The sequence below is a fragment of the Flavobacterium sp. genome, from assembly GCF_043722275.1.
Classification (GTDB): domain Bacteria; phylum Bacteroidota; class Bacteroidia; order Flavobacteriales; family Flavobacteriaceae; genus Flavobacterium.
The window spans coordinates 1-57,670 of sequence record NZ_JAYSPC010000038.1 but is presented as its reverse complement, the minus strand read 5'-3'; the positions used below and the strand labels follow the sequence as shown (position 1 = coordinate 57,670).

The 57,670-nt window shown below is 32.6% G+C and carries 43 protein-coding genes; 20 read left to right on the top strand and 23 right to left on the bottom strand.

Annotated elements, in window-relative coordinates; all coding sequences use genetic code 11:
• Nucleotides 1-670, top strand: a 670-nt coding sequence (locus ACHZDT_RS05100; RefSeq protein ID WP_394773565.1) for a class I SAM-dependent methyltransferase, incomplete at its 5' end; no start/stop codon positions are given.
• On the opposite strand, the gene ACHZDT_RS05095 is transcribed toward ACHZDT_RS05100, so the two are convergent.
• Nucleotides 671-1,354 (bottom strand): cell division ATP-binding protein FtsE, encoded by a 684-nt coding sequence (locus ACHZDT_RS05095; RefSeq protein WP_394773564.1) that lies wholly within the window; start codon nucleotides 1,352-1,354, stop codon nucleotides 671-673. It abuts the gene before it with no gap.
• A gap of 353 nt (nucleotides 1,355-1,707) precedes the next feature.
• On the opposite strand from ACHZDT_RS05095, the gene ACHZDT_RS05090 reads away from it, so the two are divergent.
• The 9 genes from ACHZDT_RS05090 (at nucleotide 1,708) to secDF (ending at nucleotide 19,324) form a co-directional block, all read left to right on the top strand.
• Entirely contained in the window at nucleotides 1,708-4,722 is a 3,015-nt protein-coding gene (locus ACHZDT_RS05090) for a tetratricopeptide repeat protein (protein WP_394773563.1), read from the top strand.
• 128 nt (nucleotides 4,723-4,850) lie between these two features.
• Nucleotides 4,851-5,714, top strand: a complete 864-nt coding sequence (locus ACHZDT_RS05085; RefSeq protein ID WP_394773562.1) for a PhzF family phenazine biosynthesis protein — start codon at nucleotides 4,851-4,853, stop codon at nucleotides 5,712-5,714.
• Between the two features lie 160 nt (nucleotides 5,715-5,874).
• On the top strand, nucleotides 5,875-7,629 hold the full coding sequence (locus tag ACHZDT_RS05080) for a TonB-dependent receptor (RefSeq protein WP_394773561.1): 1,755 nt from the start codon (nucleotides 5,875-5,877) through the stop codon (nucleotides 7,627-7,629).
• Between the two features lie 165 nt (nucleotides 7,630-7,794).
• Nucleotides 7,795-8,244 carry a hypothetical protein gene (locus tag ACHZDT_RS05075; RefSeq protein ID WP_394773560.1) on the top strand — a complete coding sequence of 150 codons (450 nt, stop codon included), beginning with the start codon at nucleotides 7,795-7,797 and terminating at the stop codon, nucleotides 8,242-8,244.
• A 913-nt stretch (nucleotides 8,245-9,157) separates the two neighbouring features.
• Entirely contained in the window at nucleotides 9,158-10,834 is a 1,677-nt protein-coding gene (asnB, locus tag ACHZDT_RS05070; protein ID WP_394773559.1) for an asparagine synthase B, read from the top strand.
• 313 nt (nucleotides 10,835-11,147) lie between these two features.
• Entirely contained in the window at nucleotides 11,148-12,764 is a 1,617-nt protein-coding gene (asnB, locus tag ACHZDT_RS05065; RefSeq protein ID WP_394773558.1) for an asparagine synthase B, read from the top strand.
• Between the two features lie 374 nt (nucleotides 12,765-13,138).
• Nucleotides 13,139-15,079, top strand: coding sequence for a DNA topoisomerase (ATP-hydrolyzing) subunit B (gene gyrB, locus ACHZDT_RS05060; protein WP_394773557.1), 1,941 nt, complete (start codon nucleotides 13,139-13,141; stop codon nucleotides 15,077-15,079).
• A gap of 109 nt (nucleotides 15,080-15,188) precedes the next feature.
• Nucleotides 15,189-16,124, top strand: a complete 936-nt coding sequence (mdh, locus tag ACHZDT_RS05055) for a malate dehydrogenase (RefSeq protein WP_056246268.1) — start codon at nucleotides 15,189-15,191, stop codon at nucleotides 16,122-16,124.
• Nucleotides 16,125-16,351: 227 nt separating this feature from the next.
• Complete coding sequence (secDF, locus tag ACHZDT_RS05050; RefSeq protein ID WP_394773556.1) at nucleotides 16,352-19,324, top strand: protein translocase subunit SecDF; 2,973 nt, start codon at nucleotides 16,352-16,354, stop codon at nucleotides 19,322-19,324.
• Nucleotides 19,325-19,603: 279 nt separating this feature from the next.
• On the opposite strand, the gene ACHZDT_RS05045 is transcribed toward secDF, so the two are convergent.
• From ACHZDT_RS05045 to ACHZDT_RS05015, 7 genes are all read right to left on the bottom strand, one after another.
• Nucleotides 19,604-20,113 (bottom strand): GNAT family N-acetyltransferase, encoded by a 510-nt coding sequence (locus ACHZDT_RS05045; protein WP_394773555.1) that lies wholly within the window; start codon nucleotides 20,111-20,113, stop codon nucleotides 19,604-19,606.
• 478 nt (nucleotides 20,114-20,591) lie between these two features.
• Nucleotides 20,592-21,524, bottom strand: coding sequence for a prolipoprotein diacylglyceryl transferase (gene lgt, locus ACHZDT_RS05040; protein ID WP_394773554.1), 933 nt, complete (start codon nucleotides 21,522-21,524; stop codon nucleotides 20,592-20,594).
• A 64-nt stretch (nucleotides 21,525-21,588) separates the two neighbouring features.
• A complete protein-coding gene (gene yidD, locus ACHZDT_RS05035) occupies nucleotides 21,589-21,828 on the bottom strand; it encodes a membrane protein insertion efficiency factor YidD (protein WP_394773553.1) in 240 nt (79 codons plus the stop codon).
• Nucleotides 21,829-21,850: 22 nt separating this feature from the next.
• Entirely contained in the window at nucleotides 21,851-23,338 is a 1,488-nt protein-coding gene (gene cysS, locus ACHZDT_RS05030; protein ID WP_394773552.1) for a cysteine--tRNA ligase, read from the bottom strand.
• A 53-nt stretch (nucleotides 23,339-23,391) separates the two neighbouring features.
• Complete coding sequence (locus tag ACHZDT_RS05025) at nucleotides 23,392-23,757, bottom strand: four helix bundle protein (RefSeq protein ID WP_394773551.1); 366 nt, start codon at nucleotides 23,755-23,757, stop codon at nucleotides 23,392-23,394.
• A 77-nt stretch (nucleotides 23,758-23,834) separates the two neighbouring features.
• Complete coding sequence (gene folE, locus ACHZDT_RS05020; protein WP_271335815.1) at nucleotides 23,835-24,506, bottom strand: GTP cyclohydrolase I FolE; 672 nt, start codon at nucleotides 24,504-24,506, stop codon at nucleotides 23,835-23,837.
• Between the two features lie 202 nt (nucleotides 24,507-24,708).
• The gene (locus ACHZDT_RS05015) at nucleotides 24,709-25,905 is read right to left on the bottom strand and encodes a pyridoxal phosphate-dependent aminotransferase (RefSeq protein WP_394773550.1); all 1,197 of its coding nucleotides are present in this window, start codon (nucleotides 25,903-25,905) and stop codon (nucleotides 24,709-24,711) included.
• A gap of 123 nt (nucleotides 25,906-26,028) precedes the next feature.
• Between ACHZDT_RS05015 and ACHZDT_RS05010 the strand changes: the two genes are divergently transcribed.
• From ACHZDT_RS05010 to ACHZDT_RS04990, 5 genes are all read left to right on the top strand, one after another.
• Nucleotides 26,029-27,354, top strand: coding sequence for a PDZ domain-containing protein (locus ACHZDT_RS05010; RefSeq protein WP_394773549.1), 1,326 nt, complete (start codon nucleotides 26,029-26,031; stop codon nucleotides 27,352-27,354).
• 157 nt (nucleotides 27,355-27,511) lie between these two features.
• Nucleotides 27,512-30,139: a gliding motility-associated C-terminal domain-containing protein gene (locus ACHZDT_RS05005; protein WP_394773548.1), complete on the top strand. Its 2,628-nt coding sequence runs from the start codon at nucleotides 27,512-27,514 to the stop codon at nucleotides 30,137-30,139.
• A 33-nt stretch (nucleotides 30,140-30,172) separates the two neighbouring features.
• Nucleotides 30,173-31,102, top strand: a complete 930-nt coding sequence (locus tag ACHZDT_RS05000; RefSeq protein WP_394773547.1) for a type IX secretion system membrane protein PorP/SprF — start codon at nucleotides 30,173-30,175, stop codon at nucleotides 31,100-31,102.
• Nucleotides 31,103-31,112: 10 nt separating this feature from the next.
• Entirely contained in the window at nucleotides 31,113-33,284 is a 2,172-nt protein-coding gene (locus tag ACHZDT_RS04995; RefSeq protein WP_394773546.1) for an OmpA family protein, read from the top strand.
• Between the two features lie 425 nt (nucleotides 33,285-33,709).
• Nucleotides 33,710-34,180: a hypothetical protein gene (locus ACHZDT_RS04990; protein ID WP_394773545.1), complete on the top strand. Its 471-nt coding sequence runs from the start codon at nucleotides 33,710-33,712 to the stop codon at nucleotides 34,178-34,180.
• A gap of 220 nt (nucleotides 34,181-34,400) precedes the next feature.
• On the opposite strand, the gene ACHZDT_RS04985 is transcribed toward ACHZDT_RS04990, so the two are convergent.
• A complete protein-coding gene (locus ACHZDT_RS04985) occupies nucleotides 34,401-34,781 on the bottom strand; it encodes a DUF1573 domain-containing protein (protein WP_394773544.1) in 381 nt (126 codons plus the stop codon).
• Nucleotides 34,782-35,065: 284 nt separating this feature from the next.
• Between ACHZDT_RS04985 and ACHZDT_RS04980 the strand changes: the two genes are divergently transcribed.
• Nucleotides 35,066-37,699, top strand: a complete 2,634-nt coding sequence (locus ACHZDT_RS04980) for a valine--tRNA ligase (RefSeq protein WP_394773543.1) — start codon at nucleotides 35,066-35,068, stop codon at nucleotides 37,697-37,699.
• 266 nt (nucleotides 37,700-37,965) lie between these two features.
• On the opposite strand, the gene ACHZDT_RS04975 is transcribed toward ACHZDT_RS04980, so the two are convergent.
• The 3 genes from ACHZDT_RS04975 to ACHZDT_RS04965 form a co-directional block, all read right to left on the bottom strand.
• A complete protein-coding gene (locus ACHZDT_RS04975) occupies nucleotides 37,966-39,282 on the bottom strand; it encodes an APC family permease (protein WP_394773542.1) in 1,317 nt (438 codons plus the stop codon).
• A 183-nt stretch (nucleotides 39,283-39,465) separates the two neighbouring features.
• Nucleotides 39,466-41,760 (bottom strand): TonB-dependent siderophore receptor, encoded by a 2,295-nt coding sequence (locus tag ACHZDT_RS04970; RefSeq protein WP_394773541.1) that lies wholly within the window; start codon nucleotides 41,758-41,760, stop codon nucleotides 39,466-39,468.
• A 265-nt stretch (nucleotides 41,761-42,025) separates the two neighbouring features.
• Nucleotides 42,026-42,751, bottom strand: a complete 726-nt coding sequence (locus ACHZDT_RS04965; protein ID WP_394773540.1) for a hypothetical protein — start codon at nucleotides 42,749-42,751, stop codon at nucleotides 42,026-42,028.
• Between the two features lie 255 nt (nucleotides 42,752-43,006).
• Between ACHZDT_RS04965 and ACHZDT_RS04960 the strand changes: the two genes are divergently transcribed.
• Nucleotides 43,007-44,167 (top strand): MFS transporter, encoded by a 1,161-nt coding sequence (locus ACHZDT_RS04960; protein WP_394773539.1) that lies wholly within the window; start codon nucleotides 43,007-43,009, stop codon nucleotides 44,165-44,167.
• Nucleotides 44,168-44,451: 284 nt separating this feature from the next.
• Here the strand turns inward: ACHZDT_RS04960 and ACHZDT_RS04955 are convergent, their stop codons facing one another.
• From ACHZDT_RS04955 to ACHZDT_RS04930, 6 genes are all read right to left on the bottom strand, one after another.
• Nucleotides 44,452-44,925: a DUF6265 family protein gene (locus ACHZDT_RS04955; protein WP_394773538.1), complete on the bottom strand. Its 474-nt coding sequence runs from the start codon at nucleotides 44,923-44,925 to the stop codon at nucleotides 44,452-44,454.
• 312 nt (nucleotides 44,926-45,237) lie between these two features.
• Nucleotides 45,238-47,568 carry a DNA topoisomerase 3 gene (locus ACHZDT_RS04950; protein WP_394773537.1) on the bottom strand — a complete coding sequence of 777 codons (2,331 nt, stop codon included), beginning with the start codon at nucleotides 47,566-47,568 and terminating at the stop codon, nucleotides 45,238-45,240.
• A gap of 154 nt (nucleotides 47,569-47,722) precedes the next feature.
• A complete protein-coding gene (locus tag ACHZDT_RS04945; RefSeq protein ID WP_394773536.1) occupies nucleotides 47,723-49,423 on the bottom strand; it encodes a T9SS type A sorting domain-containing protein in 1,701 nt (566 codons plus the stop codon).
• A gap of 194 nt (nucleotides 49,424-49,617) precedes the next feature.
• Nucleotides 49,618-50,046: a hypothetical protein gene (locus ACHZDT_RS04940; protein WP_394773535.1), complete on the bottom strand. Its 429-nt coding sequence runs from the start codon at nucleotides 50,044-50,046 to the stop codon at nucleotides 49,618-49,620.
• A gap of 105 nt (nucleotides 50,047-50,151) precedes the next feature.
• Nucleotides 50,152-50,949, bottom strand: a complete 798-nt coding sequence (locus tag ACHZDT_RS04935; RefSeq protein ID WP_394773534.1) for a PhzF family phenazine biosynthesis protein — start codon at nucleotides 50,947-50,949, stop codon at nucleotides 50,152-50,154.
• Between the two features lie 3 nt (nucleotides 50,950-50,952).
• On the bottom strand, nucleotides 50,953-51,243 hold the full coding sequence (locus ACHZDT_RS04930) for a hypothetical protein (protein WP_394773533.1): 291 nt from the start codon (nucleotides 51,241-51,243) through the stop codon (nucleotides 50,953-50,955).
• Between the two features lie 327 nt (nucleotides 51,244-51,570).
• On the opposite strand from ACHZDT_RS04930, the gene ACHZDT_RS04925 reads away from it, so the two are divergent.
• Both ACHZDT_RS04925 and ACHZDT_RS04920 read left to right on the top strand, forming a co-directional pair.
• Nucleotides 51,571-51,918, top strand: a complete 348-nt coding sequence (locus tag ACHZDT_RS04925; protein ID WP_394773532.1) for a hypothetical protein — start codon at nucleotides 51,571-51,573, stop codon at nucleotides 51,916-51,918.
• Nucleotides 51,919-52,481: 563 nt separating this feature from the next.
• Complete coding sequence (locus ACHZDT_RS04920; RefSeq protein ID WP_394773531.1) at nucleotides 52,482-52,859, top strand: GreA/GreB family elongation factor; 378 nt, start codon at nucleotides 52,482-52,484, stop codon at nucleotides 52,857-52,859.
• A 167-nt stretch (nucleotides 52,860-53,026) separates the two neighbouring features.
• Here ACHZDT_RS04920 and ACHZDT_RS04915 read toward each other — a convergent pair whose 3' ends face one another.
• From ACHZDT_RS04915 to ACHZDT_RS04895, 5 genes are all read right to left on the bottom strand, one after another.
• On the bottom strand, nucleotides 53,027-53,602 hold the full coding sequence (locus ACHZDT_RS04915; RefSeq protein WP_394773530.1) for a cupin domain-containing protein: 576 nt from the start codon (nucleotides 53,600-53,602) through the stop codon (nucleotides 53,027-53,029).
• A 277-nt stretch (nucleotides 53,603-53,879) separates the two neighbouring features.
• Entirely contained in the window at nucleotides 53,880-54,200 is a 321-nt protein-coding gene (locus tag ACHZDT_RS04910; protein WP_394773529.1) for a hypothetical protein, read from the bottom strand.
• 310 nt (nucleotides 54,201-54,510) lie between these two features.
• Nucleotides 54,511-55,110: a 7-cyano-7-deazaguanine synthase gene (locus ACHZDT_RS04905; protein ID WP_394773528.1), complete on the bottom strand. Its 600-nt coding sequence runs from the start codon at nucleotides 55,108-55,110 to the stop codon at nucleotides 54,511-54,513.
• Nucleotides 55,098-56,288 carry a PfkB family carbohydrate kinase gene (locus ACHZDT_RS04900; protein ID WP_394773527.1) on the bottom strand — a complete coding sequence of 397 codons (1,191 nt, stop codon included), beginning with the start codon at nucleotides 56,286-56,288 and terminating at the stop codon, nucleotides 55,098-55,100. The genes ACHZDT_RS04905 and ACHZDT_RS04900 overlap by 13 nt, the downstream gene beginning before the upstream one ends.
• A gap of 1 nt (nucleotide 56,289) precedes the next feature.
• The gene (locus ACHZDT_RS04895; RefSeq protein WP_394773526.1) at nucleotides 56,290-56,607 is read right to left on the bottom strand and encodes a hypothetical protein; all 318 of its coding nucleotides are present in this window, start codon (nucleotides 56,605-56,607) and stop codon (nucleotides 56,290-56,292) included.
• A 341-nt stretch (nucleotides 56,608-56,948) separates the two neighbouring features.
• Between ACHZDT_RS04895 and ACHZDT_RS04890 the strand changes: the two genes are divergently transcribed.
• Entirely contained in the window at nucleotides 56,949-57,359 is a 411-nt protein-coding gene (locus ACHZDT_RS04890) for a hypothetical protein (protein WP_394773525.1), read from the top strand.
• Nucleotides 57,360-57,670 lie beyond the last annotated feature (311 nt).

The window sequence follows — 57,670 nt, the reverse complement described above, 5'->3', positions numbered from 1 at the left end:
TGATCTCTTTCACAAGAATAGGGTGCTCACTTTGAACCGGAATCAATTGCTCTCTTTTACCGGAATGGGGTGCTCACTTTTACCAGAATTTGCACCTTTGACTAAATATTTATCTCATACTGGTAAATATGAAGGTTTTGATGTTGTAAAAAAAGGAATTGTCTGGAGTCAAAAGCATATTGCAAAAGAGTTCCAGAATTTTAATTTTCAATATATTCCTTTAAATAATGATCTGTATCATTTAACCGAAAAAAAGGCTGAAAGTTTTGTGTTTCCTTATGAAGATAATACTTTTGATACGGTTTTTTTATTCTCGGTTTTTACGCACATGCAGCCACTTGAAGTACAAAATTACCTGAAAGAAATTTACAGGGTTTTAAAACCAAACGGCAAATGTCTTTCTACGTTTTTTTTATATGATGAAGTTATTGAAAATGAAATTTCAGAAAAAAGCAGGTCGTTTTCATTTCCTTACAATAAAGGGAATTACAGATTAATGAACGAAAAAGTTCCTTCGGCTAATATTGCATTTAGTGAGGTTTATCTCAATGCAATGATACAAGAAAGTCATTTAAAAATAGAAAATAAAATATACGGACGCTGGGCTAATAGGGAAGCCAACGACTTATATGATTTTCAGGATATTTTGGTTTTAGAAAAAGCGGATTAATTACACGCTTCTTTGCACAACTTCAAAAATTCTTTCATCTTCACATTTTAATGTTTTAGACGGGAATTTCATCAATAATGCATAATCATGAGTTGCCATGATAACGGTTTTTCCGTTAGCATTAATTTTTTTCAATACTTCAAGAACTTCAGAGCTTGTTTGTGGATCTAAATTTCCTGTTGGTTCGTCGGCAAGGATAAATTCAGGATCATTTAATAATGCTCTTGCGATTGCAACACGTTGTTGTTCACCACCAGAAAGCTGATGTGGCATTTTATTCACATATTCTTTCATACCAACTTTGTCCAGAACTTCATCGATTTTACGTTCCATTCCTTCTTTGTCAACCCATCCTGTAGCTCTTAAAACAAAAAGCATATTGTTTTTTACAGAACGATCCGGAAGTAATTTAAAATCCTGAAATACGATTCCTATTTTACGTCTCAAATACGGAATATCTTTCTCTTTTAAAGTTGCTAAATCAAACTCAACTATATGACCTTCACCTTCTGATAAGGGTAAATCAGCATATAAAGTTTTTAAGAAACTACTTTTTCCAGATCCTGTTTTTCCAATGATGTAGATAAATTCACCGTGGTTAACATCTAAATTAATATGAGATAAAATTTTTCTTCCTTCCTGATATATAGTGACTTCTTTAAGAGACAGTACGGTTTGTGACATAATAAATTGATTTGATTGGTAAAAGTAGTAAGATAACGCTTGGATTCAAAATAAATTTGAATCATTTCTGTTGAAAATATTAAAATGAAATTTGAAACCATATAAGTTATATAAGTTCATTTTAGTAAATTATATTGCAATGCTTTTTATTTATAATAACATAACGCTGAATTTGGTTAAGCTAAGTTAGCAAAGAACCTAACTTATAATTACTTATATTACTTATATGGTTTAATTTATTTTTATATTAGTTACAAATATTCCTTGGTTAAGATAATGTTCATAATAAAAGCCCGAAACGTTTCGTTATAAACGGTATAAAATGATACATTTGAATACTAAATATAATTAAAATGCGTAAACTTTCCTGGTTCTTTTTATTACCAATTATCCTTATTTCGACCATAGTTTCGGCACAAAAATCAGCTATTTACACTTACGACTTAAAGGAATTTGACAAAGCACTGGCTTTATATAATGACAAACAATATGCATCGGCACAACTTATTTTTGAGCATGTAAAAAACAATGCAAAGACCGAAGAAGTTCAGTCAGATTGTGCGTATTACATTGCCAATTGCGCCATTAGAACCAACAAAGCAAATGCTGATGCTTTGATGGAAAAATTCGTCACCGATTATCCAACAAGTACAAAACAAAATCAGGCTTATATTGAAGTTGCCCAGTTTTTCTTTGAGCAGGGGAATTATCCAAAAGCCTTGCAATGGTTTGATAAAGTGGATGAAAGTTACATGAGCAAATCAGATTCGGATAAATTTAATTTCCAAAAAGGATATAGTTATTTCAATGCTAAAAAGAAAAAAGAGGCAACAACGTACTTTAATAAAGTAGTAAATTCTCCGGAATTTGGTTCTCAGGCCAAATATTATTTAGGATTCATGGCTTACGAAGGCGATGATTATAAAGAAGCAACCAAATATTTTGATGAAGTTTCGGGCGAAGAAAAATACAAAGAAAAACTTTCGTATTATCAGGCTGATATGAATTTCAAATTAGGAAATTTCCAGAAAGCTATTGATTTGGGACAAACCGCAATGAACAAATCAAATGAACTTGAAAAATCTGAACTTAATAAAATCATTGGAGAAAGTTATTTTAATTTAAAAAAATACGACAAGGCGATTCCGTTTTTAGAGCAATATGCCGGTAAAAAAGGAAAGTGGAATAATACTGATTTCTACCAATTAGGTTACGCTTATTATGAGCAAAAGGAATATGAAAAAGCGATTTCTCAATTCAATAAAATCATAGAAGGAAAAGATTTCGTAGCCCAAAATGCTTATTATCATTTAGGTTTAAGTTATTTGAATACAGGCAAAAAGCAAGAAGCTTTAAATGCTTTTAAAAATGCATCGGAAATGGATTTTAATGCACAAATTCAGGAAGATGCAGCTTTAAATTATGCTAAAGTGAGTTATGATATCGGAAACGCATATCAGACTGTTCCTGGAATTTTACTTGATTTCTTAAAAAAATATCCAAACAATTCAAGTAGATCTGAAATAGAAAAATTATTGGTTGATTCTTATATTTCGACTAAAAACTACAAAGAAGCGTTGAGTTTATTAGAGAAAAACAGATCAGCAGAAAATAAAGCTGCCTATCAAAAAGTACTTTTTTACAGAGGATTGGAATTGTATAATGAATCGAATTATCAGGAAGCAGGAAAAATGTTCAAAAGTGCGATCACTGAACAAAAAACTCCTGAATATACTGCACGTGCGGCTTTCTGGAAAGCAGAAACCGAATATGTGACAGGAGATTTCCAAAATGCATTGTTGAGTTACAAACAATTTGCTGGTCAGGCTACGGCCAAAACTACAGACGAGTATAAAAACATCAATTATAATATAGGATACACTTATTTTAATCTGAAGGAATACGATCAGGCTGCAACTTCATTTCAGGCGCAAATCGATACTTCGAAGGAAGATAAAGTTCGTTTGAACGATTCGTATTTGCGTTTAGGAGATTGTCGTTTTGTGAGTGCAAAATATACTGCGGCAAACGAAGCTTACGCAAAAGCAATTGAAGGAAGAGGCGTTGATGCTGATTATGCTCAGTTTCAAAAAGCAATTTCTTATGGATTTATGTCTAAAAATGACAAAAAAGTTGACGAGCTGAATAATTTTCTTCAGATGTATAAAAAATCTGAATATCGTGATGATGCTTTATATGAATTAGGAAATACTTATGTGGCGGAGAAAAAGAATGATCTGGCGCTTAAAACATACGATCAGTTAATATCTGAATATAAAAACGGAGCGTTTACTTCAAAATCAATTTTGAAACAAGGTTTAATTTATTACAATTCAGATCGTGACGATCAGGCATTGGTTAAATTCAAAAAAGTAGCGGCAGAATTCCCAAAAACTCCCGAAGCTTTAGAAGCAGTTTCAACAGCAAGATTGATTTATGTAGATTCAGGAAAAGTTGATGAATATGCAACATGGGTTCGTACTTTAGACTTTGTGGCCGTTACAGATGCTGAACTTGATAACGATACTTATGATGCTGCTTACAAACAATACAGTCAAAATAACAGCAAACTGGCGATAACAGGTTTTACAGGTTATATCAATAAATTTTCGACAGGATTACATTCATTAGAAGCTAATTTTTACCTCGCACAATTGTATTATGCCGAAGGTTCAGAAACTAAATCGATCGCTAATTATCAATATGTAATTGCTCAGGGTGGAAACGAATTTACAGAACAATCTTTAATGAAATTGTCGCAGATTTTCCTGAAAGCCAAAGATTGTGATAAATCGGTTCCGGTTTTAACAAGATTAGAAAATGAATCAGAATCGGCTCAAAATAAAAGTTTTGCTCAGGCTAATTTGATGAAATGTTATTATGACAAAAAAGATTATGATAACTCGGTTAAATATGCTGATAAAGTGTTGCAGAATGTAAAAGCCGACGCAAATGTAAAAGCCGATGCGCAAATTATCGTAGCGCGTTCCGCCATGCAAACTGGTGATGAAGACAAAGCAAAAGCAGCTTACGCCAAATTATCAGCAACTTCAAAAGGAGAATTAGCAGCAGAAGCGTTGTATTATGATGCTTATTTTAAAACGAAAGAAGGCAAGTTTGATGCATCGAATGTTTCGGTTCAAAAATTAGCTAAAAACTATTCGGCTTATAAATATTACGGAGCGAAGAGTTTGGTTTTAATGGCAAAAAACTTCTACGGATTAAAAGACAGTTATCAGGCTACGTACATTTTAGATAATGTAATCAATAATTTCACCGATTATCCGGATGTTGTTGAAGAAGCTAAAAAAGAACTTGGCGCAATAAAAGCAGAAGAGTCAAAAACAAATTCGTCGGTTAATAAGTAAGATTTAGGAAGAGGCGAAATTATAGAAGCAAGAAGCAAGAGTAAAGAATTAAGAGGAAGCATTAGATTAAAACTGGAAGTCTTTCTTCTATAATCTTGACTCTTTCTTCTAAAAAAATAAAGAAAAAAATGAGTTTACCTTTTTATATAATTGATGTTTTTGCAGATAAAAAATATGCCGGAAATCAATTGGCGGTTTTTTTGGATGCAGAAAAATTAAGTTCAGCAGAGATGCAACAAATTGCCCGTGAAATTAATTTTGCAGAAAGTACTTTTATCACCAAACTTGATAAAGAAAATAATAAAGCCGAGATAAAAATATTTACTCCATCTCAGGAAATGCAGTTTGCGGGACATCCGATAATTGGAACTTCATGGGTTTTGATGAATAAAGTATTTGATAATTCACCGGAGAATATAAAATTAAATGTTCCAATTGGACCAATTTCAATTCATCAATCTGAAGGTTTGATTTGGTTGAAAGCGGCTCAGCCGAAATTTTGGGATATTTTTTCGAAAGAAGATATTACAGTATTTAGTAATCTGGAAAATCATGATTTTGAGAATCAATTTCCTATTCAGGAAGTAACAACCGGAAGTGCCTTTGTAATGGTTGGATTAAGTAGTAAAAGAGCATTAGAAAATTTAGTATTAGACAAAGATAAAACAGACGAATGGCTTAAAAAGAATTGCAAAACAAGTCATAGAGGTTTATATTTTTATTATTTAGAAGGTTCAAAATTGTTTAGCAGAATGTTATGTATCGAACACAATCAATTGGTTGAAGATGCCGCGACAGGAAGCGCAAGTACTTGTTTACAAGCTTTTTTGCTAAAATATAATAAACCAGAAATTGATTTAATTAATTATCAGGGAGATTATATTGGTCGTCCGTCTCAAATTTATTTTAAAGGAAGTTTAAACGATAATGAATTTGATATTAAAATAGGAGGAAACGCTCAGTTTGTTGCAAAAGGAGATTGGGAAGTTTAGTTTTATTTAATAGAAGAAAGAAGCAAGAGAATAGAAGCAAGAGAATAGAATAAAGATTTTAGATATTAGACAATAGAATAAAAAATATAGAGAAAATCAAGAAATAGAATAGAAGTCTTTCTTCTTTACTCTTTCATCTTTTCTCTTTAAAAGAAGAAATATGAAAATAAATTGCCAGAATAAAACCCTCATTATACTAGTATTGTTTGTTGTCCAGCTTTCGTTTTCGCAAAAGAAAAAAGAGGAAAGTATTGGTACAGAAACCGTAAACGTGGTAAAACCTTATTCGCCAACAATTTCGGATGCTTTTAAGGTGAAGGAAACTCCTTCGCTTGACGACACAGGAAATCAGCCTAAAGAAACTATTAAATACAGTATTTTGTCGGTTCCTGTGGCTTCTACATTTACGCCTTCAAAAGGAAAAGCAGAAGGTGTTGAGAAATCTAAAAGAGAAAAATTATTTAATAATTATGCGACTTTAGGAGTTGGAAATTACGGCACTTTAAATGCTGAATTGTTCGTAAATCAGGATTTAGGAAATAACGATTATGTGGCTGGAATGTTCCGTCATCATTCGTCTCAAGGCGGGATTAAAGGTGTAGACCTTAATGATGAGTTTTATGATACAGCATTAAATGTGGCTTATGGTGTAAACAATCGTGATATGGCCTGGAATGTCGAGTTAGGATATCAAAATCAATTGTACAATTGGTATGGTTTACCGGCTGAATTTGGTTCAACTTTAGCAGGACAAACCCGTGATGATTTGATAAGAAGTATTAATCCAAATCATTCCTACAATACTATTTCGTTAGGAGGAAATATTGAGTTCAACGAAGGGGTTTTTAGTAAAATAGCAACAAAATTTACGCATTTTTCGGATAGTTTTTCTTCTTCAGAAAATCGTTTTTATGTAAAACCTACTTTCAAAGTAGAGGTAATGGATCAATCTATAAATACCAATATTATTGTTGATCATGTCAGCGGATCTTTTGAGCATAATTATGCTCGTGACAATACAGAACCTTTAAAATATAGTTTGACTAATTTTGGGATTGAGCCAAGTTTTGTAATACTTGAAAACGACTGGACTCTAGAATTAGGAGCTGGATTGTTCTACGGTTTAGATTCTGAAAACAGCGGAAACAAGTTTTATATTTATCCAAAAGTAAATGCTTCATATAAATTAGTAGGCGATTTGATGATTTTCTACACGGGAGTAAATGGTGGTTTAGAGCAAAATTCATATGCTGATTTTGTGACTGATAATCCGTTTTTATCTCCAACTTTAAACATGAAACCTACCAATAATCAATATACTGTTTTTGCAGGTTTAAAAGGTAAATTGGCAAACAATATCAATTACAATCTAACGGGATCTTATTTGAACGAAAAAGATAAAGCATTGTATAAAGGAAATGATTATACAGAGGATTTCTCCAATCAAAATTATGCTTACGGAAACTCTTTTGGCGTTGTTTATGATGACGTAAGAACCTTCCGTTTTTACGGAGAATTAAAAGCCGATTTTTCAAGAAATGTCTCTTTTGGAATCAACGGAACTTTTAATAGTTACAAATATGACGGATTTGAAGCGTGGAATTTACCATCGATGAAATTGAGTTCAAATCTGGATGTAAATATTACGAAACAATGGTACGCAGGTTTGAATGTTTTCTACGTAGGAGAACGTAAAGACATGCAATCAAACCTGAATTTAGGGGCTGATCCTGTGATTCTTACTTTAAAAAGTTATTTTGACGCTAATGCACATTTGGGATACAAATACAACGAACGTTTGACTTTTTTCTTAAAATTAAACAATATCGGAAATCAGGCTTACGAAAAATGGCTGAATTATCCTGTACAAGGATTTCAGGTGTTAGTTGGAGGAAATTATAAATTTGATTTTTAAGAGATATCAGCCACGAAGGCGCTAAGGCACGAATTTTTTATAAATTTTTAAGCCACGAATTCACGAATTAATTTTAACTAAATTCGTGAATTCGTGGCTTACTTTTTTTGACACTGTATAAAACCTTTGCATCTTTGTAACTTAGAACCTCAGTACCTTTAAAAAATGAACTTCAAACAAAAAATACACTCATATTACCTTCAAATGGTCCAGGACCGAATTGATGTTTTCAGAGACATGATTTCGGCTTTGACCGAAGATTCTAAAAATGATGCCAAAGGTTCGGCTGGAGATAAACATGAAACGGCTTTGTCGATGATGCATATCGAGCAGGAAAAACTAACCAATAAACTTAAAGAAGCGATAACCCAAAAAGCAATTTTGGATAAAATTGACGCCTCAAAAACTACCGAAAACATTATTTTAGGAAGTTTGGTAAAAGCAAACGGAATTCATTTGTATTTGAGTGTAGCGCTTCCTAAAATTACAATTGACGGAATTAATGTGATTGCACTTTCGCCACAATCTCCCCTTGGGTCTCATTTAATGGGAAATAAAGTTGGATTTACTTTTGAAATAAATAAGACGCATTATACTATTGAGAGTGTTTTGTAATTTTATTTCACGCAGATTTACAGATTTAAGCAGATTAAAAAGGATTTATTATCAATATTGTCAGACTTTGCGTTCCCATGCTTCGGGAGAAGTCTTGCGAAGTTCTCTGGTGTAAACCCGACAGGTTTTTAAAACCTGTTGGGTTTGATTAAGGATAAAGCCTTTTCAACGAATTAATCCCGAAGCCCAATGTCATTAAGTTAAGGGGAAATCTATAAAATTACCTAACAGTTTAATCAAGAAAGTAATTAGAAAAATCCGTTTTTATCAGCGTTTTCGCGTTAGCGAATCAGTAAAATCAGCGTCTAATTTTTGACGCGGATAAAACAGATTTACTTCGTAAAACCGCGGATAAAAACGGATTTGATTTGCAATGATTTTATTTTTTAAAAGCTTAACTTAATGACATTACCCGAAGCCTCGAAACGTTGCTAGAAAATAATCCATCCCTCTGGAATTTTAGAAAGAGTTCCGGAGGAACAAGAAATATTGTAGGGATTGATTTTAATCCATTCTTCACAATGATAATGTTATATTTTATTAAATCGGACAGGTTTTTAAAACCTGTCGGGTCTACTGTTTTAAGGAAGTTGTAGCAAAGACAAAATTGTAAAAAAATCTATTTCTGTTTCATAACTTCTTTATATTTTGAAGTACTTTCATTGATTCTGAAATATCACAATATTTAATTCAAACTTTTCTTTAAAATCTTAATTTTTATACTTGATTTGTTCCTGAAATTGAAATTTTCAAGTTCAGCACTTTTTTTTGTGTTAAAATTTTACATTTTATATGTAAATATAGAATTATGGTTTAAAATTGTAACTGATTGGTGTGTTTATGTTTTTCAATCGTAACCTTTAATGCATCTTTGCCTTATCAAAATGAAATTTAAATATAAAAATATATAATTATGTGTGGAATCGTATGTGCCTTTGATCTAAAACAAAAAGCCGAAACTTTAAGACCTCAAGTATTAGAAATGTCTAAAATCATTCGTCACCGTGGACCGGACTGGAGCGGAATTTACAGCAATGATAAAGCAATTATGTCTCATGAGCGTTTGGCGATTGTAGATCCGGCTTCAGGAAAACAACCTTTATTTACAGAAGATAAAAAACTGGTTTTAGCTGCAAATGGTGAAATTTACAATCACAGAGAATTGCGTAAACAATTTGAAGGAAAATATAACTTTCAAACTGAAAGTGACTGCGAAGTTATCTTAGCACTTTATAAAGAAAAAGGTCCTCATTTTATAGATGAAATGAACGGAATCTTCGGGTTTGCAATTTATGATGTTGAGAAAGATGAGTATTTTATCGCTCGTGATCACATGGGGATTATTCCGCTTTACATTGGTTGGGATCAGGACGGAACATTCTACGTAGCTTCAGAATTGAAAGCTCTTGAAGGATATTGTACAAAAATCCAATTGTTTCCTCCGGGACATTATATGACAAGCAAAGACGGTGAATTTGTACAATGGTACAAAAGAGACTGGACAGATTATGATGCTGTAAAAGACAACGAAACTAGTATTCCTGAAATCAAAAAAGCATTAGAAGCTGCGGTTCACAGACAATTAATGAGTGATGTTCCTTACGGGGTTTTACTTTCGGGAGGTTTAGATTCTTCTATTACTTCGGCTGTAGCCAAAAAATATGCGCAAAAACGTATAGAATCAGATGATACTACAGATGCCTGGTATCCTCAATTACATTCTTTTTCAGTAGGACTTGAAGGTTCTCCGGATTTAGCAGCGGCTCAAATTGTAGCAAAACATATCGGGACAATACATCACGAAATTAAATTTACAATTCAGGAAGGTTTAGATGCTGTTCGTGATGTAATTTATAACCTTGAAACGTATGATGTAACTACGGTTAGAGCATCAACACCAATGTGGTTAATGGCGAGAGTTATTAAGTCAATGGGAATCAAAATGGTGTTGTCAGGTGAAGGTGCTGATGAGTTATTTGGAGGATATTTATACTTTCATAAAGCGCCAAATGCAAGAGAATTTCACGAAGAAAACGTTCGTAAATTAGGAAAACTTCATATGTACGATTGTTTACGTGCAAACAAAAGTTTAGCTGCGTGGGGAATTGAAGGCCGTGTACCGTTTTTGGACAAAGAATTTATGGATGTTGCGATGCGCATCAACCCACAAGATAAAATGATCAACGAAGAGCACCCGATGGAAAAATGGGTAGTTCGTAAAGCTTTTGAAGATATGTTGCCGCCAAGTGTAGCCTGGAGACAAAAAGAACAATTCTCTGATGGAGTAGGATACAGCTGGATTGATACTTTGAAAGAAGTTGTTGGCGAAGCGGTTTCTGACGAACAATTGGCAAATGCGAAATATAAATTTCCTTTACAAACGCCAACTTCTAAAGAAGAATATTACTATCGTTCCATCTTTGCAGAACATTTTCCTAGTGATGCAGCAGCTTTATGTGTGCCTCAGGAAGCAAGTGTGGCTTGTAGTACAAAAATTGCATTGGAGTGGGATGAAGCTTTCAAAAACATGAACGATCCTTCAGGAAGAGCTGTAGCAAGCGTGCATGATGATGCTTACGCGAAGGCATAAACAAGAATTATTAGAATTAGTATATATTATTTTTCCGAAAGACGTTCTCAATTTTGAGGACGTTTTTCTTGTCTAATATTGTTAAATTATATTATTTCAGATACTTAAATTATATTTTTCGATAATTATCTGACTTTCTTTTTTATATTTGGCATTAGCTGAAAATAAAATAAAATTCATAATATTGTAATTGAATTATTACAGAAAAGAAAAAAATAATATTAGATAGCTGAAATTTATAAATCATAATGCATATTTAGTGACTTGATTTGATAGTGGCTAAAAATAAAAATAATAAAAAATATAGAATAGTATGTCTGGATTATTAGCCGTTATAGGTAAAGGAAAAGACCCGCAACTCGTAAAAGAGCTTTCTACAAGAATGTCGCATCGTGGTCCTGATGAAAGTGATTTGCATATTATGGAAAATGGCAGTATTATTTGCCATGAAAGTTTGTCGATTATCGATCTTAAATCGGGCAAACAGCCTATTCAGGGAACTGATAAGGCCTGGATGGTGCATGACGGAGAAATATACAACTATCAGGAATTAAAAGATACGGTTTTAAAAGATCACACTTTTAGAACAAAATCAGATTCTGAAGTTATCGTGCATTTGTACGAAGAATTTGGATATAAGTTTTGTAATATGCTTGATGGCGATTTTGCTTTTGTAATTGTTGATGGTGACAATTATATCGCAGCCAGAGATGCCGTTGGCGTTAAACCGTTATATTACGGATTAGACGAAAGAGGCAGGATTTATTTTTCTTCGGAAATGAAGTCAATTGCTGATCAGTGTAAATCGTTTTCAACTTTTCCTCCGGGGCATTATTATACAGGCAAAACAGGTTTTGTAAAATATTATAATCCCGAATATGAAGATCATTCAAATGCTAATAAATTATTAAATCTTGATTTAGTTCGCGATTCATTAATTGAGGCGACCCGTAAACGTTTGATGAGCGAAGTCCCTATTGGTGTTTTGCTTTCAGGAGGTTTAGATTCGTCTTTATTATCATCAATTGCTTCTCGGTTATTTGCTGAAAGAGGCGAGAAATTACATTCTTTTTCTATTGGTTTAGATGCAGATTCACCTGATAATATAGCGGCAAGAAAAGCAGCTGAGTTTTTAGGAACTGAACATCACGAAATTCATTTTACGGTTGAAGAAGGTGTTTCTATTTTAGAAAAAGTAATTTATCATATTGAGACTTACGATATTATTTCGGTTAGAGCCGCAGTTCCTTTGTATTTGTTGTCTAAAGAAATTGCAGATCAGGGAATTAAAGCTATTCTTTCCGGAGAAGGGGCTGATGAGGTTTTTGGAGGTCATTTGTATTTTAGAAACGCACCATCAGCAGAAGAATTTCAGGATGAAACAATTGAAAGAGTTCAGAAATTGTTTACTGCCGATTTATTACGAGCAGATAAAGCAACAATGGCACATGGATTAGAGGTCAGAATTCCGTTTTTAGATAAGGATTTTTTAGATGTTTCTATCAGAATCAGAACAGAAGAAAAACAGCCTAAAACGTATGATGGAATTGAGAAATATATTTTAAGAAAAGCATTTGATACGCCTGAAAATCCATATTTGCCAACTGAAATTTTATGGAGACAAAAAGAACAGTTTTCAGATGGTGTTGGATACAATTGGATCGATGAATTAATTGAATATTGTGCAACACAGGTTTCTGATGAACAATTAGCAGGAGCAAGTGCTGAATTTCCATACAATTCGCCAACAACGAAAGAAGCTTATTTTTACAGATCTGTTTTTCATAAATTTTACCCACAAGTCAGTGCGGCACAAACGGTACGAAAGTGGATTCCGAAATGGCAGGAAAACCAAGATCCAAGTGGAAGAGCAAATGCAGCTCACGTAAAATCCGGTGTTGAAATTTCAAAAGCTGGAGTTATAGTTTAAGATTAAATTCCAAAAAAGAATAAATTCCAATTTTGAAATTCCAAATTCCAATAGAGGAATTCCAAATTTCAAATTGAAAACTGAGTAATTTAAAAAATCCGAAATAACATTTCAAGTGTTAGATTCGGATTTTTTTAGTTACAGATTTGGGATTTGGAATTTCAAAAATTGGAATTTACTTTATTTGTTTTAGATTAAAATTGAAATTTCTTCCTTAAAGAGCATAATTTTTAGAATTTGGAATTTATTTTTTGATTTTTCACACAATTGTGTTAATAACTTAAGTGCTTTAAATCGTATTTTAACGGATATATAATTTGCGTTTTTATATATTTGCGTGTTAGACAATAATTACATTTTTTAGAATAAATTATATGAGCGAAGAAATCAAGAAGAACAATTATTCAGCAGATAGTATTCAGGCATTAGAAGGAATGGAGCATGTAAGAATGCGTCCATCGATGTATATTGGAGATGTGGGGGTTCGAGGGCTACATCATTTGGTTTACGAGGTTGTTGATAACTCTATTGATGAGGCGATGGGAGGATATTGTGATACTATTGGTGTTGCAATTAACGAAGATGGTTCAGTAACAGTTGAAGATAACGGTCGTGGTATTCCAGTTGATTTACATAAAAAAGAAGGTGTTTCGGCACTTGAGGTAGTAATGACTAAAATTGGTGCCGGAGGTAAATTCGATAAAGATTCTTATAAAGTTTCCGGAGGTTTGCACGGTGTTGGGGTTTCGGTTGTAAATGCACTTTCGGTTCATATGAGATCTACTGTTTTTAGAGACGGAAAAATCTATGAGCAGGAATATGAAAGAGGAAAATCATTATATCCGGTTAAACAAATTGGAGAAACAGATAAAAGAGGTACACGTCAGACTTTTTATCCTGATGATACTATTTTTACTCAAACTACTGAGTTCTCTTATGATACATTAGCGGCTCGTATGCGTGAGCTTTCTTTTCTTAATAAAGGAATTACAATCACATTTACAGATAAAAGAGAAGTTGATGATAAAGGCGAATTCAAAGTAGAAGTTTTTCACTCTGATGAAGGTCTTAAAGAATATATTCGCTATTTAGATGGTAACCGTGAGCCTATTATTTCTCACGTTATCAGCATGGATAATGAAAAAGGTGAAATTCCGGTTGAGGTTGCCTTGATTTACAATACAAGTTATACAGAGAATATTTTTTCTTATGTAAATAATATTAATACACACGAAGGAGGAACGCATTTACAAGGTTTTAGAAGTGGTTTGACAAGAACCCTTAAAAAATATGCAGATGCATCCGGAATGTTGGATAAACTGAAATTCGAAATTGCCGGAGATGACTTCCGTGAAGGATTAACTGCTATTATTTCGGTAAAAGTACAAGAGCCGCAATTCGAAGGACAAACAAAAACTAAGCTAGGAAACAGAGAAGTAGTTTCTCCGGTTTCTCAGGCAGTTGGAGAAATGTTAGAGAATTATTTGGAAGAAAATCCAAATGATGCACGTATCATTATTCAAAAAGTAATTCTTGCTGCACAAGCCCGTCACGCTGCTAAAAAAGCACGTGAAATGGTACAGCGTAAAACCGTTATGGGCGGTGGTGGATTGCCAGGAAAACTTTCAGATTGTTCTGAGCAGGACCCTGCAAGATGTGAGGTTTACCTAGTCGAGGGAGATTCGGCTGGTGGAACCGCAAAACAAGGTCGTGATCGTGCATTTCAGGCGATTTTACCATTACGTGGTAAGATTTTGAATGTTGAAAAAGCAATGCATCATAAAGTATTCGAAAACGAAGAGATTCGTAATATTTTTACCGCTTTAGGAGTTACAATTGGTACTGCAGAAGATAGTAAAGCATTAAATCTTGAAAAACTAAGATATCATAAAGTAATCATCATGTGTGATGCCGATGTCGATGGTAGTCACATTTCTACCTTAATATTAACGTTCTTCTTCCGTTTCATGAAAGAATTGATCGAAGAAGGTCACGTTTATATCGCAGCTCCACCTTTATATTTAGTTAAAAAAGGAAATAAAAAAGAATATGCATGGAATGACGTTCAGCGTGATCAGGCAAATGAGAGAATGGGAGGAAGTGCTGCTATTCAACGTTATAAAGGTCTTGGAGAGATGAACGCAGAGCAATTGTGGGAAACTACAATGGATCCAAGCTTTAGAACTTTACGTCAGGTAACTATTGATAGTTTGGCTGAAGCCGATAGAGTTTTCTCAATGTTAATGGGCGATGAAGTTCCACCACGTAGAGAATTTATCGAGAAAAATGCGGTCTACGCTAATATCGATGCATAATAAATTTTAATCATCAATTCGTTTAATTGTTTAAATTTACTTAGACGATTAAACGAATTGTCGATTTACGAAATAAACAAATTAATTAATAACCGATAAAGTATAAAATATGAAAGTTACCATTGTAGGAGCAGGAAATGTTGGAGCTACATGTGCAGATGTTATTTCTTATAGAGGAATTGCAAGCGAAGTAGTGTTGTTGGATATTAAAGAAGGTTTTGCCGAAGGGAAAGCGTTGGATATTATGCAATGTGCGACAAATACAGGTTTTAATACCAAAGTATCTGGCGTGACTAACGACTATTCTAAAACTGCCGGAAGTGATGTAGTAGTAATTACATCAGGAATTCCAAGAAAACCAGGAATGACTCGTGAAGAATTAATAGGTATAAATGCAGGAATTGTAAAAACAGTTGCTGAGAATGTATTGAAATTTTCTCCAAATACTATAATTGTTGTAGTTTCTAATCCTATGGATACTATGACTTATTTAGCATTAAAATCAACAGGATTACCTAAAAATAGAATTATTGGTATGGGTGGAGCGTTAGACAGTTCACGTTTTAGAACTTATCTTTCATTAGCTTTAGACAAACCTGCAAATGATATCTCAGCAATGGTTATAGGCGGACATGGTGATACTACTATGATTCCTTTAACGCGTCTGGCATCATATAACGGAATTCCGGTAACAGAATTTCTTTCAGAAGAAGTATTGCAAAAAGTAGCTGCAGATACAATGGTTGGCGGAGCTACACTTACAGGACTTTTGGGAACATCAGCCTGGTATGCGCCGGGAGCATCTGTTGCCTTTCTTGTAGACAGTATTTTAAACGATCAGAAGAAAATGATTGCATGTTCTGTTTTTGTTGAAGGAGAATACGGACAAAATGATATATGTATAGGTGTGCCATGTATAATTGGTAAAAACGGAGTAGAAGAAATCTTAGACATCAAATTAAATGACCAGGAAAAAGCCTTATTTGCTAAAAGTGCAGATGCGGTTCGTGGTATGAATGATGCTCTAAAATCGATTTTAGTATAACGATTTTTGAAAAAAAAGGAAAAGACTGCACTTTTGCAGTCTTTTTTTTAAGATTAATTAATAAATAAATTGGTTAATCTTTTCGTTAATTATATATTTGCTCGGTTTAAAAAAAATGTGGTAATTCGTGATCTGGAATTTTTAGTTTTAAAAAATCATGTCGGGGCTTATTTTATGGTACTTTAAAACAAAAACAAACAATAAAACATAATTAATTTTTAGTAATAATGCAGAATAAAGGACTTATTAAATTTTTCGCAATTCTATTTGCATTGGTAAGTATTTACCAACTCTCTTTCACTTTTGTGGCAAATAATGTCAAAAGTGAAGCTAAAGCTTTTGCAGGAGATAATCCTGATAAAGAATTAAAATACTTAGATTCTATTGGTAAAGAAAAAGTGTTAAACCTTGGTTTTTCGGATTTTACTTATAATGAAGTAAAAAACAAACAATTAAATAAAGGTCTTGACTTAGAAGGAGGAATCAACGTGATTCTTCAAATTTCTATTAAAGATGTTTTAAAAGGTTTGTCTAACAATTCTAAAAATCCGGTATTTAATAAATCATTAGCAGATGCAAGTGCAAATTTAGAAGGAAACAAAACCTATTTAAATAAGTTTTTTGAAGCTTTTGAAGCGAATTCAAACGGAACTGTAAAATTAGCTTCACCTGATATTTTTGCAAACAGAAGTTTACAAGGAGAAGGTGGAATCGATTTTCAAATGTCTGATTCACAAGTTCAAAAAGTAATTAAAAGAAAAGTTGACGAGTCTGTTGAAAGTGCTTTTAAAGTATTAAGAGAGCGTATAGACAAATTTGGAGTTACTCAGCCTAATATTCAAAAATTAGGAGAAACAGGAAGAATCTTAGTTGAGCTTCCGGGTGCTAAAGATGTTGACAGAATTAAGAAATTATTAGGTGGAAAAGCTCAATTAGAGTTTTGGGAAACTTATAAAGTGGAAGAAATTGGAAACTTTTTAGTTGCTGCTAACGAGTCTTTGAAAAAGACAGAAGTTAAAAAAACAGAAACTAAAACTGTTGTTAAAGATTCATTGAATGCTTTATTAACTGATACTAAGGATTCTGTAGATACTAAAAAAGGAAATAATCCATTATTTGACAAAATGTTAGGTCAGGGTGGCGGACCAGTTTTAGGTTATTTTGCTACAAAAGATACTGCTACTGTAAATGCTTACTTTAAAAGAGCAGATATCAGAGTTTTATTAGCTGCTGACCAACACAATGCAAAATTTGTTTGGAGTAAACCAACTTCTATTAAAGATGCAAAAGGAAAAGATCTTGAAGCTGTTGAATTATATGCTTTAAAAGGTAACAGAGATAACGTTCCCGCTATGAGTGGTGGTGTTGTAACTGATGCAAAAGATACTTTTGACCAATTAGGAAAACCAGCTGTTTCTATGCAAATGAACAGTCAGGGTGCTAAAGTTTGGGAAGAATTAACAGGAAGAGCTTTTTCTCAAAAAGGATATATTGCTATTGTTTTAGATAATATTGTTTATTCTGCTCCTGGTGTAACTAGTGGACCAATTGCAGGTGGAAGATCTGAAATTACAGGTTCATTTGATGTAGCCGAAACTAAAGATTTAGCTAACGTATTAAATGCAGGTAAATTACCGGCTTCTGCTGATATTCTTCAATCAACTGTTGTAGGGCCATCTTTAGGTCAGGCTGCAATTGATGCAGGTACAATTTCATCTGTATTAGGATTTTTATTAGTTTGTTTATGGATGGTATTCTATTATGGTAAAGCAGGTTGGTATGCTAATCTTGCATTATTATTAAACTTACTTTTCTTATTCGGAATTATGGCAAGTTTTGGTTTTGTATTAACATTACCAGGTATTGCAGGTATCGTACTTACATTAGGTACTGCGGTAGATGCGAATATTATTATATTTGAAAGAGCAAAAGAGGAATTACGTGAAGGTAAATCTTTATCAGAAGCAGTGGCTACATCTTACGGATGGCATGGTGCAATGCGTTCTATTATTGATGCGAACGTAACACACGTTTTAACTGGAGCTATCTTGTTTATCTTTGGAACAGGACCAATTAAAGGTTTTGCTTTAACTTTACTTATTGGTATCGTAACTTCAATGTTTACTTCAATTTTTATCGCTAGAATTTTTATCGACAGAAATATTGCTGGAAAAGCTGATTTAACTTTCTCTACAAACATTACTAAAAACTGGTTTACAAATTTCCACTTTGACTTTATTAAAATCAAAAAATTCACTTATATCTTCTCTTCTATAGTAGTTGTAGTAAGTTTAATTTCTATCTTCTTCGTTAACGGATTAGATGAAGGTGTTGATTTTGTTGGAGGAAGAACTTTCCAGGTTAAATTCGAAAAACCAGTTGATGCTACTGTAGTTTCAGATGAATTATCTGCTGCTTTTGGTACTCCGGTTGAAGCTAAAATTTTAGGTGATGATGACCAATTAAAAATCACTACAAAATATAAGATTAAAGAAGACGGTGTTGCTATCGACGAAGAAGTGAATCAAAAATTATATACAGCATTACAGAAGTATTTCCCTAATGTTACTTATGATAAATTCACTAACACTTTTGATGGTAAAAAAGTAGGTGTTTTACAATCTTCTAAAGTTGGAGCTTCTATCTCTGAAGATATTAAAACAAACTCATACTGGGCAGTTCTAGGTGCAATGGCAGCTATCTTTTTATACTTAATGGTTTCTTTCCGTAAATGGCAATATTCATTAGGTGCGATTGCAGCTGTAGCGCATGACGTTATCTTTGTATTAGGAATCTATTCTTTATGTTATAAATTCATGCCTTTCCACATGGAAATGGATCAGCACTTTATCGCTGCAATTCTAACAGTTATTGGTTATTCTATGAATGACACTGTAATTGTATTTGACAGAGTTAGAGAGTTTATTATTGGAAACCGTAAAGGTACTTTTGAAGATATTGTAAACGCTTCTATTAATACTACATTATCAAGAACATTAAATACATCATTAATGATGATCATTGTATTGTTAACGATGTTTATCTTTGGTGGAGAATCTATCAGAGGATTTATCTTCGCAATGTTAGTTGGTATTGTTGTAGGAACTTATTCTTCATTATTTATCGCTACACCAGTATTGGTTGACACGATTTCTAAAGATGAAAAACATAATATCGAAGAAAAACACAAACAAGCATAATTGCAAGTTTATATAAATCAAAAAGATCCAGCGAAAGTTGGATCTTTTTTTTTATATATATTACACCTGTTGATGTAAATTTCACATTGTTTATTATAATACCTACACGATATTTTATTGCGTGGTCGTATCTTTTTTTACGAGTATTAAACTCCTAACGAGTAAATTGTGTATTGATTTTATGAGAAATGCAATTAGAATCTTTGATGTGATTCCAACTTGATATTTTAATCTGACACTATTTTCGTTTATAATTGTAGCATTTTAGTGAGCAGGTAATTACTCTATCAATGATCTTTTGATCATGAAATAAGCTATCTCTTCGTTATTTCTGATTAGATTCGCTAATCGTAAAAATCCGGCTTTTTGCAGTACATTCTGTGATCCGCTATTGTTGATATCGGTTATGGCGACAACTTCTTTTGTCGTTGTATTTGCGAAACTATATTGCATTATAGCTTTGCATACTTCTGTAGCAATGCCTTTTCCCCAATATTTTCTGCTAAGTACATACCCAATTTCTATTTGATTTGTGTTGTATGTAAAAATACGAGCAACACATATTCCGATAAAATCATTATTTGAAGTATCGAATATAGCCCATCGGCTTAGATTTTTATTTTTATAATTTTCAAGTAATTCGTTGAACATCTCCACATATCTTTCTGGTGTGGCATTAGGAAGGTATTTTGTAACTTGTGTATCTTTAAATAGATCTAAAAAAGTTTGTTTTTCTGAAGGTAAAAATTCACGAATAATTATTTTTGGGCTTTGGTACAGAATCGACATTAATAATAATTTTAAGGTAAATAATTTGGATATATTCAAGGTTACTGCAATTATGAGCAGCTTTTTCTTTTCTATGTGCAACCGAATTTAAAGAAAATAAACCAGTAAATTAAGTCTTCTTTTTAATTTCAATGCGCTAATAGAAGCTTTTCTGTTCGCTGCTATGATTAATCTTCAAGGTAAATTTAAGCGTAAACTCTTATAGAAAATAGATTTCTAAATTAGCCCCGATGGAAACGATATCCTTTTTCCTGCTCCTTTAGCAGGGAAAAGATATAGTGCACAGCGGGACTTAAGGTTATTGTGAAAGCGACAAGTTGTGCTCCTTAAAAAACAGTAAATCAATACCTATTTAGGGATAGTGATAATTTCTCATTGATAGTTTCGGGATGTGCGGCAAAGGTTTAACAAAGGTTTGATAAAGAAAAACGCCCAACACAATTAAGTTTGGGCGTTTTTTATGTTTATGATGGTGTTTTTAAGATGCTGCTAAAGGATTTCTTTGTGCTCTGATTATAAAGAAAAGCCCGATAATGATAAACGGAATACTTAACCATTGTCCTGTTGAGAAAATGCCTAGTTCGTTCTCAAAACCGCCTTGGCTTTCTTTTACAAATTCAACGATAAAACGTACTACGAATAAAAGAACAAGGAACAATCCGAATAATAATCCTGACTTAAGTCTTGCATTTGTTTTCCAGTATAAAAAGAAAAGAATTGCAAAAACAAAAATATAAGCAATACCTTCATACAATTGAGTTGGATGTTTTACAGGAACCTGAGCCAATAAATCGGCAAATTTAGGATCTGTTGCGATTGCATTATAAGCAGCTTTTGGATCTGCGATTTGAGTTGCATTTACAGCTTCAGATTTACTGAACTGATCGTGTAAAAAACGAATTCCGAAAGCAGAATCTGTTTCTTTTCCGATAATTTCAGAATTAAAGAAGTTTCCTAAACGAACAAAGATTGCCCCACTTGCCACCGGAATTACGACACGATCCAATATCCATAATAACGGACGTTTTAAGATCATTTTACTGTAATAATACATTGCAATGATAATCGCAATTGCTGCACCATGACTGGCTAATCCCTGAAAACCTGTGAATTCGAATTTTGGTTCAAATCTAAACGGTAAAAAGATTTCAAGTAAATGATTTCTAAAATATTCCCAATCATAAAATAGTACATGACCTAAACGAGCTCCTATTAATGTAGCTAAAACAGTCCATACAAATAAAGAATCTAATTTATCTATTGATTCATTTTCGCGCTCGAAAATGCTTTTCATGATGAACCAACCTAAACCAAAAGCGATTACGAACATTAAACTGTAATAACGAATCATAAAAAATCCTAAATCGATTCCTTCTGAAGGATTCCAAATGACATTTAAGGAGTGTGACATATATTAAATTGTTTTTTGAGTTGTAAAAATAAATATTTATAGCAGAGTAAGTCTTTATTAAAAGTTAATGTTTGTGCGAACATTTCTTTTCGGGAACAGGATCGTAGCCCGTTTTTCCCCAGGGATGACAGCTCAATATTCGTTTCATTCCTAAATATCCGCCATAAAATAATCCATGAGTCTGCAAGGCTTGAATCATATACGTCGAACACGTTGGCTCGAACCTGCAGCTTGCCGGTGTAAAAGGCGAAATTGCAGTTTGATAAAAGCGAACTAATAAAACAAATGGAGTAGTTACTTTCATGATTTATTAGAAAATGAATTATTTATATTGAAAAGGTAGTTCCTTCTTTCCCATCTTTCAACTGAATTCCTAAAGCAATCAACTGATCGCGAATCTGGTCAGAAAGTGCAAAGTTTTTATCAACTCTGGCTTGATTTCTCATTTGAATTAATAATTCAATTGCTCCATTTAATTTTTCAGTTGTATCTGCCGTATTTTGAGAAACTTTATTATTCACTCCTAAAACATCAAACAAGAAATTAGAAAACGTAGTAGATAATAATTCAATATCTTCGGCTGTCAATGTTTCAGTTTCGTCATTTACGACATTAATATAGCGTGCCCCTTCAAATAATTGCGCAATTAAAATAGGAGTATTAAAATCGTCGTTCATGGCATCATAGCAATTTTGTCTCCACGCAGCAACATCTAAAGACGATGAATTGCTTGACTTTAAGGATGAAGCTAATTTATATGATTCCATTAAGCGGTGATATCCTTTTTCGCTTGCTACCATTGCATCATTAGAAATATCTAAAACACTTCGATAATGTGCCTGAAGAAAACAGAAACGAACAATATTGGGTTCAAATGATTTTTCAAAAAACGGATTATCACCTTTTACCAATTCCAATGGCAAAATATAATTTCCGGTAGACTTACTCATTCGTAATCCGTTCATAGTAAGCATATTGGTGTGCATCCAGTAATTTACCGGTGTTTCTCCATTGCAAGCTTTTCCTTGCGCAACTTCACATTCGTGGTGTGGGAATTTTAAATCCATTCCGCCTCCGTGAATATCAAATTTTTCTCCCAGATATTTAGTACTCATAGCAGTACATTCTAAATGCCAGCCAGGGAAACCTTCGCCCCAAGGCGAATTCCAACGCATTATATGTGCTGGCGAAGCGTTTTTCCAGAGCGCAAAATCTTGTGGATTCTTTTTCTCATTTTGTCCATCTAAATCTCTGGTATTAGCAAAAAGCTCATCAATATTACGATTGCTTAATTCGCCATATTTCATCCCTCTTTTGTTGTATTCAAATACATCAAAATAAACAGATCCATTGCTTTCGTATGCAAAACCTGAATCAATTAATTTTTGAGTCAATTCTATTTGCTCTAAAATATGACCCGTTGCCGTTGGTTCAATAGTAGGAGGAAGGAAATTAAAGGTATCCAGAACTTTATGAAAATCCACAGTATATTTCTGTACAATTTCCATAGGTTCTAATTTCTCTAATCGGGATTGTTTTACGAAACGATCGTTATCAATATCACCATCATCTGTTAAATGTCCTGCATCAGTAATATTTCGAACATAACGTACTTTATAATCAAGATGCAAAAGATACCTGAAAATTACGTCAAATGACATAAAAGTCCTAACGTTTCCAAGATGTACATTACTGTAAACTGTAGGTCCGCAAACATACATTCCAATACTTCCCTCATGAATAGGATTGAAATTTTCTTTCTCGCCCGAAAGCGTGTTATGTACTTTTAAAGATTGACTTTTATATAAAGGCATATTTAATTATTGTTTAACTGTTTTTTGTTAAATCGTTTAATTTGGTTTTCGAATTATTCTTTTGAAAGATAATATTTTTTAAGACTATTGATCTGATTGCAAATTTTTTCAATTTTCTCACGAGATGCTATATAATCGATCTCAGATAAATAATCCAAATCTTTTGAAATAATCAAATGATTTAAAGTTTCCATTGCTGATGAATATGAAATCGTTAAAAAATGAGCTTTATCTTTATTCGTATTTCTCGAAGTTCCCTCGGCAATATTTGTGGCAATTGAACTGGAACTTCTTTTTATCTGAGAAGTTATTCCGAATATTTCATTTGATGGAAATTTACTAGTTAATTTATAAATATCCAAAACAAACATTCTGGAGTTTTGCCAAACTTCTAACTTTTCAAACGAAAAAGTATACATTTTTTGTTGTTTAATTGTTTAACCGTTTATTTGTTTTTTCGATTTGACGAGTAAACAAATAAACGATTCACCAATATTTAGAACTGCGTATCCAATTTAATGTAATCTAAAAATTCTCTTTTTGTTTGAGGATCTTTGAATTTTCCGCCAAATTCAGATGTTACGGTGCTGCTTTCGATATCTTTAATTCCTCTTGAATTTACGCAAAGGTGTTTCGCATCAATAACACAGGCAACATCATCTGTTCCCAAAGCTATTTGTAATTCCTGCACAATTTGCATTGTCAAACGCTCCTGAACCTGAGGTCTTTTAGCGTAATATTCTACAATTCGGTTCATTTTTGATAAACCAATAACTCTTCCGCTGGAAATATAAGCCACATGTGCTCGTCCTATAATTGGTAATAAATGGTGTTCGCAGGTAGAATAAACGGTAATGTTTTTTTCAACTAACATTTCACCGTATTTGTAATTATTGTCAAAAGTTGACGCTTTTGGCTTTTTTGTAGGGTTAAGACCTCCAAAAATTTCCTTTACAAACATTTTTGCAACACGGTTTGGAGTACCTTTTATGCTATCATCAGTCAAATCCATTCCTAAAGTCTGTAGGATGTTTTCAACATCTTTTTTTATCTTTTCTATTTTTTCTTCATCACTTAAGTCAAAAGCATCCTGTCTAACAGGGTTTTGAGCATTGCTGCTAAAATGATTGTCTCCTATTTCGTCTAAAAAATCTTCGTTATTTATCATTAAAAACTACTATTAGTATGGGTATATCTTTTTAAGGCGGTAAAGATAATTAATAAAAAGGAAACCTTTTCTATCGTTTTTACTATTTAATCGTTCCTTTTTAGATATAATTTAAATTAAAATCAAAATGGGGTTTTCTAAAAATACAAAAGACAATAACATAGCACGTTATTGTCTTTTGAAGGTATTTATTTTTTTGAAATTATTTCTTATTGTAAACTAAAAGAGCTTCTTTTAAAATGTTTACAGCAGTAATTAAATCTTTTTTATTTAAGACATAAGCAATTCTAACCTGGTTTAATCCCATTCCCGGAGTCGAATAAAATCCGGCAGCAGGAGCAACCATAACAGTTTCTCCTTTAAGGTCATAAGTTTCAAGAAGCCATTGCGCAAAATCGTCGGCATTTTCTATTGGCAATTGTGCAATGCAATAAAAAGCGCCTTTAGGTTTTGTAACAATTACACCTTCAATTTTATTCAATTCGGTAATTAAAGTATCGCGACGACCTTTATATTCTGAAATTACTTCATCAAAATAACTTTGCGGAGTATCTATCGCAGCTTCACAAGCAATTTGCTCAATTGTAGGCGGACTCAAACGTGCCTGAGCAAACTTCATAACCGTTGCCAGAACATCTTTATTTTTAGTAACCAAACAACCAATTCTGGCGCCACACATACTGTAACGTTTTGAAACCGAATCGACCATGATTACATTTTGCTGCACATCTTCAAGATTCATTACAGAATAGTGAACATCATCTCCATCGTATAAAAACTCACGATAAACCTCGTCAGCAATTAAATATAAATCGTGTTTTTTAATTAAAGCCGCGAGTTGTTTTATTTCGGCTTCAGAATATAAGTAACCTGTTGGATTACCGGGATTACAAATCAATATAGCTTTCGTTCTTGGCGTAATCAATTTTTCGACAGTATCAATACTTGGCAAAGCAAATCCTGTTTCAATTGTTGAAATTACAGGAATTACAGTTGCACTTGTTGATGATGCAAACGCATGATAATTAGCATAAAAAGGTTCCGGAATGATAATTTCATCACCCGGATCTGTGATTGTGGCTAATGCAAATAATAAGGCTTCAGAACCACCAGTAGTAATAATGATGTCTTCAGAGTTAACATTTACGTTTTGACGTTGGTAAAATTGAGCTAATTTTTTTCTATAACTTTCATATCCGGCAGACGGACTGTATTCTATAAGAGTTAATTCAATATTTTTTACCGCCTCCATGGCCACGTCGGGTGTTTTGATATCCGGTTGACCAATGTTTAAATGATACACTTTTTTTCCTTTTTGCTTTGCAGCGTCTGCAAAAGGAGCAAGTTTACGTATCGGAGATTCGGGCATGTTTCTGCCTTTGTGAGAAATTGTTGGCATGAGTTTTATTATTGAAGTGCAAATTTGCATTTTTTTTTTCGAATTTAACGTAAACATTACGGGTACTAATTAAAATGTAACAATTATTAATATTTTTAGTAATTTTATCATAAAATATTATCAATGAAAAAATATTTCATGTTGTTTTTTGGGCTTTTGGCATCTTTGTCAGTTATGGCGCAAGGTGATTTCTTAATTCAAAAGCATAGTAAAAAGGTTACGATACCATTTAAACTGATCAATAACCTTGTTTTTATTCCTATAAAAGTAAACGGTGTCGAACTGAATCTGCTATTAGATTCAGGAGTCGAAGAAACTATCTTGTTTAGTATGGAAGACAAACAGGAAGTCACTTTTAACAACATACAGAAAATCAAACTCAAAGGATTAGGAAGTGAAGAGGAAATAGAAGGACTAAAATCAACAAACAATACCTTAGAAACACATGGATTAAAATCGATCAATCACTTGGTTTATATTATTTTAGATCAAAATTTTAATTTGTCTTCACATATTGGTATTCCTGTAAATGGCATTATTGGATATAAATTTTTTAAAAATAATATAGTAGAAATCAATTATCAGAAAAAGAAAATAATTGTTCATTCAAACAACGAAGAAACGCGCAGAAAATTAGAGAAAAAATTTAAAGTCTTGCCGATAACGATAGAGAAATCCAAACCTTATATTTATACAACAGCAATAGTTGATAGTATTAAAGTGCCGGCAAAACTGCTTATTGATATTGGTAATAGTGATGCTTTTTGGATTTTTGAAAATAATAAAATTAAATTGCCTAAAAAGAATTTTCCTGATTTTTTGGGAAAAGGATTTAGCGGAGATATTGAAGGTCATCGCGCCAAAATCGATAATTTTTTAATCGAAGATTTCAATTTTAAAAAACCAATAGTTTCATTTCCCGATTCCAGTTCTATTAAAAATGTAAAAATGGTTCCGGACCGAATAGGTTCCATTGGTGGAGAAGTTTTAAAACGATTTACAGTAGTTTTAGATTATGCAGATAAAAAAATATATCTTAAAAAGAACAACAAATTTTCAGATCCTTTCAGTTATAATAAAAGCGGAATAACCGTTCAGCACAACGGACTTCAATGGGTACAGGAAACGGTGCATTTAGAAACCGTTAAAGTCGCTACATCAATTGAAGAAACAGGTTATAATGATAAAAAAGACGGGAATTTTAAATACAAATTTTCATTAAAACCGGTATATGAAATTGTAAATATTCGTAAAAAATCAGCCGCCGAAAAATGCGGATTACAAAAAGGAGATATTATTGTGAGCATCAATAATAATATTCCGTATAAATATACACTGCAGCAAATTAATACACTTTTAAAATCTGAAGAAGATATTTGGATAACTTTAGAAGTAGAAAGAAATAGTCTCATTTTAAAGTTTAGATTTAAGCTTGAAGATGAGCTGTAAATGTGTGATTTACAATTCAATAAAATTTTTAAATACAATTAATTATACTGTCGTAATTTTGTGCAAAATTTAAATTTTGTGAAAATTTAGCTATTAAATCTCCTTTTTGTTCATTGAAAGTTTTTATTTTATTATGTTTATAAAAAAATAAGAGTTCATGGCTAAAAACTACGCTAATTTCTTACAATTAATATTGTTTTTTATCTTTTTATCGGTTTTGCCTTCACAAATTTATGCACAATGTGCGGGAATTGATGGAAGTAAAGTTATTTGTGATATCGAACTTCCTGTTAATACATCGATTTCGTTATTTAGTTTATTAGGTGGTTCGCCAACTCCGGGAGGAACATGGAAAGATGAGAATAATTCGAGAGGTTTAAATCCTGCCACGGGAGAATTAAACGGACAGCTTATACGTCGCGGAGGTACTTATAAATATACGTACACTGTTGCGGGTGTTGCAGGATGTACAGATAATACATCTACTGTAACACTCACAATTGGGGCATATCCAGGAGTTCCTGCTCCATTTGCGACCGTATGTAGTTCTGCTAACACTTTTAATCTTTTCACAGCATTTAATAGTACCGTAATGGGACCGCATTCAAATGGAAGCTGGACAAATAGTTCAGGCGGATCTGTAGATGCAATAATTCCAGTTACAGGATTACAAGGGTCATTTGATTTTACTTATACCGTTCCTCCAGTACTTGCCTGTGAGCCAACACCTCTTTCAGTTAAAGTTACAGTAACCGTTTTTAGAGCACCTGAACCCGGAATAGCAACTGATATAGTTTTATGTGGAGATACTGATTTAGGGTCTTATACAGATTTAGACCTTCATACTTTACTTGCCGGTGAAGATATGGGTGGAGAATGGAATGGGGCTGGATTAACCTCATTAACAGATCATAATGTAAATCTTCAGGAAGTATTTGATGATTTAGGACCCGGAGAATATATTTATACTTACACAGTTCGATCTTTTCCTGATACTAGAATCTGTCCGGATAGAACTGTACCAATAACCATTACACTCGAAAAAAGACTTGATTTTACAGGCGCTCAAATAGTAGTAAATTCAGATATTTGCGAGGATAAAATTCCTACTGCAACTTATTCGGCAACAATTACACAAGGACCTGAAGCAATTCCGGACGGAGAATACAAAGTCACTTTTAACGTTTCCGGTCCCAATGGCGGATCAAAAACTGTGACGGCAAATTTTGTAAATGGTGTAATTAGTTTTCCGGTCGATGCTGCCTATTTTAGACAAGTAGGTTTATATACAATTCGCGTTACAAATATTGCAGCCACAACCGGTAAACAATCCTGTTTGAATGTTATTAATAATCTATTCGATAATTTAAATATTTATCCGCTGCCACATTTAGATGGCGCCGTAATGACGACATTACCAACATGTCAGAACAAAGATTCAGTAATACAAATTTCAAGCGCTGCTCAATTAGCTAATGGCAATTATAGTATTGTTTATAATATTACAGGCGATAATTTTGCAACAGGACAAACGGCTAATATTACGGCAGTTGGCGGAATTTTTAATTTTAGAATTCCCGGAAACTTAAATGTAAATAGCGGCGTTTCAACAATAACCATTACTAGAATTACAAATACCGTAACAGGTTGTACAAATGTTGCTAATACTCAGGGGAATTTGGTAATTAATCCTTTGCCGAATGCAGCAACCGTAAAAGTCTTAATTAATGATGTTTGTTTAAACGATCCTGTTTCTGTAGCAGTTTTCGGATTAGGAAATTTAACAGATGCGACATTATCTTATATACTTTCAGACAGTAATACGTCAACATTACAAACCGCTGTTTTAACTGTTTTAAACGGAAATGCAACTTTTATAATTCCCGCAGGTTTACTTTTAAATATTGGTTCTACCACAATTTTAGCCACTAATTTAAAAAATAATAGCACCAATTGTGATAGCAATTTAAGCAATGTATCCGATGGTTTTTCTATAAATCCAATTCCGTTAGCGCCAATTGCAGAAAATCAGGTATTTTGTAAAGTCGATAGAGCAACAATTGCAAATTTATTTCCACGCGGATCTCAATACAAATGGTATAATTCTGCTGCGTCAACAACGGCACTTGCAGGAACTTACGTTTTAAAATCAGAAAATCTTTATGTACGGGAAACTTCCCTTTCAAATTGTACGTCAGCTCCCACAATGATTTCGGTGATAGTAAACGATACGCCGGCTCCGATATTGAATACTGGTGGAGCAGATTTTTGTGGTTTGGCAAATCCAACTATTGCTGATTTGTCCCGAGTTACAAATGTGCCATCGACTGTTGCGTGGTACGATGCAGAAGACAACGGAAATTTACTTGCTTCATCAAGTTTATTAGTTCATAAAACGAAATATTACGGATTTGATCTTTCGACTGTAACTAATTGTATTTCTGATACTAATTTAGAAGTAACCGTTTCATTAATCGATTGTGATGTGTCGCAATATGCATTTTTTATTCCTGACGGATTCTCGCCAAATGGTGACAATATAAATGATACTTTCAGAATTCCTGATATTGAATTTTTATACCCGGATTATACACTTGAAATTTTCAATAGATACGGAAATGTAATGTTTAAAGGAAATGTAAATAAACCAAATTGGGACGGAAGAAATACTGAATCAGCTGGTTTTGGTGACGGAATAGCGCCAAATGGAGTCTATTTTTATATTATCAATTTTAATAAGGATAATAGAAAAGCACAACAAGGCCGACTTTACCTAAACAGATAATTTCTTTTTTATATTATTAAATATAATTTTCAAATGAAAAAAATAATACTTTTTATAAGTTTTCTCTTTTATATAACCTCCGCCACAGCGCAACAAGATCCTGAATACACACATTATATGTACAATATGAGTGTTGTAAATCCAGCGTATGCAACAGGAGTTCCTGCAATGCTAAATCTGGGAGGATTGTATAGAACGCAGTGGGTTGGAGCAGTTGGTGCGCCAAAAACTTTTACTTTTTTCGGACATACCGCTATTACGGATAAAGTCGAAGTTGGACTTTCATTAATTTCAGATGATATTGGCGACGGCGCAAAAAAGGAAAATAATTTTTATGCTGATTTTGCGTATGTTTTAAATTTGGGAGGAAGAAATAAACTTTCATTAGGATTAAAAGCAGGTTTTACTTCCTTACAAACCAATTTTAACGGATTCAAATTTAGCGATCCCGAAACAGATTTGGCTTTCGCCGAAAATATAAACGTAACCAAACCCAACATTGGAGTAGGAGCGTATTATTTCAGGGATAATTTTTATGTGGGATTATCAGCACCAAATTTATTGAGTTCAAAGCACATCGAAGAGAAATCAGGAATTAATGCTTATGGATCAGAAGCTATTCATACATTTTTAACCGCCGGATATGTTTTTGAAATCAATGATATGGTAAAAATAAAACCAGCATTTATGTCAAAATTTGTAGCAGGATCACCAATTTCTGTAGACTTGACGGCGAATGTTTTGTACAATAATAAATTTGAGTTAGGTGCAGCTTATAGAATAAATGATGCCGTAAGTGCTTTGGTTAATATAAATGTTACGCCAACTTTGAGAGTAGGTTATGCATACGATCATACACTTTCGAATATGGGTCAGTTTAATTCCGGTACGCATGAAATTATGCTCCTTTTTAATTTAGATTTATTAGGAAAAGGATATGATAAATCACCAAGATTCTTCTAAAATGAAAAATATGAAAAAACTACTCGTTATTATATTCGTATTTTCAATACAGTTTATAAATGCACAAGATCTTGAATTGGCAAGAGCCAAAAGATTTTTTGATAAAACATATTACAGCGAAGCAATTCTTCTTTATGAAAAATTGGCCGAAAAAAAACCTTCACAGGAAGTCATAAAAAATCTTGCTGATTCTTATTTTTATACCAATGATTTAATAAAAGCGCAACGTTATTACAGACTTTTAGTTCAGAATTACAGCAACGATTTAGATCGAAATTATTATTACAGATATGCTCAAACCTTAAAAGCGAGCAATAGTTATGATGATGCAAATGCGGCCTTAAAAGAATATTATTCAAAATCTGCCAATACGGAAGATATCGCCAATTTTGAAAAAGAAATTAAAACCTTAGAAAATGTTACAGCAATTGGGACGCGATTTGATATTAAAAACTTAGCCATAAATACACCTAATTCTGAATTTGGAGCTGTAGAATACAAGGATAGTTTAGTTTTTGCTGGCGTAAAACTAAAACCCGGATTATTTGATAAAAAGTATAAATGGGATAATGAAACATATTTGAATTTTGTCGAAATTCCGCTAAAAAATATTAATTCCGCTGATTCTACGGGACATTATTTTGCCAAAGAATTAAAAACCGGAATGCACGAATCGAATATTATTTTCACAAAAGATGGAAAGACGATTTATTTCACCCGTAATAATTCTAAAAAAGGAAGCAAAAAAACAGACGATAAAAAAATCTCCAACCTTCAAATTTTTAAAGCCGAGCTGGTTGATGGAAAATGGAGTAATATAACATCGCTTCCATTTAATAGTGCTAATTATTCAGTAGAACATCCTGCTCTTAGTGCCGATGAAAAAGTATTGTACTTTGCTTCGGATATGCCGGGAACATTCGGTTCTTTTGATATTTATTCCGTAAACATTAATAAAGGAGCATTTGATACGCCAAAAAATTTGGGATCAATTATTAATACGGATAAAAGGGAACAATTTCCTTTTGCATCAGATGATAATAAACTTTATTTCTCATCAGATGGACATTTAGGATATGGATCGCTTGATGTTTTTGTTTCGGATATAAACGGAAATGAATATTCAAAACCGGTAAATGTTGGTTTGCCATTAAACTCAAATCTGGACGATTTCTCCTTTAATATAAATTCAAATACAAAAGAAGGATATTTTGCCTCAAACAGAGAAGGCGGAAAAGGAAGTGACGATATTTATCAGTTTAAAGAAATTAAAGATTTAATTGTAGAAGATTGTAAGCAGTTTATCACAGGAATAATTACAGATATTGATACTAAATTAGCTCTGGAAAATGCAATTGTAACGTTACAGGATTTAGATAAAAAGACATTAAATACAGTAACTACAAACGCAGACGGGAAATTCAGTTTTACAGTTCCCTGCGAAAGTTCATTCACAGTTTTAGCATCAAAAGAAAAATATACAAACGAATCAAGATCATTGTCTTCAGGAAAAACCAGAGATGCGATTAACGATGCTTCAATGGCATTAAAATCTTTAGAGGTAATTAAACAAGAAGAACAGCAAATTGCCGAAACGAAAAAGAAAGAAGAGGAAATTGAAACGGTTCGTAAAAAAGAAAGAGAAGCGCTGGCAGTTATTGCTTTAAAAGAAGCAGATAAAAAAGCAAAAACAGATCAAATTGTTGCAGCTGAAATCAAGAAAAAAGAAAAAGTAGCTGAAATTGCCGCCATAGAAGTTAAGAAAAAGGAAAAAATAAAACAAATTTTAATTGACGAAAAAGATATTATAAGAGATAAAGACAGATTGATTATCAAAACCGATCCTATTTATTTTGACTACAATATGTGGTACATCAGGAAAGAATCAAAAGTGGTTTTAGGTCGCGTTGTAGAGTTATTGAAAAAATATCCTGACATGGTAATCGAAATTGGTTCGCATACAGATTCAAGAGGAAATGCCAAATTCAACGAAGATTTATCTCAAAAAAGAGCCAATTCAACCAGAGAATTTATAATTCAATCCGGTATTAATGCAAAAAGAGTTCATTCAAAAGGTTACGGAGAATCAGTTCCAATTATAAAATGTAAAACAGATGAAGCTTGTTCAGAAGAAGAACACGAATTAAACAGAAGAAGTGAGTTTGTAATCGAGAATTTGTAAGTAGTTAGTTTTATTTTTAAACCTGGATACATAGAACCCGACAGGCTTTATCCCGAGGCTTCGGGCAATGTCATTAAGTTAAGCTTTAGAAAATAAAATTAATCTCGCAAAGGCGCTAAGACGCAAAGTTTAAACACAATATTGTCATTTCGACGAAGGAGAAATCCTAGCGAGAAGCTCGACAAAGATTGGATTTGCGTTGCGGAGTTACTTACGGAGATTTCTCCTCCGTCGAAATGACAAAACTTGGCGATTTACGGGAGATTTATTCGGCATGATATTATTGATTTTTTCTTAACTTAATGACATTGGGCTTTGGGACTGTCGGGTTTAATTTTAAAAAATAATTTTAAAAAAGAAGCTTTTTTTTAGCTTCTTTTTATTTAACTTTATAAAGATAACAATCATCCTTAAAATATCTAATTATGAAAAACCTGGTAATATCTTGTTTGCTTTTGTCTTGCATTGGACTTCAAAGTTGTAAAAAAAATGAAGAAAAAAAAGAAGCCGTTCAAACCGATGCCGAAAAAACTGTAAGTACTCAATGTTATAAAGCAGTATATGAAAAAGATACTATTAATTTAAAATTGAATACTTTAAAAAACGGAAAAATAAGCGGAGACATGGTAATGAAAGTAGCTAGTGCTGCTGAAAGAACCGGAGAAATTAAAGGCGAATTTCGTGGAGATACCTTATTTGTAGATTATACTTTTGTTGAAGTGACAAATAAAACTAAAACATTTAAAAATCCTATGGCATTTTTGAAACGTGAAAACCAGCTTATTTTAGGAAACGGAACCATGCAAACCACTATGGGAGTAACTTATTTGGTAAAAGATAAACCAATTGATTTTGATCGTGTAAAATATAAATTTTCAACTTCTGAATGTAAATAATAGAAACTGAACACGATTGTCATTGTCAAAGTTTTAAACTTTGACAAAGATTTGACAATCAAAATCTCATCATATTCTACAATAAACCCGACAGGTTTTAAAAACCTGTCGGGTTTATTTTAAAATAGCCACAATTATTACTTCAGAATTACTTTGACATAAAAAAAGCCGTTTCTTAATTTAAGAAACGGCTTTTACTATTTTTGGAGTTTTATTTTTTTTACAACACTTCGCCTTTGATTTTTAAGGCAATTCTACCATCAGGATAGTTTACAGCATTTGTTTCAACTGTAATTGTTTTACGAATAGGACCGGCAGCCATATTGTATTTTACATCAATTTTACCTTTTTTACCTGGCATAACTGCTGCTGCGGGCTTTGTAACAACTATTGAACTTACAGTAGATTCTGCGCCGGTAATTAAAAGTGGAGCATCGCCGGTATTTGTAAATTCAAAAGAGCGAAGTCCATTGTCACTTTTTGAAATTTTTCCATAATCAATGGTGTTGTCCGGGGCTGCAAATTCAATTTTTGGGCCATTTTGTGCATAACCTATTGCGCTAAACAATACGACAGCAATAAAAGAGGCTACATTTTTCATTTTGAAATTGTTTTAAAGTTGTAAGTAAATATACATTCTTTTAATTAACACACAAATTAATAATTCGCTTTTTATAGTGTACTTAATTATTTACTTTTGTTGTCAATATAATTACAAAAATTGAACCAGTTTTTTTTACTGTTAATTTGTATAAACTGTTTAATCGTTTATTTGATAAATGAAATTACGGTTAAAAAAATAAAAACAAATCAACAATTATACAAATGAACGGATTAACAATTAAACAATCAGAACAAATTAACGATTAAACATATCTACAATAAATGACAATTCCCGCACAATTTGACGCTAAAACGATCGAGAATAAATGGTATGATTACTGGATGAAAAACAACTATTTTCATTCAGAACCAGATCATAGAACACCTTATACAATTGTAATTCCGCCACCAAATGTGACAGGAGTCTTGCACATGGGGCACATGTTGAACAATACAATTCAGGATGTTTTAATTCGTAGAGCGCGTCTTAAAGGCTTAAATGCTTGTTGGGTTCCGGGAACAGATCACGCATCGATTGCGACCGAAGCAAAAGTTGTAGCAAAATTAAAAGCAGAAGGAATCAATAAAAATGATTTAACACGCGAAGAATTTCTTGCTCATGCCTGGGAATGGACTCATAAATATGGAGGAACAATTCTTGAGCAGCTTAAAAAACTTGGAGCTTCATGCGACTGGGAAAGAACCAAATTCACGATGGATCCTGATATGTCAGCATCTGTAATTCACTCATTTGTTGATTTATATAACAAAGGATTAATCTACCGAGGATACCGAATGGTAAACTGGGATCCTGAAGCAAAAACAACTTTATCAGACGAAGAAGTTATTTATGAAGAACAACAAGGAAAGTTATTTTTCTTAAAATATAAAATCGAAGGTTCAGAAGATTTCCTGACAATTGCAACAACACGTCCTGAGACTATCTTTGGAGATACTGCGATTTGTATCAATCCAAATGACGAACGTTTTACACATTTAAAAGGTAAAAGCGCCATTGTTCCTATTTGCGGAAGAGTGATTCCTATTATCGAAGATGAATATGTAGATGTAGAATTTGGAACCGGATGTTTAAAAGTTACTCCGGCGCACGACATGAACGACAAAACGTTAGGAGAAAAACACAATCTTGAAATCATTGATATTTTTAATGAAGATGCTACATTAAATAGTTTCGGATTACATTATCAAGGGAAAGATCGTTTTGTGGTTCGTACCGAAATTGCAAAAGAATTAGAAGAAAACGGAGCTTTAGCGAAGACCGAAATCCATTTGAATAAAGTTGGAACATCAGAAAGAACCAAAGCAGTAATCGAACCAAGATTATCTGACCAATGGTTTTTGAAAATGGAAGATTTAGTAAAACCGGCAATAAAATCAGTTTTAGTTGATGGCGATATTAAATTACACCCAAAACGTTTCGAAAACACATACGCACATTGGTTAAACAATATTCGCGATTGGAATATTTCCCGCCAGTTATGGTGGGGACACAGAATTCCTGCATTTTATTATGGAGATGGAAAAGAAAATTTTGTAGTTGCCGAAAATATTGAAGATGCTTTAGCTTTAGCCAAAGAAAAAACTTCAAACCTGAAACTTGAAACAAAAGATTTAAGACAAGATGTTGATGCGTTGGATACTTGGTTTTCAGCATGGCTGTGGCCGATGTCGGTTTTCGATGGAGTTGTTAATCCTGAAAATGAAGACTTCAAATATTATTATCCAACAAATGACTTGGTAACGGGTCCGGATATTTTATTTTTCTGGGTTGCCAGAATGATTATTGCAGGTTACGAATATGCAGGTGAAAAACCATTTACAAATGTGTATTTAACAGGTTTAGTACGTGATAAACAACGTCGTAAAATGTCTAAATCATTAGGAAATTCTCCTGATCCTTTAGACCTGATAGAGAAATTTGGTGCAGATGGAGTTCGTGTAGGATTGCTTTTAAGTGCTTCTGCCGGAAACGATATTATGTTTGATGAAGAATTATGTAATCAGGGAAAAGCGTTTACAAACAAGATTTGGAATGCCTTTAAATTGATTAAAGGTTGGGAAGTTTCAGATACTATTCCACAACCGGAATCATCAAAAGTAGCGATCGAATGGTACGAAGCTAAGTTGCAACAAACATTAGTTGACATTGAAGATAATTTCGAGAAATACAGAATTTCAGATTCATTAATGGCAATTTATAAATTAGTTTGGGATGATTTCTGTTCTTGGTTTCTAGAGATGATTAAACCGGCATATCAACAACCAATTGATAAAGCAACGTTTGACAAAGCGATTGAAATGTTAGAAAGTAATTTGAAATTGCTTCATCCTTTCATGCCATTCTTAACAGAGGAAATTTGGCATTTAATTGCTGACAGAACTCCTGAAGAAGCTTTAATCGTTTCTACATGGCCAGAATTAAAACCGTTCAACGAGAGTTTAATTACTGATTTTGATAGTACAATTGAAGTAATTTCAGGAATCAGAACCATCAGAAAAGACAAAAATATTCCGTTTAAAGATGCTATTGAATTAAAAGCAATCAACAGCGAAAAACTTTCGACTTATTTTGATACAATCGTAACGAAATTAGGTAATATTTCAGCTTTCGAATATGTTTCGGCTAAAGTTGACGGAGCATTATCTTTCCGTGTAAAATCAAATGAATATTTCATTCCGATTTCAGGAAATATCAATGTTGAAGAAGAAATTGCAAAACTAACAGCAGAGCTAGTTTACACACAAGGTTTCTTAAAATCTGTTCAGGCAAAATTATCAAACGAAAAATTTGTTGCCGGAGCACCGGAGAAAGTATTGGCAAACGAAAGACAAAAAGAAGCTGATGCTTTAGCAAAAATTGCTACAATCGAGCAGAGTATTGCTGGTTTGAAATAAGAATGTAGTTATCTTGTAACGATATTCAAACCCGACAGGTTTTTAAAACCTGTCGGGTTTTTTTGTGCGAAGATTTTCCGCCACGAATTCACGAATTAGGGTTCGAGTAGCTAAATTACTTCTATTTGTCATCTCGACGAAGGAGAGATCACACAAGTAGCTCGACAAAGATTTACGAGATTCTATGCGGAATTCCTAGTGTGATTTCTCTCTTCGATCGAAATGACAAAAGTAATTCGTGAATTCGAGGCGATAAAAAAACCTTATTATTTCTTCTTCTTTCTCAAAAGCAAAAACAAAGGATAAGAAATCAACGTAATTACAACAATAATTAAAAAGCTTTTAGGATCGCTGTAAACAAACCCAATAAGTAATGCAATCGAAGCTATAATAGCAATAATCGTTGTCCAGGGATACCAAATAGAACGATAAGGTCTTGGTAAATTAGGTTCGGAAATTCTTAGTTTTAAAAGTGAGCAATAGGCTAATCCCCAAACGATGATAGAGGTAAAGGCGGCAAATGAAAACAAGACTTCGAATGAGCCAATACAAATCAGAAATAAACTAAAAAATGATGAAACTAAAAGCGCCACAATTGGAGTTCCGCCTTTGTTAACTGTTGTTCCTTTTTCGATAAAAAAACCATCACGGCTTAATCCGTATAGAATTCTGGGCGGAATCATCATAAAAGCATTCAGAATACTGATTAGTGAAAAAATTGAAATCACCGTTACGATAATAGCGCCGTTTTTTCCGAAAATAATATTAGCAACATCGGCAGCAGCCAGACTTGATTTTGATATATTTTCGACTGGCAGAATATAGAAAAAAGCAACATTTATTAAAACATAAATAGCGATTACAAGCAAAACTCCGCTATATAAAGATTTCGGAATGTTCTTGCTTGGATCATCATTTTCTTCGGCAAAAAAGCAAACGGCATTCCAGCCATTGTATGTTCCGATGATCAATTGAAGCGATTTGAAAAATCCAAATAATAAACCAATCTGAACTAAAGAATTATCTTTAGGAATTGGAGCCAACTTCACGCCAGAATACATAAAACAAGCCACAACTAAAGCGAAAAAACAAATCACTTTCAGGAAACTCGTAATTTGCTGAATTGTACTTCCATTTTTTACTCCGCTTAAATGCAATAATACAAATGCAATTAAAAGTGAAATCGCCATTTCGGTCGAATACTTTTTAAGATTTGGAAACAAAATAATAATATATTCACTTATTACAATGCAGTAAAAAGCGGGCGGAATTGCATTGGTAATATAATCAAACCAACCTGAAAGAAAACCGGCATAATTTCCAAAAGCTCTTTTGATATAATTATAAGATCCTCCGGCTTTAGGCAGCATTGTTGCAAGTTCAGCATAAGAATTAGCGCCAATAAGGACAAATATTCCGCCAAAAAGCCACGAAGCAATAATAAGCCAGTAATTATCTAAAAGTGATGCAATTGATCCGGGAGTTCTTAAAATTCCAACTCCTATAGTTCCTCCAATTAATACGGCAATATTAAAACTAAAGCCTAAAGTTTTTTGTAATTGGTTTTTTTTGGGATCTGTCATGTTTGGAATTTTTATTTTACAGAGATAAAAAGTATCTGCGACAAAAGTAAATATAATTAGAGCATTTTCTTTTGTGAAAATAAAAAACCTGACTTATAATAACACGAAACCCGACAGGTTTTAAAAACCTGTCGGGTTTATGATGAAGAGAAAGCTTTGGAAAAACAATCTAATTCAAAATTTTTAGAACTTGTATTTCAGGCTTGTCATAATTTGACGCGGCGCAATTGGGTTCACACTATAATTTTCATGAACCGTATAATTCAATTCATTTGTGATATTTGATAATCGGCATAAAATTGAGAACTTTCTCCATTCATAACCTAAAGAAGCATCAACAGTTGTATAACCTTCTAACGGAATATCTCTGTCTCTGATTGTGATTGTGTAAGCAGGATTTGGATTTGGGTTTGCCGGAGTAGGTTTAACCGCTGTCCATAAATAATCATCATTCCATCCACCGGTACGGTCTCCAACATAATTTGCAATAGCTCCAAAAGTTAATCCTTTTAATAAACCTTCAGGCAATTTGTAGAAAAAACTCAAATTTGCTGTATTTTTTGGCGTTCTTGCTAATACATCACCAACGACAAGACTTCCGTTTGTTCCGGATGATTTTGATACTTTGGTTTCATTAAAACTATAACCCGCCATAATGTTTAATCCTTCAACAGGAGTTGCTGTAATGTCTATTTCGACACCTTTTCCTTTTGTTGCACCTACTAATTCTTTTAAAGTAGTAGTAGAATTTTGTGTCACACCATCAGCTAAAAACTGCGCCGTTTGTGCTAAATTATTATTAGATATTTGATATAAAGTTACGTTTGTACTCAAAAGACCTTTCCAGAAATCTTTTTTAATTCCCACTTCGTATTGATCTATAATTGAAGGATCTAAAGGTTTTAAATCTACAGTTGTTCCTGTATTAGGCGTAAAAGAGTTTGAGTAACTTGCGAATAATGACAAATCTTTAGTAGGCTGAATTACCAATCCTGCTTTAGGCGAATAAGCTCTGTTTAATGTTTTAGCTCCTGTAACCGGAACTGAGTTGTCAAGACTGGTTGTGATAACATTTTTAGTTATTTCTTCTTTAGAAGTTGTAACATCACTTTCCTGCCAAGACCATCTTAAACCTGCCAGAACTTTTACATATTGGTTAACCGAAATTAAATCCTGCGCATAAGCCCCAAAACGTTGTGTATTTGTAGTGGCTAATTGAGTTGCTCTTGTTGGATAAGGGACATTTGAACTTTGTGTGCTATAGTCGTAATTATAAAGATTAATTGCTGTAGCTTCTGTAGGGATTGCAACTGTACCATTTGGTGTTGCATAAAAACCATAAGTATAATTAGGAGCGATAGAATTTTCGTAGTCAACTCCGGTAAAAATTTGGTGTTTGATACTACCTGTATTAAAAGTTCCCTGTAAGCTTAACTGATCTCCAAAAATATGTTCAGCACCATCAGATTTTGTTAGTCCGCGTTTCCAGTCTCCATTAGCCTCAATAGTACTTAATTGAGCTGTAGAAGTTTGAGTTCTGCGGTAAGATTGATAAGAAGAATTAAAGTTTAATTTCCAGTTTTTATTAAAATCATGATTCAGTAATACCGAAGCACTCGCCGATTTAGTATTTGCAGTTGACCAAAGCGAGCCGAAATATTCGTTGCGAGGTAAATCTAAAATTGTTTTTCCGTAGATTCCCGTACCAAAATCAGGCGTCCAGTCAGCGCTTAAATAATCACCCTGAACCGTAATTTGTGTTTTGTCTGAAACATGGAACAAAAACGAAGGATTGATATAAATACGCTCGTTTTTTACAAAATCCCTAAAGCTTTCAGAGTTTTCATATGAAGCTGTAAATCTGTATGCGATCGATTTGTTTAACGGTCCGTAAAAGTCTATGGATGGTTTATAAAAAGAATAGCTTCCTATTTGCATAGAAATTTCGCCGCCTTGTGTGAATTTTGGAGTTTTGGTTACCAAATTCATGATTCCGCCAGGAGCGACGTTTCCATATAATAAAGCAGATCCGCCTTTTAAGAATTCTACTTTTTCTAAAGAGGAAACTTCGGGTATTGAACCCGCATTGTAACGAAAACCATTTTTGAACATATTATTAGCCGACATATCATAACCTCTTGAGAAAAAAGATTCCTGAGCACCGCCACGAGCCGATCCTACATAAACTCCGTTAAGGTTTTTTACAACTTCACTTAATCGTATTGCTTGTTGTTCTTCGATAATTTCACTGCCAATAATTTGAACACTTTGTGGCAAATCCATTACTTTAATTCCTGAACGGGCTGCTTCAATAGGTTTTTTAGGTTTATTTGCTGTAATTAAAACTTCGTTAAGTGCTTCTCCTTTTTTGTTTTTAACAGTATCATTTGCAGTTGAGGTATTTTCTGCACTTGAATACTGCTGACTATAAGATGCAAAACTTATTAAGGATAAAACAAGAAGTAAATTATATTTCATGGTATTTATTTAGATTTAATAAAAATAACTTTTTGCAAATATAAGGTCTCATAAAGGCTTTAACAAAATTTATAGACATTATTTATTACTTAAAATTTAATTATTTTTTACTTAATATTCGCTTAAGATTTTGTAATTTTCAATATCTTTTTATATTAAATAGATTTGTTCTAAATAGTAATTCCTGTAATTAGACATTTATAGCAAAAAAAAAACCTTGCTCAAAGAACAAGGTTTAGAGTATTTAAAAATTAAAGTGTCTGAATTATTTCACCGAAATTAAATAAGTTGCCATTTTCCAGATTTCATCATATTTTTTTCCGTTGTGATCGCCGGCAGCTTTTTCAGTATAAGCAAATTCTACCATGTAATTACCTGACCAGATTGGTGTAAATGAGATTTCTCCTTTATCATTACTCCATAATTCTTTTTCCCAACCGTTAGGGGCAATTACTTTCATTTTTTGCTTTGCTGCAATTTTCCCGTTGTACAGTGCATTTACATTTACTGTAGTTTTTTGTTTTGCAGTTGCTGCATCTTTAGAAAATAAACTAATAATATTAGAGTTTGCAACAGCTTCATTTCCTTTTTCAGCATTACCTACAATAACGGTAGCACTTGAATTATAATCAAGAACCATAGTTCCGTAAACATCTTTTACTTTATGGTGCATCACAATGGTGTAAGCCCCATCTTCATCCGGTGTAAAAAATGCCTGATATTTATTGTCTAAAGCTTTTGAAGTAAGTTTTGTCTCTTTTTTTGAAGGAGAAATTAGTACTAATGAAAAATCCTTTAAATCAGAAAACCATTTATCTGCTTTTGTAATGTCATTATCTGAAAATTCTCCGAAGAAAACTGAAATTTCCTGTGCTTTTCCTTTAGTTCCGGTCGCTTTAGTTTCAATCCAAAGAGCGTGAGCAAATAATTGTGGCGTCGCAATTAACATTAAAAGTAAAAATGTTATTGATTTTAAAGTTTTAGATTTCATAAGATGAAGTTTAAATTTTATTTAATAATTATTATTACTACAAACTTAATGCTTATTTAGAATAATTAAAAATAAAATCTATAAAATTAATGTCTCTTTGAGTATTAACATTCTGAATTTGATTTATCCATACTTTTTCTAAGTTTCGTTTTAATGCAACAAAACAAGAGGAATATTTGTTTCATAGAAGAAAGTTAAAAGATAGAAATTTGGTTTTAAAAGCCTTAATTTTGCATCTTATAATTGCCAAGCTTCATGATTTTACCCTTCTTTAAAAAAATTCAAAATACGCCCAGAGGATTCCGTATAGCAAATACTGTATTTTTTTTCCTTTCCGGATTTGGATATTCTTCCTGGGTTTCCCGAATTCCGCATATAAAAGCACAGCTTAATTTATCCGAAGCTGAATTTGGTACTGTTTTATTTGCGTTTCCTATAGGTTTAATGCTCACAATGCCTTTTACAGGAAGGTTATTAAATAAATACAGCAGCCGTTATATTATGCTGTTAGGAGCAATCATGTTTAATATTGTTCTGGCTTTACCTGGTCTGGCTGGTTTTGTCTGGCAGTTGGTAATCATTCTTTTAATTTTTGGAGCTTCTCGCAATATTTTTAATTTGTCTATTAACGCACAATCGCTTGAGGTTCAAAAATTATATCCGCAATCTATTATAACCCGTTTTCATGCCGTTTGGAGTATAGCAGTTTTTGCGGGCGCAGGTTTAGGTTATGTTATGGTATCAAGGCATATTACGCCATCTCATCATTTATTGGGAGTAAGTATTTTTATGATGGGACTTACGGCTTGTTTTTATCCATTGAGTATTCATAATCAGCCTGTACCGGTTAAAAAGAAGTTCTTTTCGATGCCGGAAAAAAACCTGGTTAAGTTTGCCATAATTTGTTTTGTCTCTATGGCTTGCGAAAATACAATGTATGACTGGAGCGGTATTTATTTTGAAAATATATTGCACGCTTCTCCTAAATTAACCAGTGCGGCATTTGTGTTTTTTGCAACAGCAGTAACTTTAGGACGTTTGTTTGGAGATTATGGCGTCATGAAATTTGGCACTAAACGAATCCTGCTTTACAGCGGAATTTTGATCACAGTAGGTTTTTTAATTTGTTTTCTGTTGCCTTATATTTATCCAACAATTTTTGGTTATGTATTAATTGGAGTTGGAGTTTCCTGCGTCGTTCCGTTAGTATTTGGTATTGCCGGAAGATCATCAAAATTAAGCAGTGGTTCTGCATTAACATCCATATCTACAATTGGTTATCTTGGTTTTTTACTTGTTCCGCCCATGGTTGGTTTTATCTCTGAATACTTAAGTATGAAATGGGCATTTTTAGTAATGGCACTTTTAGGGATTCTGATGATTTTTATGGTGAATAAAATCGGGGAGAAGGAGTAGGTTTTTTTTTGAAGGTACTGAGATACTAAGTTGCTGAGGTTCTGAGTTTTTTTTTTTTTTTCTTTTTTGAGGTTGGCGAAAGCGTTCCGCTCGTGAACGTAATATTTTCTAAACTGGACTAAAGTCCAGCCCTACAAAATTGGTCGAACCTACAGTTCTTTTCTCATCAAACCGAAGGTTATTTTTAACCGATAGTTTTTTATTGTGAATTTAAAATTCCGAAGGAATAATCTATATTGTAAGGCTGGACTTTAGTCCAGTCTATACAAAGCAAGTTACTATGATTACTTCTTCCCCATAACAAACTTCTCTGAACTCAATTTCCCATCTAATTTCCCAGAAATTTCAGCTGTCAAAGTATTTGCACCTTTTGTATAAGTGATTTTTTGAGGATAATCGTGTTTAGGATTTTCGAAAACCAATTGGTTATCTGATTCTAAAGTTGAAGGAAATGCAACAGGTTTATCATCATTCTGACCTTTTACAGTTGCGAAATACGTTAAAGTTTCTCCTTTTTGAGCTAGAACAATATTTTCGAAATGCAAAGTATCTTTTCCTTTTATGAAATAAGAAGATGCGCTAAAAGTACTATCGTTTAGTTTCATCCAATTTTCAGAAAGTACGCCATCTGGAGATTTGTTTTCCCAGTTTCCTATTAACCAGTCGGCAACTTTGATTTTATCTTTTTCAATAGATTCCTTTTTTTGACAAGAAACAACGGCTAATAAAAGCATTAAAAGAGTAATTTTCTGAGACATATATTTGGGCTTTTGGTGTTAATGTGATTGTGCTAAAGTATGAAAAAAAAGTTTGCCACGAATTGAACTAATTTTAACGAATTGATTTATGTAAGTTGGAATGTAAAAAACTGCCACAGATTATAAGGATTAAAATGATTTTGTTTCACGCAGATTTAAAAAGATTTAAGCAGATGCTCGCAGATTTTAATAAATAAAAATCAAATAAAATCTGCCTTAATCTGCAGAATCTGCGTGAAAACAATTTGTGTAAATTCGTGGCAAAAACTAAAAGGAAAAATCATTTTAATTCTTTAATCTGTAGCAAAAAAATTAAACGCTTTCGTTCAAAATAGAATAAACCAATTCCTTAGTAGGTTTTTGATCTTTTAGTTTTGCTCGCACATCATCAAACGAAACCTTGAAATCACAACCTAATTTATAATCGCCACAACCATAAGCAGTTTTGCCTTTCATGATTGTTCCTTTTTTACATTTCGGACACGTCAATGAATCTGATGTTGTATTTGATGCAGTTTCTGATTTTGCTTTCAAAGCTGTTTTCTTTGTCTCTAATTTCAGCTTATAATTTTCTTCAAAACGAATCAAACCTTCAACAGTTCCTTCGTCGGTTTTAAAGCCTTTTATGTTTACAGTTGATCCTTTTTGGACTAATCGTAAATATTGGTTTTCAGATATTTTTTTATCTGCAAAAGTATAAGGTAATAAAAAGTCACAACCCGCTTTATAATTACCACAACCATAAGCCGATTTTCCTTTTATTAAGGTTGCTTTTTTACATTTCGGACAAGTTTCGGCTAAAATTCCTGCGGCTTTCTTTTTCTCAATCTTTACGACTTCCTTTTGAACGCTTTGTGCGTGCGAAATATTGGCGTGTCGGGTTTCACTTCGAACTTCGGTAACCAAAGCTTCAACCATTCGCTTCATGTTTTTAATAAAAGCTCCGGCGGTAAAAGTTCCTTTTTCAATATCTTTCAATTGCTTTTCCCAGGAACCCGTTAATTCTGCTGATTTTATGAGTTCATTCTGAATCGTATCAATAAGCTGAATTCCTGTTGGCGTAGGTAAAACCTGCTTTTTATTTCGAACAATATATTGACGTTTAAAAAGCGTTTCGATAATATTTGCTCGTGTTGACGGACGACCAATTCCGTTTTCTTTCATCAATTCGCGTAAATCTTCATCATCAACTTGTTTTCCTGCGGTTTCCATTGCGCGCAGTAAAGTTGCCTCGGTAAACTGATTGGGCGGTTTTGTTTCTTTTTCTAAAAACGAAGGTTCATGCGGACCTTTTTCTCCCACAACAAAAGTCGGTAATAAATCGGCTTCTTTTTCTTTGGCGTTTGTGCTGAGCGAAGACGAAGTGTCGAAAACCACTCTAAATCCTTTTTTTAAGATTTCTTTTCCCGTGGTTTTAAACATTACATCGGCTGCTTTTCCTATTACTGTGGTATTCGCAACCAGACAATCATCATAAAATACAGCAATAAATCGTCTTGTAATAATATCATAGACTTGTTGCTGATTGTATTGCAAATTAGATTCTATTCCGGTTGGAATAATCGCGTGGTGATCCGTAACTTTTTTATCGTTGAAAACCTTAGGTGATTTCTTTATTTTTTTTCCTAGAAGCGGTTGCGTTAATTCGGCGTATTTGGATAATTTTTGCAGAATTCCTGGCACTTTCGGATAAATATCATTGGGTAAAAAAGTCGTATCAACTCTGGGATATGTCACTACTTTTTGTTCGTACAAAGTCTGTACAATTTTAAGCGTTTCATCTGCCGAAAATCCAAATTTTGTATTGCAATAAACTTGTAATCCAGTTAAATCAAAAAGTTTCGGTGCAAATTCGTTTCCGTTTTTCTTTTCGACCGAAACAATTTCGAATTCACTTTCTTTGACTTTATTGGCTAAAAGTTCTCCATCTTCTTTTTTGAGAAAACGACCTTCTTCATAACTAAAAAGTGTTTCTCTGTATAAAGTTTGTAATTCCCAATAAGGTTGAGGTTTAAAATTTTCGATTTCTTTCCAGCGATCTACAACCATTGCTAATGTTGGCGTTTGAACGCGCCCAATAGACAATACTTGTTTGTAGCCGCCATGTTTTACGGTATATAAACGCGTTGCATTCATACCTAATAACCAATCGCCAATGGCTCTGGAAAATCCGGCGTAGAATAAATTATCGTAATTAGCTGATGGTTTTAAGTTGTCAAAACCTTCTTTTATGGCTTCGGTTGTTAAGGACGAAATCCATAAACGCTGCACTTCGCCTTTGTAATTTGCTTCGTTCATTACCCAACGCTGAATCAGTTCTCCTTCTTGCCCGGCATCCCCGCAATTAATGACTAATTCGGCTTTGTCGAATAAACTTTTTACAATTTTAAATTGCTTTTGAATACCTGAATTTTCAACTACTTTGGTTTCAAATTTATCGGGAAGCATGGGCAGATTGTTCAAATCCCAGCTTTTCCAGTGTGGCTTGTAATCGTTAGGTTCTTTTAGAGTGCATAAATGACCAAATGTATAAGTCACCGCATAACCGTTTCCTTCGTAATATCCATCGTGTTTGGTATTGGCTCCCAAAACGGATGCGATTTCTCGTGCTACACTTGGTTTCTCAGCTATACAGACCTTCATTTTCTCCTTGTAATTTAAAGGCGAAATTAGGGATTTTTTTATAGAAAGGAGCAAAGGTTGTTAGGAACAAAGGCACAAAGTTTTATTTATTAAGTTTAAACTTTGCGCCTTTGCTTTTTTGCGTGAAACTCAGAGTACTCACATAAAATATACTTTAGTCGACTACTATTTTTAAAGTTTCACTTTTTGTCGTTTTTAGTAAATATATTCCTTTAGGTAAATTGCTTACATCGACCTGAGCTTTTCCATTTTCTATCTTTGCAGACTTTAATTGTTTTCCGGTTAGGTCATAAAGTATTGCATTTCCATCTGTGCTGGCATTTTCTATAGTAAAATAATCACCTTTTACAGGATTAGGGTACGTTTTCAAATTTGATTTTTCTATGTAACCAATAATGCCCAAAGTACCATTTTTTGATTCATAGGCGCCTAAGTCAATAGTAGTTTCGGTAATTCGCGATCTTCCGGATAAGTCTAAATTACCAAAAACTAAAGGATCATATAAGGTATTATTACCTTTATTTATGGCGATTCCTCCTTCTAAAAGTGTGTAATCTCCGGCAGCAGGATTATTGAAAATTTGGGTATCACTAATTCCTGTTGCATTGATATTGTCATTAGAAGTATCTGTTTTGCCTAAAATTATAGAGTTTTTTGAAGTGTAAGGACCATAAAATATATCATTTTTAAAATCGGCCCAAACAATACAATTTGAAAATTTAATAGATCCCGTGTCCGAAATAAGGGCCTCAGCAGTATTATTAACAAAAGTAGTATTGATAATGTCAAGTGTAATTTTATCAGAACTGTACAATTCACTTCCTTGTGTTCTGGCTTTATTATTTACAAAAAGACTATTTACAATTTTTAATGTAATTTCATTATTACTTACTATTGCACCTCCGAAATGATAAGCTGAATTTTCAATAAAAGAGCAATTATAAATATTAATAATACATTTTAAAACATTGAACATTCCTGCACCGCCATTATTACCGCTTGTTCCAGATATAGAGATGTTTTTTACAAAATTGCAATTGTTAAAGGTAACAGTCGAATTTTTATTATAAACAGCTCCGCCATCCTCGCCACGATTCTCTGTAAAATTACAATTGGTAATAGTAGTTTGAGATGTAACATTACTTACTGCACTCAAAAAAGAAATGTTTTTTTCGAAAGTACAATCCTTTATTGTTGGCGAAGAAGATGAGTTGTAAATTGCGCCTCCTGTGTTACCTGTAAAATAACAGTTTGTGATGATAGGGAAACCGCTGAAATTATAAATACCTCCTCCTCTTGATGCATTATTATTTTGGAAAATGCAATTTGATATGACAATAGAGGAACTTATGCTATTAACGCCGGCGCCATCACCTGGAAGACCACTGGGAGTTGTTGTTGTAAATCCATCAGAAATTGTAAAACCACTTAAAACAGTTGCATTGCTTAATTGGTTTGTTGTAATAACAGAACTTCGATTACCTTTTAAAATAGTTTTGTTTTTTACCCAATCACGCTGGCTTAAATCAATTTCGGTTCCATTAAATCCGCCATAATATTTTATACCTTCTTTTAATTTAAAAGAGAAGCTATACATAGGAATATAAGTTCCCGTAGCTACCCAAATTTCCAAAACCGCTGTATTAGTGCTTTCCACTGCTGTTCTAAACTCTCCCAAAGCATTATTCCACGATGAGCCGTCTCCTGTACTGCCTTGTTTTACATACAAAATGCCTTTTGCATCTGGAGTTGGACCAGCAAGGACTTTAAAACTTTTTGCACTTATATCAGTTCCTTTAAAAAGACATAAAGACAGCAATAACGAAAAAAATAAAATGTGTAATTTTCTATTCATATATAATATTTAAATTAGTAACCATAAATTCTTTGAAATTTTTAATTTTCAAAAGCAAATAATTTGCTTTATTAGGCTTTGTAAATAATTTTTATTTTTTTCGAAATATACAAATTACTCACAAAAAAAATAAAAATTATTTACATTTTTAGAATAGTTATTTACTTACAACAACCAGATGGTTTTTATAAATTTCACACTTTAAAAACATCAATTCGTTGCATCCAGAAAATTCCTGATTCAACAAACGTAAGTCTTATTTTAACGATTTGATCGGTTTTATCTCTTGGATTTTTAGTTATAAATCTCGCTTTAGAATTATTAAAATCCAACGTATATTTTTCGTCAAAATCTTCTTTTTTATTTGCCGAAAAAGTAATCAGATTTTCCTTTGCCATCCATTTTCCTTTTCCGTAGATGTTTACTTCAGGAGGAGTTCCGCCTTGTATTTTTGTATAGGAATGAAACAGGAATGTTCCGTCTTGATTTAAGGTTAATTTATATTCTATGATATGTTTTCCTTCTTCGCCAAGTGAACGCGAATACTCACCAACAAAATTGTCTGATTGTGCAGATAAAGTCAGGTTGAAAATTAAAATTATAAGTTTAATTATGAGTTTCATTGGAATGTTTTTATTGGTTTAAAACAGATAAAAATGATTTTTCCAAAATTAACTCATTTAGTGTTAATTCCCTTACGTAAAGCCGTAAATGCTGATTTAAAATTATTATATAATAAATTCCCCTTCAAATAATGTTACTGCTTCGCCTAAAATAAAAACTTTATCGTCTACAAGTTCTGTACTCATAATTCCGGTTCTTGATGAAGATTGATAAGCATTGAATTTTGTTTTGTTCAGTCTTTCTGCCCAATATTTAGTCAAAAAAGTTTGAACGCCGCCAGTTACAGGATCTTCATTTGTGCCGGACCAAGGCCAGAAATAACGGTAATGAAAATCGAAATTTTCAGTGTCTGAAACTGCGGTTACTAAAACACCATTTATTCCGGTATATGAATTTATTAAAGCCGTAAAATCAGGTTTTAAATTGGCGAGTTCAATGGCACTTTTAATTTCAATTAAAATTATTTTATTTTTTGGACTGTATCTTTTATTTGAAATTCCTGAAATTCCAAGCGCGTCTGTCATTTCCTGAGGAACTTCGGTTTCTTGAGTGCTGTAAACAGGAAATTGCATTTTGATTTTATTTCCTACTTTGGCAATAGGCAACTCAACATTTTCAGCGTTGATAAATTTTATATTTTCGAATGAAGTCGTATCAAACACGATTTTTGATGAAGCCAATGTTGCGTGCCCACATAACGGAATTTCTGTTTTTGGAGAAAAAAACCGAATGCTATAAGTGTTATCTGAGATTTGCTTTATAAAGGCAGTTTCCGAAAATCCAATTTCCGTTGCAATACTTTGCATCGTTTCGCTGTCTAGTTCTGTGTTAGGTAAACAAACTGCAGCCGGATTTCCTTTAAATTTTTCGTTCGTAAACGAGTCTACAAAATAAGTCTTCATTTTTTAAATATTATGTCTTACTGCGACAACAATTTCCAGATAATTATCATAGTCGGGGTCAATAATTAATTCTTTGCCATTTTCAAGAAAAATTGTACTTTCAAAATAACCTGGAGTAATTTGTCCTGCATAGCTATCTGATCCTTGAATGCGTTCTGTTTGAATATTTACAATAGACGAAAAAGGAATAAATTCTACCTTACCTGAAAGTAAAGTTGTTTTTTGTAAACCATCTTCTATAACAGTAATCTCATTAACCGTGCGGAGTTTAAGAATGTGGATAAATATGCTCAATGCTAAAAAAAGTATCGATTCTAAAATTACCTTATAATCTTGATTTCTAAAACCATTGAAAAGGTAATAAAGACAAAACGAATCAATTATGAAAAAAACTATGTTTACCCGAATTAAAAATAGAGTTCTAAATTTTGAATTTATTTTCATTTGATGCTCAGGATATTTAGCAATTTAAATTATGACGAATATAAGCTTAAAAATTCTAATTTAATATTTTTTCATGTGATCGGTTGTATACACCCGATTGTATACAATCACCAAAAACTCACTTATTGCTTGTAATTTTGTTTCGATGAAAATCTACATAATTAACTAAAATTAAACATGGAAGTAAAAGATACAAAACAAGCTACAGAATTTTTTGAATTAATGAATAAAACAAAAGATTTCAGAATACTAAAACAAGAAAATAATAGTGATAATTTGTTTAGCATAAAACTAAAAGTTTCCGGTTATAACGAAATGAATATAATGGTTTCGGATTTGTTAAAAGCAAGTATTATTTTACTTCATGACGATGCCAAAAGTCTTTCGAGCATTACAGCAAATACAGATGTGAATGTAATGACTTTGCTTGAAATTGCATTGCAACTTTTACCCGAACAAGAAATGGAATTGCTGGATGATTTGCATAAGATTTATTTGCAATCAAATACACATACTGATCGATAGCGCGGATTTGCAATCCGTGCCCACAAAGATTGGTTTTTTTGTTTTGGTTATTTGTATTGTTTCTAACTGTTGCGGGCACGGATTGCAAATCCGCGCTATCAACGTGAAGAATATATCTGCGTTATCTGGAATCTTGCAATATATACTTTTGTATCCTGTTCGTTTTTATCTGCGTTCACGAGAGATATTTCGTGCCAGAGATATTAAAACCTGATATATAACTCTTTTTATAACCCCTATGTTTTTGTAAGAAAAAAGCGTATCTTGCAACAAGAATAAAATACAATGGTAACTTCAAATTTTTATTTAGTAAATAGTTGTTTAATGCGCTTGATGTGCACATTATCCTATTTGCATGATGATACTTTCTTAAAAAGCTCAAAAGAGTTTATTAATTCTGCCCTGTCACAACTCTAGGCAGGGATCCTTTTATTATATATAGTCATTTATTTAATCTTCAATTTTTATTTAGGATGTGATATCATTGAATTTGCCCTGGCTGCAAGATATTCAGTGAAGAGTGTATGTCACAATCTATTTAAAATGAAGCAAACAAGAAAGTCATGTCAGAAAATATTATATTAACAACAGGAACATACGATTTAATTAAAGATCACGTAAGACGTAAAAAAGTAACACCACAAGAAGAAGAGTTGTTATTAGGTCAGTTAAAAAAAGCAACGCAGGTATTGCGAAAAAATCTACCGGAAGATATAGTTTCAATAAACCGAAAAATAACTTATAAAGACCACACCAATAACGAAGAAAAAACAATTTTACTTGTAGGTCCTGAAAAAGCCAAAACAAGCAAAAACAAAATTTCGGTTCTTTCAGATGAAGGTATTGCAATGGTTGGCTACAAAGTAGGAGATATTATAGAATGGCCTGCCAAAAAAGGAAATCTAAAATTAGAAATTTTAAAAGTAGAAGAGGAGATTTAATCTCTTTTTCTGATTTATAGTTAATAAAAACATCCCAAAGAGTTTTCTTTTTGGGATGTTTTTTGGTTTTAATGATGATGTGAAAAGTTTGTCAAGTATTACTCTTGCGTTCGCGAGTGGGACTCGCGCCAGCTTATAAGCAATCTTTATAATATTTGAATTCACTTTTAAAATTTCAAATTCTTAATTGGCGGACCGACTCTTTTAAATCCGTGGTCTTCCCGAAATTTATCCTGCTCTGCTTCCGACATATTTTTTGTAGCTCCCTGACTAACTTTATTGAAAAATTCTTCCATTTTACCTGCTGGCTGAAAAAACATCAATAGTTTTCCGTCGCCTTCTCCAACTTTTGCAAAACTATGAGGAATCATTCTTGGACCAAAAACACTATCACCTGCTTTTACTTCATGTACAGTATCTCCAACTTTTATAAGAAATTGGCCTTGTAGAACATACCACCATTCGTCCTGATCAAAGTGATAATGATGAGCAGGGCCGCCCTCTTTTACTCGTTTTGATTCGAATACATAAATATCGCCGTCAGTATCTGCTGTTGAAACCTTACAATCGAATGTGTCACCGTCAAATAAAGACAGGCTTTTGTTTTTTCTGTCTGTGTTAGAATCGACCTTAAAACCTTTTTTTTCTCTAAAGTTCAATGATGATTTAGCAATCATGACAAATGGTGTAGACACTAAAGCAATTGATGACAAACATACTTTCAAAAAATCTTCTCTTTTCATATGCAGCTATTTTAGTTTAGTCATATCATACCGCCATCAATTATTTCTGTTTGCAATTGCGATATAGCCAAAGATAAGAATTAAATAGACTGAAATTAGTTATTTTTTAGTGTAAGTTGTTTTATTTCAGGTTGTTGTGGGTAGTTTTTTTATAGTTTTTTACTACTATTATCCGTTACGTATTTTTCAAGTTTATGCATATAGTTTTTCTAGGCTAACGCGAGCGTCCCGCTCGTGCCCGCATAATATTTATTTTGTTATTTATCATGGCTTGCGTTCACGAGCGGGACGCTCGCGCCAGCGGGGGATCATACAATTGATTGATTGTTGATTCATTGTTGCATCTGAAAGTGATTATTTTAAAACCATCTTTCTCTAAATGCTTTTTTCTATAAACAGTTTTTCCGCTTTTTGAATAACCTAAAAACAGCAATACATTATCCTTACTAGTAAAAAATTCATTTATTCGTGCATTGAAATCTAGTCTTTCAACAAATGTATGTATAGGTACTCCACTAATTTTAAAAACTTCTGATGTCCGTAAAATGGTAATTTTATTTTCGTTCTTTTTAAATAAATTTTTAAAGAAATTAATCATTTATATTTTTTTAAATTAATAATTATGAGACATGTATGAGTACTCAAATTTACTTAAATCTATGCTTGTATTTGAATTAAGTAATTAACAAAATTGTTAATGTATTTGTTGGAAAAATTAGAATCAACATCTTTTAATTAATTTAAAAAAATCTACGAATAACTCTAATATCTCATTTTGGTTTTCTATTATTTATATTAGCAAACACAACGCCGCTTAATACCGAAATCTTTACGGAAACTGTAAACACTCTTATAAATCCATAAATCCGCGCTATTAAAAGTGAACATATATCCGCATCATCTTGGTTTTACTCCATATTAATTTCATATCTAACTTTAAGTTGTTTAATGCAGCCAGAACATTTTCCACACGCTATATTTGAGATATGACAAGAATGAGCGATACTTAATAAATCTAAAGGAACTTTAAATTTAGTTACTAGCTCATGACTAAAGAAATCCAAAGTGGGACATAATACACGAATTTTTCCTTCTTGGTACGAGACAAGTTTGTCAGATAATTTGTAAAAATCTTCGGTACCATCCTTATGGAAATTATCCGATTTTACAGATGCTAAATATAGTTCAGAAATACCGTCTTTTATTCCTTGCATAGAAGCTAAAGTAATTAATAACTGATTTCTAAATGGCCACCATTCTTCAGATGGAGAAATGCTCAAATTATCAGAATCGGCTAAAGTTCCACTTCCTAAATTTTTACAATCAACACTGATTACTTTATGTTGAATTCCTAAATTTTGACAAACATAATTAGAAACATAAATTTCTCTTTCAGCAACTGTTTGTCCGTAATCAATTGTATATGCAATATCGGGCTTAAGATAATATGTTAAGCATATTGAGTCAATTCCTCCAGATAATAAAATAGCTTTTTTTATAGATTCCATATAGTTTGATAGATAGCAGTTGTTAGATGTTTGTAGAAATGAATATTTCCAGGTTTAAGCATTAAAAGGTCATTATCATTGCAAGTTCGGTGATAGCCAATTATTTTTTTTCCTTTAGCCAATGAATAACCAGATTCGATAAGAGTACCTGAATCAAAATTATCTAAAACGCAGAAAATTATATCAGAGTTTTCTATGCCTTCTAGATCTTTTGTTGCTATTGCTGTTTCATCTCCCAATCCAATATCATGAAAGGGTGAGAAAACGTTTACGCCAAAAGATAGAAAAGCAAAACGTATCTTGTCGATTAAAATTAAGTCAGAGATAGAAAAAAAAGGAGAAGCTAAATAAATTTGCTTTTTTGAAATTGTTTGATTGTGGAACTCTGTATAATCAAAAGAATCTAAGATTGATGTATCTACATAAACTTTCTTATCACAAAACACAGCTGTCGATCTTGATGCATGTATTGCTGAATCTTCTAAAGATAAGCCCTTCATCATCCAATAAAAGCCAAAACTTGATGTGAAAATGTCACCAGAACCTATTTTGTTTACATTATTAGTAATATACGAGGGAATTTCTATTTCTTTATCTTTCAAATATAAAGTTGCTCCAAAAGGACCATTTTTTATTATAAATGCTTTAGCTTTTTCTGAATTAAAAAAATAATTTTTAATTTCATTAATATCTTCAGAAGAAGCAATTGAGAAAGCTTCGTTTTTGTTCACTATATACACAAGTTCTTCTGCCTTACCAAATTCACTAAATTTCTTTGGTTTTATAGGAGTTTGAGGATCGTAAACAACTTTATTTCCGTCTAATATAAAATCTGCTTCTAGCATACCAAACGCTATGATATTTTCGGATTTTATATTTAACTGCTCAACTTTGGAAATCGTAAGCAAATGTGGGAATATAGTTGGCTGATCAAGAGAAAAGCTATATTTAAATGTTATTATTTCATTATATTCTTTACATTCAAAAGTAAATCCATTATAAACTTTTTGATTTTCGTTCAAATAAATAATTGTATCATTATTCCCTACTGTGTTAAAATCTACCTTACAATTGTTTTCTAAAAGAAATTTTGTGGCACGAAAACCTGAACCATAAATTTCAATTGAAATATCATCATAATCTATTTCTCGATACGTTCCACCAACAACTTTTATCATATTATTTCTTTCTTATTTGCACACGACATAAAGGCGAATTTATATTTATTATTTCCGCTTCATATATTGCTCCTTTTTTAATGCATTCTATTATATCTGGAGTATTTAAATGAAGAATAGCTCCAAGTAATTCCCCATCTCCATCTTCTAATAATAAAGCTTCATTTTTTCCAAGTAACACTTGCAAAATATCTCCTATTTTGCGTTTTTCAAGAACTATAATATTTAAAGATGAAACATTTGTTATTATAATGCTTGTATCGCAGTCAAATTTAGTTCGTTGTGGTGGTAGATAACCACCTCCGCCAGATCCACTCATATAGTAATTATTTAATTATTAATTTTAAATTGTTTTTTGGCAATTTTTAAGCCTGATAACTTGAATTATTGATATTTTTGTTTTAGTTACTACTTTTATTAATCACAAACTTCGTCTTTAATTTAAACTAATTACCAAGTAAAAACACCTGATTTTATTTTAAATGATTTTTCATAAAAGTAAATTGCTTTAATTGAATCATTTTACGGAAATCCATAATTGCCTGAAAAATATATTTATTTAATAGTAAATCTTAATTATAACAATTTTGTTATATAACAAAATTGTTATAAATTTATATATTCTACTACTATCTATTTAATGTAAAAATTCAGACAAATATGAATACACAACAAAGAATAATTTCAGTTATTATTGAAAAAACTGCTACAGGTTTTTCAGCTTATGCAAAAGAAATTGATGGATTAGCTACAGTAGGAAATAGTATATTTGAAATAAAGGTAAATTTTATAGAAGTCCTTCAATATCATGTAGAATATTTACAAGAACAAGGAGAAAAAGTTGCAATAAATGATTTTGATATTAGTTATCAAATAGATCTTGAACAAGTGTTTGATTATTTTAGTGTAATCAATAAGTCCGCTTTTGCAGAACATTATGCAGAAATGAATCAAAGTTTATTCCGCCAATATACTAAAGGATTAGCGAATTTATCAAGCGACAAAATGTTACAGATTTCTAAGGGTTTACACAAATTAGCCGATGAGCTAAGTGATTTGACTTTGGTTTAGATAATTGAATCTTACGTTATTTTATAGTTACGGAAATATTTCTTTTGAAACCAAAATCCCTAGCCCTGATAAAAGCGGCATCCTTTTTAGGCAAACGAAAATTTCTAAATCAAACGAAAATATTCTGCCTAAAAAGATATAGCGGATAGCAGGAAACAGCTCCAAATAATAATCAAAATTTCTAACAAACAAAGCCTTAAAAAACTCAAAAGGTTAATGATAGAATTTTAAACAAAAATTTCGTAAATTTGCACTCCAATAAAAGGAATTAGAAAATGTTAGATAGACTTCAAATAGTAAAACAACGTTTT

Bases quoted from the DNA above. Each gene is read 5' to 3' on its own strand.
- ACHZDT_RS05095 (WP_394773564.1), bottom strand. From the start codon at position 1,354: ATGTCACAAACCGTACTGTCTCTTAAAGAAGTCACTATATATCAGGAA.
- ACHZDT_RS05090 (WP_394773563.1), top strand. From the start codon at position 1,708: ATGCGTAAACTTTCCTGGTTCTTTTTATTACCAATTATCCTTATTTCG.
- ACHZDT_RS05085 (WP_394773562.1), top strand. From the start codon at position 4,851: ATGAGTTTACCTTTTTATATAATTGATGTTTTTGCAGATAAAAAATAT.
- ACHZDT_RS05080 (WP_394773561.1), top strand. From the start codon at position 5,875: ATGAAAATAAATTGCCAGAATAAAACCCTCATTATACTAGTATTGTTT.
- ACHZDT_RS05075 (WP_394773560.1), top strand. From the start codon at position 7,795: ATGAACTTCAAACAAAAAATACACTCATATTACCTTCAAATGGTCCAG.
- asnB (WP_394773559.1), top strand. From the start codon at position 9,158: ATGTGTGGAATCGTATGTGCCTTTGATCTAAAACAAAAAGCCGAAACT.
- asnB (WP_394773558.1), top strand. From the start codon at position 11,148: ATGTCTGGATTATTAGCCGTTATAGGTAAAGGAAAAGACCCGCAACTC.
- gyrB (WP_394773557.1), top strand. From the start codon at position 13,139: ATGAGCGAAGAAATCAAGAAGAACAATTATTCAGCAGATAGTATTCAG.
- mdh (WP_056246268.1), top strand. From the start codon at position 15,189: ATGAAAGTTACCATTGTAGGAGCAGGAAATGTTGGAGCTACATGTGCA.
- secDF (WP_394773556.1), top strand. From the start codon at position 16,352: ATGCAGAATAAAGGACTTATTAAATTTTTCGCAATTCTATTTGCATTG.
- ACHZDT_RS05045 (WP_394773555.1), bottom strand. From the start codon at position 20,113: ATGTCGATTCTGTACCAAAGCCCAAAAATAATTATTCGTGAATTTTTA.
- lgt (WP_394773554.1), bottom strand. From the start codon at position 21,524: ATGTCACACTCCTTAAATGTCATTTGGAATCCTTCAGAAGGAATCGAT.
- yidD (WP_394773553.1), bottom strand. From the start codon at position 21,828: ATGAAAGTAACTACTCCATTTGTTTTATTAGTTCGCTTTTATCAAACT.
- cysS (WP_394773552.1), bottom strand. From the start codon at position 23,338: ATGCCTTTATATAAAAGTCAATCTTTAAAAGTACATAACACGCTTTCG.
- ACHZDT_RS05025 (WP_394773551.1), bottom strand. From the start codon at position 23,757: ATGTATACTTTTTCGTTTGAAAAGTTAGAAGTTTGGCAAAACTCCAGA.
- folE (WP_271335815.1), bottom strand. From the start codon at position 24,506: ATGATAAATAACGAAGATTTTTTAGACGAAATAGGAGACAATCATTTT.
- ACHZDT_RS05015 (WP_394773550.1), bottom strand. From the start codon at position 25,905: ATGCCAACAATTTCTCACAAAGGCAGAAACATGCCCGAATCTCCGATA.
- ACHZDT_RS05010 (WP_394773549.1), top strand. From the start codon at position 26,029: ATGAAAAAATATTTCATGTTGTTTTTTGGGCTTTTGGCATCTTTGTCA.
- ACHZDT_RS05005 (WP_394773548.1), top strand. From the start codon at position 27,512: ATGGCTAAAAACTACGCTAATTTCTTACAATTAATATTGTTTTTTATC.
- ACHZDT_RS05000 (WP_394773547.1), top strand. From the start codon at position 30,173: ATGAAAAAAATAATACTTTTTATAAGTTTTCTCTTTTATATAACCTCC.
- ACHZDT_RS04995 (WP_394773546.1), top strand. From the start codon at position 31,113: ATGAAAAAACTACTCGTTATTATATTCGTATTTTCAATACAGTTTATA.
- ACHZDT_RS04990 (WP_394773545.1), top strand. From the start codon at position 33,710: ATGAAAAACCTGGTAATATCTTGTTTGCTTTTGTCTTGCATTGGACTT.
- ACHZDT_RS04985 (WP_394773544.1), bottom strand. From the start codon at position 34,781: ATGAAAAATGTAGCCTCTTTTATTGCTGTCGTATTGTTTAGCGCAATA.
- ACHZDT_RS04980 (WP_394773543.1), top strand. From the start codon at position 35,066: ATGACAATTCCCGCACAATTTGACGCTAAAACGATCGAGAATAAATGG.
- ACHZDT_RS04975 (WP_394773542.1), bottom strand. From the start codon at position 39,282: ATGACAGATCCCAAAAAAAACCAATTACAAAAAACTTTAGGCTTTAGT.
- ACHZDT_RS04970 (WP_394773541.1), bottom strand. From the start codon at position 41,760: ATGAAATATAATTTACTTCTTGTTTTATCCTTAATAAGTTTTGCATCT.
- ACHZDT_RS04965 (WP_394773540.1), bottom strand. From the start codon at position 42,751: ATGAAATCTAAAACTTTAAAATCAATAACATTTTTACTTTTAATGTTA.
- ACHZDT_RS04960 (WP_394773539.1), top strand. From the start codon at position 43,007: ATGATTTTACCCTTCTTTAAAAAAATTCAAAATACGCCCAGAGGATTC.
- ACHZDT_RS04955 (WP_394773538.1), bottom strand. From the start codon at position 44,925: ATGTCTCAGAAAATTACTCTTTTAATGCTTTTATTAGCCGTTGTTTCT.
- ACHZDT_RS04950 (WP_394773537.1), bottom strand. From the start codon at position 47,568: ATGAAGGTCTGTATAGCTGAGAAACCAAGTGTAGCACGAGAAATCGCA.
- ACHZDT_RS04945 (WP_394773536.1), bottom strand. From the start codon at position 49,423: ATGAATAGAAAATTACACATTTTATTTTTTTCGTTATTGCTGTCTTTA.
- ACHZDT_RS04940 (WP_394773535.1), bottom strand. From the start codon at position 50,046: ATGAAACTCATAATTAAACTTATAATTTTAATTTTCAACCTGACTTTA.
- ACHZDT_RS04935 (WP_394773534.1), bottom strand. From the start codon at position 50,949: ATGAAGACTTATTTTGTAGACTCGTTTACGAACGAAAAATTTAAAGGA.
- ACHZDT_RS04925 (WP_394773532.1), top strand. From the start codon at position 51,571: ATGGAAGTAAAAGATACAAAACAAGCTACAGAATTTTTTGAATTAATG.
- ACHZDT_RS04920 (WP_394773531.1), top strand. From the start codon at position 52,482: ATGTCAGAAAATATTATATTAACAACAGGAACATACGATTTAATTAAA.
- ACHZDT_RS04915 (WP_394773530.1), bottom strand. From the start codon at position 53,602: ATGAAAAGAGAAGATTTTTTGAAAGTATGTTTGTCATCAATTGCTTTA.
- ACHZDT_RS04910 (WP_394773529.1), bottom strand. From the start codon at position 54,200: ATGATTAATTTCTTTAAAAATTTATTTAAAAAGAACGAAAATAAAATT.
- ACHZDT_RS04905 (WP_394773528.1), bottom strand. From the start codon at position 55,110: ATGGAATCTATAAAAAAAGCTATTTTATTATCTGGAGGAATTGACTCA.
- ACHZDT_RS04900 (WP_394773527.1), bottom strand. From the start codon at position 56,288: ATGATAAAAGTTGTTGGTGGAACGTATCGAGAAATAGATTATGATGAT.
- ACHZDT_RS04895 (WP_394773526.1), bottom strand. From the start codon at position 56,607: ATGAGTGGATCTGGCGGAGGTGGTTATCTACCACCACAACGAACTAAA.
- ACHZDT_RS04890 (WP_394773525.1), top strand. From the start codon at position 56,949: ATGAATACACAACAAAGAATAATTTCAGTTATTATTGAAAAAACTGCT.